55 protein-coding genes and 3 pseudogenes (1 of these 58 only partly in view) are annotated in these 55,803 nt (G+C 60.9%); 25 read left to right on the plus strand and 33 right to left on the minus strand.

Features of this window, described 5'->3' with window-relative positions; genetic code table 11:
- A pseudogene (locus AC4PS6_RS09690) lies at positions 1-529 on the minus strand (AlgP family protein); the annotation flags it as partial.
- Positions 530-721: 192 nt separating this feature from the next.
- Between AC4PS6_RS09690 and AC4PS6_RS09695 the strand changes: the two are divergent.
- Positions 722-1,399: an FKBP-type peptidyl-prolyl cis-trans isomerase gene (locus tag AC4PS6_RS09695; RefSeq protein WP_014720441.1), complete on the plus strand. Its 678-nt coding sequence runs from the start codon at positions 722-724 to the stop codon at positions 1,397-1,399.
- A 54-nt stretch (positions 1,400-1,453) separates the two neighbouring features.
- Here the strand turns inward: AC4PS6_RS09695 and AC4PS6_RS09700 are convergent, their stop codons facing one another.
- The 7 genes from AC4PS6_RS09700 to AC4PS6_RS09730 form a co-directional block, all read right to left on the minus strand.
- Positions 1,454-1,912, minus strand: a complete 459-nt coding sequence (locus AC4PS6_RS09700) for an Rsd/AlgQ family anti-sigma factor (RefSeq protein ID WP_014720442.1) — start codon at positions 1,910-1,912, stop codon at positions 1,454-1,456.
- 209 nt (positions 1,913-2,121) lie between these two features.
- Entirely contained in the window at positions 2,122-2,643 is a 522-nt protein-coding gene (locus AC4PS6_RS09705) for a disulfide bond formation protein B (protein ID WP_014720443.1), read from the minus strand.
- Positions 2,644-2,879: 236 nt separating this feature from the next.
- Positions 2,880-4,121: a heme biosynthesis protein HemY gene (locus AC4PS6_RS09710; protein WP_032901898.1), complete on the minus strand. Its 1,242-nt coding sequence runs from the start codon at positions 4,119-4,121 to the stop codon at positions 2,880-2,882.
- 5 nt (positions 4,122-4,126) lie between these two features.
- A complete protein-coding gene (locus tag AC4PS6_RS09715) occupies positions 4,127-5,242 on the minus strand; it encodes a uroporphyrinogen-III C-methyltransferase (protein WP_014720445.1) in 1,116 nt (371 codons plus the stop codon).
- Positions 5,243-5,260: 18 nt separating this feature from the next.
- On the minus strand, positions 5,261-6,019 hold the full coding sequence (locus tag AC4PS6_RS09720; RefSeq protein WP_014720446.1) for a uroporphyrinogen-III synthase: 759 nt from the start codon (positions 6,017-6,019) through the stop codon (positions 5,261-5,263).
- Positions 6,016-6,957 (minus strand): hydroxymethylbilane synthase, encoded by a 942-nt coding sequence (gene hemC / locus AC4PS6_RS09725; RefSeq protein WP_019819816.1) that lies wholly within the window; start codon positions 6,955-6,957, stop codon positions 6,016-6,018. Before hemC ends, AC4PS6_RS09720 begins: the two co-directional genes overlap by 4 nt.
- Positions 6,958-7,095: 138 nt before the next feature.
- Positions 7,096-7,842: a LytR/AlgR family response regulator transcription factor gene (locus AC4PS6_RS09730; RefSeq protein ID WP_003195394.1), complete on the minus strand. Its 747-nt coding sequence runs from the start codon at positions 7,840-7,842 to the stop codon at positions 7,096-7,098.
- 501 nt (positions 7,843-8,343) lie between these two features.
- Here AC4PS6_RS09730 and argH point away from each other — a divergent pair.
- Positions 8,344-9,738 carry an argininosuccinate lyase gene (gene argH, locus AC4PS6_RS09735; RefSeq protein WP_032901897.1) on the plus strand — a complete coding sequence of 465 codons (1,395 nt, stop codon included), beginning with the start codon at positions 8,344-8,346 and terminating at the stop codon, positions 9,736-9,738.
- A 96-nt stretch (positions 9,739-9,834) separates the two neighbouring features.
- Here the strand turns inward: argH and AC4PS6_RS09740 are convergent, their stop codons facing one another.
- Entirely contained in the window at positions 9,835-10,494 is a 660-nt protein-coding gene (locus AC4PS6_RS09740) for a glutathione S-transferase family protein (protein WP_275968153.1), read from the minus strand.
- A gap of 125 nt (positions 10,495-10,619) precedes the next feature.
- Between AC4PS6_RS09740 and AC4PS6_RS09745 the strand changes: the two genes are divergently transcribed.
- From AC4PS6_RS09745 to AC4PS6_RS09755, 3 genes are all read left to right on the plus strand, one after another.
- Complete coding sequence (locus AC4PS6_RS09745; RefSeq protein WP_014720450.1) at positions 10,620-10,904, plus strand: hypothetical protein; 285 nt, start codon at positions 10,620-10,622, stop codon at positions 10,902-10,904.
- 95 nt (positions 10,905-10,999) lie between these two features.
- Positions 11,000-11,254, plus strand: coding sequence for a TIGR02647 family protein (locus AC4PS6_RS09750; RefSeq protein ID WP_014720451.1), 255 nt, complete (start codon positions 11,000-11,002; stop codon positions 11,252-11,254).
- Positions 11,255-11,421: 167 nt separating this feature from the next.
- Entirely contained in the window at positions 11,422-14,262 is a 2,841-nt protein-coding gene (locus tag AC4PS6_RS09755; protein WP_289329164.1) for a class I adenylate cyclase, read from the plus strand.
- On the opposite strand, the gene rnk is transcribed toward AC4PS6_RS09755, so the two are convergent.
- The 3 genes from rnk to cyaY all read right to left on the minus strand — a co-directional run bounded on the left by rnk (position 14,259) and on the right by cyaY (position 15,357).
- The gene (rnk, locus tag AC4PS6_RS09760; protein ID WP_014720453.1) at positions 14,259-14,672 is read right to left on the minus strand and encodes a nucleoside diphosphate kinase regulator; all 414 of its coding nucleotides are present in this window, start codon (positions 14,670-14,672) and stop codon (positions 14,259-14,261) included. The two genes, AC4PS6_RS09755 and rnk, sit on opposite strands and share 4 nt — an antisense overlap.
- A 131-nt stretch (positions 14,673-14,803) precedes the next feature.
- A complete protein-coding gene (locus tag AC4PS6_RS09765) occupies positions 14,804-15,022 on the minus strand; it encodes a DUF1289 domain-containing protein (protein ID WP_198832934.1) in 219 nt (72 codons plus the stop codon).
- A gap of 2 nt (positions 15,023-15,024) precedes the next feature.
- Positions 15,025-15,357, minus strand: coding sequence for an iron donor protein CyaY (gene cyaY, locus AC4PS6_RS09770; protein ID WP_014720455.1), 333 nt, complete (start codon positions 15,355-15,357; stop codon positions 15,025-15,027).
- A 238-nt stretch (positions 15,358-15,595) separates the two neighbouring features.
- Here cyaY and lptM point away from each other — a divergent pair, with 238 nt between their 5' ends.
- The 6 genes from lptM to AC4PS6_RS09800 are packed head-to-tail and all read left to right on the plus strand — an operon-like array spanning position 15,596 to position 20,183.
- The gene (gene lptM / locus AC4PS6_RS09775) at positions 15,596-15,763 is read left to right on the plus strand and encodes an LPS translocon maturation chaperone LptM (RefSeq protein WP_003195417.1); all 168 of its coding nucleotides are present in this window, start codon (positions 15,596-15,598) and stop codon (positions 15,761-15,763) included.
- Between the two features lie 14 nt (positions 15,764-15,777).
- Positions 15,778-17,025 (plus strand): diaminopimelate decarboxylase, encoded by a 1,248-nt coding sequence (gene lysA / locus AC4PS6_RS09780; protein ID WP_003195418.1) that lies wholly within the window; start codon positions 15,778-15,780, stop codon positions 17,023-17,025.
- A 3-nt stretch (positions 17,026-17,028) separates the two neighbouring features.
- A complete protein-coding gene (dapF, locus tag AC4PS6_RS09785; RefSeq protein WP_014720457.1) occupies positions 17,029-17,859 on the plus strand; it encodes a diaminopimelate epimerase in 831 nt (276 codons plus the stop codon).
- Between the two features lie 13 nt (positions 17,860-17,872).
- On the plus strand, positions 17,873-18,589 hold the full coding sequence (locus AC4PS6_RS09790) for a DUF484 family protein (protein ID WP_014720458.1): 717 nt from the start codon (positions 17,873-17,875) through the stop codon (positions 18,587-18,589).
- 2 nt (positions 18,590-18,591) lie between these two features.
- Positions 18,592-19,491 carry a tyrosine recombinase XerC gene (gene xerC, locus AC4PS6_RS09795; RefSeq protein ID WP_014720459.1) on the plus strand — a complete coding sequence of 300 codons (900 nt, stop codon included), beginning with the start codon at positions 18,592-18,594 and terminating at the stop codon, positions 19,489-19,491.
- Positions 19,488-20,183 (plus strand): HAD family hydrolase, encoded by a 696-nt coding sequence (locus tag AC4PS6_RS09800; protein WP_014720460.1) that lies wholly within the window; start codon positions 19,488-19,490, stop codon positions 20,181-20,183. The genes xerC and AC4PS6_RS09800 overlap by 4 nt, the downstream gene beginning before the upstream one ends.
- Before the next feature lie 127 nt (positions 20,184-20,310).
- On the opposite strand, the gene sutA is transcribed toward AC4PS6_RS09800, so the two are convergent.
- The 4 genes from sutA to glnK form a co-directional block, all read right to left on the minus strand.
- Positions 20,311-20,643 (minus strand): dormancy-specific transcriptional regulator SutA, encoded by a 333-nt coding sequence (gene sutA / locus AC4PS6_RS09805; protein ID WP_014720461.1) that lies wholly within the window; start codon positions 20,641-20,643, stop codon positions 20,311-20,313.
- Between the two features lie 102 nt (positions 20,644-20,745).
- Positions 20,746-21,171, minus strand: coding sequence for a secondary thiamine-phosphate synthase enzyme YjbQ (locus AC4PS6_RS09810; protein WP_492180779.1), 426 nt, complete (start codon positions 21,169-21,171; stop codon positions 20,746-20,748).
- A gap of 209 nt (positions 21,172-21,380) precedes the next feature.
- Entirely contained in the window at positions 21,381-22,718 is a 1,338-nt protein-coding gene (locus tag AC4PS6_RS09815) for an ammonium transporter (RefSeq protein ID WP_020302863.1), read from the minus strand.
- 34 nt (positions 22,719-22,752) lie between these two features.
- Positions 22,753-23,091, minus strand: a complete 339-nt coding sequence (glnK, locus tag AC4PS6_RS09820) for a P-II family nitrogen regulator (RefSeq protein ID WP_002555808.1) — start codon at positions 23,089-23,091, stop codon at positions 22,753-22,755.
- A gap of 423 nt (positions 23,092-23,514) precedes the next feature.
- Between glnK and AC4PS6_RS09825 the strand changes: the two genes are divergently transcribed.
- Positions 23,515-23,778, plus strand: a complete 264-nt coding sequence (locus tag AC4PS6_RS09825) for an accessory factor UbiK family protein (protein WP_003195432.1) — start codon at positions 23,515-23,517, stop codon at positions 23,776-23,778.
- 155 nt (positions 23,779-23,933) lie between these two features.
- Positions 23,934-25,430 (plus strand): YifB family Mg chelatase-like AAA ATPase, encoded by a 1,497-nt coding sequence (locus tag AC4PS6_RS09830; RefSeq protein WP_019819814.1) that lies wholly within the window; start codon positions 23,934-23,936, stop codon positions 25,428-25,430.
- A 27-nt stretch (positions 25,431-25,457) separates the two neighbouring features.
- Here the strand turns inward: AC4PS6_RS09830 and AC4PS6_RS09835 are convergent, their stop codons facing one another.
- The 3 genes and pseudogenes from AC4PS6_RS09835 to AC4PS6_RS09845 all read right to left on the minus strand — a co-directional run bounded on the left by AC4PS6_RS09835 (position 25,458) and on the right by AC4PS6_RS09845 (position 28,531).
- Complete coding sequence (locus AC4PS6_RS09835) at positions 25,458-26,318, minus strand: methyl-accepting chemotaxis protein (protein WP_425608145.1); 861 nt, start codon at positions 26,316-26,318, stop codon at positions 25,458-25,460.
- 42 nt (positions 26,319-26,360) lie between these two features.
- Positions 26,361-27,434, minus strand: a pseudogene (locus tag AC4PS6_RS09840) (Cache 3/Cache 2 fusion domain-containing protein); the annotation flags it as partial.
- A gap of 176 nt (positions 27,435-27,610) precedes the next feature.
- Positions 27,611-28,531 carry a LysR substrate-binding domain-containing protein gene (locus tag AC4PS6_RS09845; RefSeq protein WP_014720465.1) on the minus strand — a complete coding sequence of 307 codons (921 nt, stop codon included), beginning with the start codon at positions 28,529-28,531 and terminating at the stop codon, positions 27,611-27,613.
- A 152-nt stretch (positions 28,532-28,683) separates the two neighbouring features.
- On the opposite strand from AC4PS6_RS09845, the gene AC4PS6_RS09850 reads away from it, so the two are divergent.
- A complete protein-coding gene (locus tag AC4PS6_RS09850; protein ID WP_019819813.1) occupies positions 28,684-30,087 on the plus strand; it encodes a NorM family multidrug efflux MATE transporter in 1,404 nt (467 codons plus the stop codon).
- Between the two features lie 64 nt (positions 30,088-30,151).
- On the opposite strand, the gene AC4PS6_RS09855 is transcribed toward AC4PS6_RS09850, so the two are convergent.
- On the minus strand, positions 30,152-31,816 hold the full coding sequence (locus tag AC4PS6_RS09855) for a putative bifunctional diguanylate cyclase/phosphodiesterase (RefSeq protein ID WP_014720467.1): 1,665 nt from the start codon (positions 31,814-31,816) through the stop codon (positions 30,152-30,154).
- Between the two features lie 266 nt (positions 31,817-32,082).
- Between AC4PS6_RS09855 and rep the strand changes: the two genes are divergently transcribed.
- Positions 32,083-34,092, plus strand: a complete 2,010-nt coding sequence (gene rep, locus AC4PS6_RS09860; protein ID WP_336827093.1) for a DNA helicase Rep — start codon at positions 32,083-32,085, stop codon at positions 34,090-34,092.
- A gap of 58 nt (positions 34,093-34,150) precedes the next feature.
- Positions 34,151-34,723, plus strand: coding sequence for a xanthine phosphoribosyltransferase (locus AC4PS6_RS09865; RefSeq protein WP_003195447.1), 573 nt, complete (start codon positions 34,151-34,153; stop codon positions 34,721-34,723).
- A gap of 54 nt (positions 34,724-34,777) precedes the next feature.
- Here the strand turns inward: AC4PS6_RS09865 and AC4PS6_RS09870 are convergent, their stop codons facing one another.
- The 6 genes from AC4PS6_RS09870 to dadA form a co-directional block, all read right to left on the minus strand.
- Complete coding sequence (locus AC4PS6_RS09870; protein ID WP_336827094.1) at positions 34,778-36,700, minus strand: acetyl-CoA hydrolase/transferase C-terminal domain-containing protein; 1,923 nt, start codon at positions 36,698-36,700, stop codon at positions 34,778-34,780.
- Between the two features lie 138 nt (positions 36,701-36,838).
- Positions 36,839-37,249, minus strand: a complete 411-nt coding sequence (locus tag AC4PS6_RS09875; RefSeq protein WP_019819811.1) for a c-type cytochrome — start codon at positions 37,247-37,249, stop codon at positions 36,839-36,841.
- A gap of 182 nt (positions 37,250-37,431) precedes the next feature.
- Complete coding sequence (locus AC4PS6_RS09880) at positions 37,432-37,980, minus strand: cupin domain-containing protein (RefSeq protein WP_014720470.1); 549 nt, start codon at positions 37,978-37,980, stop codon at positions 37,432-37,434.
- Positions 37,981-38,096: 116 nt separating this feature from the next.
- Complete coding sequence (gene alr / locus AC4PS6_RS09885) at positions 38,097-39,170, minus strand: alanine racemase (RefSeq protein ID WP_034129082.1); 1,074 nt, start codon at positions 39,168-39,170, stop codon at positions 38,097-38,099.
- 79 nt (positions 39,171-39,249) lie between these two features.
- Positions 39,250-39,603: a RidA family protein gene (locus AC4PS6_RS09890; RefSeq protein ID WP_014720472.1), complete on the minus strand. Its 354-nt coding sequence runs from the start codon at positions 39,601-39,603 to the stop codon at positions 39,250-39,252.
- The gene (dadA, locus tag AC4PS6_RS09895) at positions 39,575-40,876 is read right to left on the minus strand and encodes a D-amino acid dehydrogenase (RefSeq protein ID WP_014720473.1); all 1,302 of its coding nucleotides are present in this window, start codon (positions 40,874-40,876) and stop codon (positions 39,575-39,577) included. The genes AC4PS6_RS09890 and dadA overlap by 29 nt, the downstream gene beginning before the upstream one ends.
- 156 nt (positions 40,877-41,032) lie before the next feature.
- On the opposite strand from dadA, the gene AC4PS6_RS09900 reads away from it, so the two are divergent.
- On the plus strand, positions 41,033-41,521 hold the full coding sequence (locus AC4PS6_RS09900) for an Lrp/AsnC ligand binding domain-containing protein (RefSeq protein ID WP_003176896.1): 489 nt from the start codon (positions 41,033-41,035) through the stop codon (positions 41,519-41,521).
- Positions 41,522-41,592: 71 nt separating this feature from the next.
- Here AC4PS6_RS09900 and AC4PS6_RS09905 read toward each other — a convergent pair whose 3' ends face one another.
- Positions 41,593-41,946 carry a YkgJ family cysteine cluster protein gene (locus AC4PS6_RS09905; protein ID WP_003195461.1) on the minus strand — a complete coding sequence of 118 codons (354 nt, stop codon included), beginning with the start codon at positions 41,944-41,946 and terminating at the stop codon, positions 41,593-41,595.
- A gap of 115 nt (positions 41,947-42,061) precedes the next feature.
- On the opposite strand from AC4PS6_RS09905, the gene AC4PS6_RS09910 reads away from it, so the two are divergent.
- On the plus strand, positions 42,062-43,354 hold the full coding sequence (locus AC4PS6_RS09910) for an FAD-dependent oxidoreductase (RefSeq protein ID WP_198832930.1): 1,293 nt from the start codon (positions 42,062-42,064) through the stop codon (positions 43,352-43,354).
- Here AC4PS6_RS09910 and AC4PS6_RS09915 read toward each other — a convergent pair whose 3' ends face one another.
- A complete protein-coding gene (locus tag AC4PS6_RS09915) occupies positions 43,355-43,579 on the minus strand; it encodes a DUF1127 domain-containing protein (protein ID WP_014720475.1) in 225 nt (74 codons plus the stop codon). It abuts the gene before it with no gap.
- Between the two features lie 166 nt (positions 43,580-43,745).
- Here AC4PS6_RS09915 and AC4PS6_RS09920 point away from each other — a divergent pair, with 166 nt between their 5' ends.
- Together AC4PS6_RS09920 and AC4PS6_RS09925 are read left to right on the plus strand one after the other, a co-directional pair.
- Complete coding sequence (locus tag AC4PS6_RS09920) at positions 43,746-45,170, plus strand: aminotransferase-like domain-containing protein (protein ID WP_003195467.1); 1,425 nt, start codon at positions 43,746-43,748, stop codon at positions 45,168-45,170.
- A 61-nt stretch (positions 45,171-45,231) separates the two neighbouring features.
- Entirely contained in the window at positions 45,232-46,800 is a 1,569-nt protein-coding gene (locus AC4PS6_RS09925) for a phospholipase D family protein (protein ID WP_032901893.1), read from the plus strand.
- A 125-nt stretch (positions 46,801-46,925) separates the two neighbouring features.
- Here AC4PS6_RS09925 and AC4PS6_RS09930 read toward each other — a convergent pair whose 3' ends face one another.
- Together AC4PS6_RS09930 and AC4PS6_RS09935 are read right to left on the minus strand one after the other, a co-directional pair.
- Positions 46,926-48,068, minus strand: a complete 1,143-nt coding sequence (locus tag AC4PS6_RS09930) for an MFS transporter (protein WP_014720477.1) — start codon at positions 48,066-48,068, stop codon at positions 46,926-46,928.
- 177 nt (positions 48,069-48,245) lie between these two features.
- Positions 48,246-49,739, minus strand: a complete 1,494-nt coding sequence (locus AC4PS6_RS09935) for an aldehyde dehydrogenase (RefSeq protein WP_003195472.1) — start codon at positions 49,737-49,739, stop codon at positions 48,246-48,248.
- Between the two features lie 230 nt (positions 49,740-49,969).
- On the opposite strand from AC4PS6_RS09935, the gene AC4PS6_RS09940 reads away from it, so the two are divergent.
- On the plus strand, positions 49,970-50,332 hold the full coding sequence (locus AC4PS6_RS09940) for a cupin domain-containing protein (RefSeq protein WP_014720478.1): 363 nt from the start codon (positions 49,970-49,972) through the stop codon (positions 50,330-50,332).
- Positions 50,333-50,481: 149 nt separating this feature from the next.
- On the opposite strand, the gene rpmG is transcribed toward AC4PS6_RS09940, so the two are convergent.
- Positions 50,482-50,637 (minus strand): 50S ribosomal protein L33, encoded by a 156-nt coding sequence (gene rpmG / locus AC4PS6_RS09945; protein ID WP_003176906.1) that lies wholly within the window; start codon positions 50,635-50,637, stop codon positions 50,482-50,484.
- 11 nt (positions 50,638-50,648) lie between these two features.
- Positions 50,649-50,882 (minus strand): 50S ribosomal protein L28, encoded by a 234-nt coding sequence (rpmB, locus tag AC4PS6_RS09950; protein WP_003176907.1) that lies wholly within the window; start codon positions 50,880-50,882, stop codon positions 50,649-50,651.
- Between the two features lie 457 nt (positions 50,883-51,339).
- Here rpmB and AC4PS6_RS09955 point away from each other — a divergent pair, with 457 nt between their 5' ends.
- Positions 51,340-52,932, plus strand: a complete 1,593-nt coding sequence (locus AC4PS6_RS09955; RefSeq protein WP_336827095.1) for an ABC transporter substrate-binding protein — start codon at positions 51,340-51,342, stop codon at positions 52,930-52,932.
- Between the two features lie 54 nt (positions 52,933-52,986).
- On the opposite strand, the gene radC is transcribed toward AC4PS6_RS09955, so the two are convergent.
- Positions 52,987-53,661 (minus strand): RadC family protein, encoded by a 675-nt coding sequence (gene radC, locus AC4PS6_RS09960; RefSeq protein WP_014720480.1) that lies wholly within the window; start codon positions 53,659-53,661, stop codon positions 52,987-52,989.
- 142 nt (positions 53,662-53,803) lie between these two features.
- Here radC and coaBC point away from each other — a divergent pair, with 142 nt between their 5' ends.
- The 3 genes and pseudogenes from coaBC to AC4PS6_RS09975 all read left to right on the plus strand — a co-directional run.
- Complete coding sequence (gene coaBC, locus AC4PS6_RS09965; RefSeq protein ID WP_492180780.1) at positions 53,804-55,012, plus strand: bifunctional phosphopantothenoylcysteine decarboxylase/phosphopantothenate--cysteine ligase CoaBC; 1,209 nt, start codon at positions 53,804-53,806, stop codon at positions 55,010-55,012.
- A 5-nt stretch (positions 55,013-55,017) separates the two neighbouring features.
- The gene (gene dut / locus AC4PS6_RS09970; protein WP_014720481.1) at positions 55,018-55,473 is read left to right on the plus strand and encodes a dUTP diphosphatase; all 456 of its coding nucleotides are present in this window, start codon (positions 55,018-55,020) and stop codon (positions 55,471-55,473) included.
- A gap of 254 nt (positions 55,474-55,727) precedes the next feature.
- Positions 55,728-55,803, plus strand: a pseudogene (locus AC4PS6_RS09975) (phosphomannomutase/phosphoglucomutase) (its annotated part continues 1,331 nt past the right edge of the window); the annotation flags it as partial.

The raw sequence follows: 55,803 nt of genomic DNA on the forward strand, positions 1-55,803 counted from the left end.
GTTTGGCGACAGCAGTTTTAGCAGCTGGCTTCGCGACTGGTTTGGCAGCAGCGGTTTTAGCGGCTGGCTTGGCAGCTGGTTTGGCAGCAGCAGTTTTAGCAGTTGGCTTGGCGGCTACTTTTGCAGGCGTACGAGCACCCAGTGCTTTAGCTACGGCTTCCTTCACACGGCCAACACCTTGGGCCAGTTTCAGGCTTTCTTGAGCGTCTTTTTTGAGTTGGGAAATGTAGCTGCGGGTTTCGGCTTGGCGATCCTTGAGAGCATCCAGCAGCTCTTCAAGTTCTTTGACCGCGCCTTTGGCTTTGGCTTGTGCCTTGGACTTGCCGGCAGTGGCGGCGTCTTGCAGTTTGGTGCGGGATTTGTGCAGCTTTTCTTGCGCTTTACCGCGTTGCTTTTCCAGTTTGGCGAGCAGCTTTTCTGCATCAGCCAAGGCTTGGGAGCACGCGCTTTCCAGATGTTCGAGCAGGCTGCCCGAAAGTTGTTGGAGCAAGTGCAACGGGGTATTTACAGGCTTCTGTTTGGCCGACATGGTTTACCTCCTGGCTGACGTGGGTGCGGCTCATACTAGCCCTCTGCTCTTACCGCCGCTAGGGCATGTTGACAGTATCCTTTGCGTTGCGTTGCAGCGTGCGAAAATTCTTATCGATATAACGGAAAACCGCGCCACTTTTTACGCACTCGCACTGGCATAATCCGTCGCACTTTCGCCGGGAGAATGCCCATGTCGCGTTACCTTTTTCTAGTGTTCGGCTTGGCGATCTGCGTGGCCGATGCAAGCGAGCAACCCTCGTCAAACACCACCGCCGCAACCCCGCACGATCTTGCCTATAGCCTGGGCGCAAGCCTTGGCGAACGGTTGCGCCAGGAAGTCCCCGACCTGCAGATACAGGCCCTGCTCGACGGACTCAAGCAAGCCTACCAAGGCAAGCCACTGGCGCTGGATAACGCGCGCATCGAACAGATCCTCGCGCAGCACGAAACGCAGAACGCCGCCGACGCCCAACGACCTCAAAGCGAAAAAGCACTCGCTGCCGAGCAGCAATTTCTCTCAAGGGAAAAAGCCGCAGCCGGCGTTCGTCAGTTGGCCGATGGGATCCTGCTCACCGAGCTGACACCCGGCACTGGCAACAAGCCGTTGGCCAGCGATGAAGTGCAGGTTAAATACGTGGGCCGACTGCCTGATGGAACTGTCTTCGACAAAAGTACGCAACCGCAATGGTTTCGCCTCAACAGCGTGATCAGCGGTTGGAGCAGTGCATTACAACAGATGCCGGTGGGTGCGAAATGGCGTCTGGTGATTCCTTCAGCCCAGGCCTATGGCGCAGACGGCGCAGGTGAGTTGATCCCCCCCTATACGCCGCTGGTGTTCGAGATCGAACTAATCGGCACTCGCCACTGACCCATAAAAAAACGGTGCGACATGCGCACCGTTTTTCTTACCTCGCCACCAGCTTCAAGCCTGGGTGGCGGGTTCTTCCTTATGAGCGTTGTGCAGCACTTCGATCAAGCAATCTTCCAGCTCGAAACGCTCATGCAACAGCGCCCCCAACTCTTTGAATTTTTCCGCGACACATTTCCCGGCATCACACAGGTCGGTGAACGCCAGCAGCTTTTCAGTGATCACATCGATGCGCGGATAAAGCGTCTCAGCCAACTCCAGGCCACGCTGATCATCGAAGGCTTCGGCCTCCTTGGTCAGTTGCTCGTAGACGCCGAAATGGCCGGCAGACACGTAGTCCACCAACACCTCACAGAACTCCTGCAACGGCTTGCGATTCTCGCCCAACGCTTCGGGCTTGGCGCCGAGAGCATCAAAGGCCCGAACCAGTTCGTGACGTGCCTTCAACCAGCTGTCGATCAGCTTGTGCACCCCACCCCAGCGTTCCTGAGCATTCTGACAACTTTCCAACATGATGATCTCTCTTCCCTATTGGGGCGCCGCAGCTCTGTACCTGCGCAACACTTCAAGGATGAAGCAGCAGACGGACAAGGCCGCGTCTGACAAGCGGTTTGGATAACGCGTGCGGGCCAGATTATGCCCGCATGACTATGGCTTCAAGGTACGCAGGAGAGAATGTTCATACAAGTGTTTAATCCGCTCCTACAATCTGAGTCTCGTTTTCAAGGTGTTGCGAGGCGCAAATGCCTGCCGAACAACAGCCGTGACACCTGCATGAACCCCAGGATCAGCATCGCCACAAAAAACAGCAGGCTCCACTCAGGCAGGCTCAAGTCAAACAGCGTCCAGTTGATTTCAACGCAATCGACCGTGCCATTGAACACCGAGCGCATTGCCTGCCAGACAGACAGGTTTTCAAGCATGTCCTGCAGGCTGGGCCAGCAATCCCCCACCTGGCTTGCCGGCCTGTTCTGCAACAGGACTTGCCGGCCTGCGGTGATGGCGCCCAGCAACGCACAGCCCATGCTCGCCAACCCATAAAGACAAAGGCCGGAACGCCCAGGTTTGTGAAGCGCGGCAATCAGGTTGATCAAGGCAAAAGAGGCGAGGAACAGGCGTTGTACCTGGCATAGAAAACAAGGTCGTAGCAGCGCACCGTATTGAAGGTAGTAAGACGCGCCCAACGTCAGCGCACCCGCCATGAACGCCAGGAAAAACAAAGAGCGTAAAGGGGCCAGAGACATTGTTTATCCGCACTGCAAGAGATAGGTCGCTACGGTAGAGGAAAGGCCCGACCCCTTTCAATACGCCCTAGAGCGGACTTTTCCTCGAAAACATAAGGACATCCCGCCACGGGCCCGAGGAAAATCAGCCAAGACAAGTAGGAATTAGTAACAAAGCCAGTTAAGCCGAGGGGTTGCAGGGTTTGAAGGGTTGGGTGTCAGATCGGTCCTAGCCAACCCATCCACCCTTTCCTACTTCAAACTCGCGCAGGCACTGGCAGCGGCGAGGACAGCAGACGATTGTCGAGCAACCCCAAGCCCTCCTGAAACAGCTGGTTGCTGCGCTCGGTATCGCCCAATTGGGCCAGCAGGCGAGCCAATTCGGCGCAGGCTTCGGGATTGCGCTGTACTTGCAGGCTGCTTTCCAGATAATCCCGCGCCTTGCCCCACAGACTGTTTTGCAGGCACAGACGACCCAGCGTCAGCAGCAGGCTGGCATCGCCTGGATGGTCCTTGAGCCAGCCTTCGGCAAACTTCAGTTGCCGCGCAGGATCACTGCCGCGCAGCAGGCCATACAACCGGATCAGGTGACTGTCATAACCGCGTTTAAGGGCGCCACGCAGCACTTCTTCGGCCTTGGCATCTGCGCCCAATCGACGCAGTTGGTCGGCATACGCCAATACCAGTTGTGGCTGTTGGCGCTGGGCTGCGGTCAGTTGCTCCCATGCGCGCTCCAGAGACTGCAATCCTGCTTCGCCTTGCTCTTCACGCTGGGCCGCCAGGCTCAGATTCTCGCCCCAGGCGCGACGCTCCAGCTCGGCCAGCTCATTGGCGGGCAAGACTTTGTCCTTGCGCAGCTCAGGCAGCAGGCGAATCACAGACGACCAATCGCCGCGCTGCTGATGCAGACGTTGCAACTGTCGCAGTACTTGCGCGTTATGCGGATGACGCTCATGCATCGCCTGAAGAGTGACCAGTGCGCCTTCCGTATCGCCACGGTCCATCTGCAACTGCGCATGGCTCAGTGCAATGGCCAGTTCGGCCTGGGGCTGGCGTTCCAACGCACGCTCCAGCAAGCCGTCGGATTCCTCATAACGGCCCTGTTCATTGGCCGCACGGGCGGCACCGATGTAATACAGCAGGGGTTGGCGCTCTGCTTCGGCGGCGCGGTGCAGGTGGCGTTCGGCGCTGGCCCAGCGGCCCTCGGCGAGGTCCATCTGGCCTTGCTCGATAGCGATCTGCACACGACGGCTGCGGTTGCGTCGTGACCAGGGGTTGACCACGCCACCGGATGTGCTGACCAGGCTCCATAACACGCGGATCAGGTAAATCGCCAGGCCAATGGCGAACACCGCCACCAATGTCGCCCACAGGCTTGATTCGTAATGCAGCAGGTGAGGATAAGTAATCAACACGTAGCCGGTGTGTTTCGAAATGCCCACACCCAGGGCCAGCGCGAGCGCAATCGCGAGCACCAGGATCACATAGAAACGCTTCATCAGCTCTACTCCTGGGTCGCCGGTTTGCCAGCCGAAGCCTTGGCTTCGTCGGCAGACTGATGACGGCGTTCAAGGTACGCCTGCACAGCAGCCAGGCTCGCAGCCAGGTCAGGCGTGACCACCGACACCGCCTTGGGCTCAAGCTCGGCAATACGCGCCAGCATCGCCTTGCTCTGCGGGTTGTCCTGGTTGAAGTTGTCCTGCAATACGCTGCGCGCTTCTCCCAACGAGCGGCTGTACACCGCCGCCTCGCCGTTAAGCGCAGCCCATTGGGCTTGCTCCAGCGCCAGGCTCAAGGCCAGCCGCACTTGGTTCAGGCCTTGGCCTGCCAACAAGGGACGGATGTTGTCATCCGGGTTGAAGTCGATGCGGAAATAACGGGAGATCTGCTCCCACCACTGGCTCAACTGGTTCTGCGTATCGCTGGTGGGACGCCCCTGGGAAGCAGGCTCCGTGAGCTGATACTCCGGGGCAATCGCCGCCAGTTGCACCACCTGGTCACGCAAGGCAGCCAATTGCAGGTACAGGCCGGTACGGTCCGGTTGCTCGGTGCTGCGCAGCGCGGCCAGGCTCTTGGCCAATTGCTCCCGTGCAGCGAAAGCCCCTGGGTCGCTTTGCTCGCGAAGAATTTCGTCGGCCCCCTGCACCAGCGACTGGGCGCTGTTGATGTCTTGCAAGGCGGACAAACGCAAGCTGGCCAGACGGATCAGATGCTCGGCCTCGGCCAGGCGCCAGTCCTTACGGCTGGCACCCAACACGGTTTCCAGACGCTGGTTGAGACGCTGCTGATCACCCTGCAACTGAGTGACCAGGCGGCGACGCTCTTCCAGCTCATCCGCACCCGGCAACTGCGCCAGGCGGGCGGCCAGCTGTTGCTGGCCTTGCTTGAGGCTCTGGGACTGGTCATCCAGGGTCTGCACCTGGCCCAGTTGGTGCTGGCTGCTGGCTTGCAGGGCACGGACCTGCCAGATCCCCCAGCCGCCGGCGGCGACGCCCGCAGCGCCCAACAGCAAGGCGACGACTGCCAGGCCATTGCCACGGCGTGGCGCGCTGACCGGTGTCTCGACCGGCGCATCAAGCGCGGGCTGAGCTTCATCTTTAGGCAAGGCTGTTTCGCTCACGTATCCGTCCTTTGCGTATCAGAGAGTGGGAACGGGATAGCTCCCTAACGCCACTAACAAAGCCGCGGCACTCGCGCCGCGACAATCCACAACTTTTTCTGCACCCGCGGCCCGCGCCATTTCATATACACGCGGGCTGGGCACGAACAACGGCAGCTGTGCCACCTCTGGCCAATCGGGGCCGGCTAACGCGTGCAGGTGTAAAAAACCCTGCCCACTGCTGACCACCAGGCCGTTCAAGCGTTCCAACTGGATGCGTTGCATCAACGCGCCCTTCTCATACACCGGAAGAAAACGCCGATACAATTCCAGGTAATCGACACTAGCACCTTGCTCGCGTAAACGCTCTGCCAGCAACTCACGCCCGCCCTCGCCGCGCAGGATCAACACCCGGGCACCCGGCGCTGCAATAGCCTCGCGCAAGGCGGGCAGTTCAAGCAAGGCCTCGCTGTCATCGCCCGTGGCGGGAAAGTGAACGTTGAGGCCATGATCGGCCAATATCTGGGCCGTGGCCGCGCCGACACTGAACCAGGGCATTGGCGGCACACTGCCCCCCAACCGCAGCAACGCCAGGCGCGCAGCCGGCTTGCTCACCACGATGACGGCGCGATAGCGCGGCAGCGCGCCGAACACCGCGTGTTGCTCTGCGGTCACCGGCAAGGCTTCAGTCTCCAGCAAAGGCAGGCAGTTGCTGTGAATACCGCTCTGGGCTAATAACGCCGCCAGGGCCGTCGACTCCTCGGCAGGCCGCGTCAGCAGCACTCGCCAGTCGGTCACTGCGGGCCGGCCTCGCCATAGACTTTTTGCAAAATGGTACCCGCGCCTTTTTCCAGCAACGCTTCGGCGACCTGAATCCCCAAGGCCGTGGCATCACGTTGCGGCCCACGTACCTCGGCGGTCAGCAGGTTACCGCCGTCCGGATCACCAACCAGGCCACGCAGCCACAGGTTCTCACCCTCGAGTACGGCATAGCAGGCGATGGGCACCTGGCAGCCACCGTTGAGGTGTTTGTTCAAGGCACGCTCGGCGGTGACGCGCACTTCGGTGTCTGCGTGATCGAGAGGTTTTAGCAGCGCATGAATTTCGCTGTCGGCGGTGCGGCATTCGATTCCGACTGCGCCCTGCCCGCCAGCGGGCAGGCTGTCTTCGACGCTGATGGCCGAGGTGATGCGGTCTTCAAAGCCCAGGCGGATCAAGCCGGCAGCGGCGAGGATGATCGCGTCGTATTCGCCGGCGTCGAGCTTGGCCAGGCGCGTGTTGACGTTGCCACGCAAAAAGCGGATCTGCAGGTCGGGACGCCGCGTCAGCAACTGGGCCTGGCGACGCAGGCTGGAGGTGCCAACGATACTGCCCAGCGGCAATTCGTCCAGGGACGCGAAGGTGTTGGAAACGAAGGCGTCGCGCGGGTCTTCGCGCTCGCAGATACAAAAAAGGCCCAGGCCTTCAGGGAAGTCCATGGGCACGTCTTTCATCGAATGCACGGCGATGTCGGCTTCGTTGTCCAGCAGCGCAGTTTCCAACTCCTTGACGAACAGGCCCTTGCCGCCGATTTTCGACAATGGCGAGTCCAGCAGCTTGTCGCCGCGACTGACCATGGGCACCAGGGAGACCTTGAGGCCGGGATGGGCCTGTTCAAGGCGTGCTTTGACGTATTCGGCCTGCCACAAGGCCAAGGCGCTTTTACGGGTGGCGATGCGGATTTCGCGAGAGGACATGGATCAATCCGTACTGAATAGATACGGCGGATAATAACAGCTCAGGCAAATACGCTTTGATTTGAATCAGCAAGTGCGGGGCCTCCCTGGCCACGTCGCACCGGGATAAGGAATGCAGACCGCGCCGCAACCCTTGGGCTAAAGCTGCTGCATCATCTTGCGCACGCCAGCGACATGGCGTCGGCTGACGATCAACGCATCGCCATTGAGCCCCTTCAGGAATAGCTGAAAGTGCCCCAGGGGCGTGCGCTGCAGGCGCTCGATGCGTTCACGGGCGACCAGCGCGTTGCGATGAATGCGCACGAAACGCTCGCCAAACTCGTCTTCAAGCGCCTTGAGCGGTTCATCAAGCAACACTTCACCGGTCTCGTGGCGCAAGGTCACGTATTTGTGATCGGCAATAAAGTAAACCACCTGGCCGAGTGGGATCAGCTCGATGCCCTTGCGGGTACGTGCGCTGATATGGCTGCGTGGCCCGTTACCACTTTGCGCAGCCGGTTGCGTCAAGGCAGCCAGTTGGGCGCGGCTGGGACGCTCGGCTTTTTTCAAGGCTTTGAGCAAGGCTTCGGCAGTGGCCGGCTTGACGAGAAAACTGACACCGCTGTCTTCCAGCGCTTGTGCAGAAAACTCATCCTGCGCCGCACACAACACCACGGCGGGCGGCGATTCGCGTTCGCTCAAGCGGGCGGCGACCTGCAGGCCATCAAAGCCCGGCATGCGGATATCGAGCAGCACTACATCCGGCTTGTGGCTGTCGATCAGCGTCAACGCCTCTTCGCCGCTGGTGGCGCTCGGTTCAAGGACTGTATAACCCTCGAGTTCACTGACCAGACGGCTCAGTCGCTCGCGGGCTTGGGGTTCGTCATCAACGATCAGGACATTCATATTGCGCTGGATTCCTGCGTGAGTCTCGCACAAGGATAGCGTAGACAGGTGCGGTGACTGACGTCACAGCGATCCACGCTAAGACTAGCGCGAGCGGCAAAAAGTGCCCTGAGAATGGCACCCAAATTTACCCGGACCTGTTCAATAGCGCCCAAGACCCGCTGCCTTCGGGCATCGTCGTAGGGTTCACTGATAAACAATCCGAATACCCCCCTGTTTAATGGATAGTCTGGTTATGACCGCATCACCCGACTTTGGTGCATTCACACACTATCAGTCCAACTGTAGACGCTCACTGAGGCGACATTGCTCAATCGTCAAATATCGTTTCAATAAGTACCTGCCCCCAGTCTCGTCCCGGATGCGGTCGGCGGCAAGGCACTTAGCCATCTCTTACACAAATAAAATTGCCGATCACCCGCAGCACCGCCTCCACGGGCAACCCTGTTATGATCGCCGGCACACCTTCATGCCTCTTTTAAGCAGATCACGAGCGAATCCATGAGCACCGACAAGACCAACCAGTCCTGGGGCGGCCGCTTCAGTGAACCCGTCGACGCCTTCGTCGCGCGCTTCACCGCCTCCGTCACCTTCGATCAACGCCTGTACCGCCACGACATCATGGGCTCCATCGCCCACGCCACGATGCTGGCCAAGGTCGGCGTGCTGACCGACGCCGAGCGTGACAGCATCATCGACGGCCTGACCACCATCCGCGGTGAGATCGAGGCAGGGACGTTCGACTGGCGCGTCGACCTGGAAGACGTGCACATGAACATCGAGGCACGCCTGACCGATCGCATCGGCGTGACCGGCAAAAAATTGCACACCGGTCGCAGCCGTAACGATCAGGTCGCCACCGATATCCGCCTGTGGCTGCGCGATGAGATCGACCTGATCCTGGGCGAAATCACCCGCCTGCAAAAAGGTTTGCTGGAGCAGGCCGAGCGTGAATCGGACACCATCATGCCCGGCTTCACTCACCTGCAGACCGCACAGCCTGTGACCTTCGGCCACCACCTGCTGGCCTGGTTCGAAATGCTCAGCCGCGACTACGAGCGCCTGGTCGATTGCCGCAAGCGTGCCAACCGCATGCCGCTGGGCAGCGCTGCACTGGCCGGCACCACTTACCCGATTGACCGTGAGTACACCGCACAGTTGCTGGGCTTTGACGCCGTGGGCGGCAACTCCCTGGACGGCGTGTCGGACCGGGACTTCGCCATCGAATTCTGCGCCGCCGCCAGCATCGCGATGATGCATCTGTCGCGCTTCTCCGAAGAGCTGGTGCTATGGACCAGCGCGCAATTCCAGTTCATAGACCTGCCGGACCGCTTCTGCACCGGCAGCTCGATCATGCCGCAAAAGAAAAACCCCGACGTGCCAGAGTTGGTGCGTGGCAAGAGCGGCCGTGTATTTGGTGCACTGATGGGCCTGCTGACCCTGATGAAAGGCCAACCATTGGCCTACAACAAGGACAACCAGGAAGACAAGGAACCGCTCTTCGACGCCGCCGACACCCTGCGCGACTCGTTGCGTGCCTTTGCCGACATGATTCCGGCGATCAAGCCCAAGCATACGATCATGCGTGAAGCGGCCCTGCGCGGGTTCTCTACCGCGACCGACCTGGCGGACTACCTGGTGCGCCGGGGCCTGCCGTTCCGTGACTGCCACGAAATTGTCGGCCACGCCGTGAAGTACGGTGTGGACACCGGCAAGGACTTGGCGGAAATGAGCCTGGAAGAACTGCGCCAGTTCAGCGACCAGATCGAGCAGGATGTGTTTGCCGTGCTGACCCTGGAAGGCTCGGTGAATGCCCGTAATCATGTGGGCGGCACTGCGCCGGCACAGGTCAAGGCGGCGGTCGCGCGCGGCCAGCAATTGCTCGCCAGCCGCTAAAATTGTGGGAGGGGGCTTGCTCCCGAAGACGGTGTATCAGACAAGAAAATCTTAGCTGACCCACCGCCTTCGGGAGCAAGCCCCCTCCCACATTGGTTATTTCTTGGCCGCAATCATCGCCATGAATGCCGGCATCGCCGCCTGCCTGTCCGCCTCTATCTTCTGCGCATTGGGCATCCCATTCAGGCGCGCCAACAAGGCTTTCGCCTTCGGCAACGGCTCCAGCAGGTCCAGCCCAAACAGCTTCTCGCCCACACCGCAGGCCAGGTTCAGGCTGTACATGAAATACAGGTCCGCAAGGGTGAAGCTCTCACCTGCCACATAAGGCGCAAACTGACCGTGCCGACCTAACGTACCCATCCCAAGCAACAGCTCGGCCCTGGACTTCTCCTTGATCGCCTCCGGCACCGCCATGCCGAAAAAAGCCTCGGCGAAACACGCCCGCGCAGGCAGTTCGATGTACAGCTCGATCTCACGGCACAGCGCCAGCACCTGAGCCCGCGCAAACGGGTCGGCGGGCAACAGCGCCGGACCTTCCTGGGTCTGTTCGAGGTATTCGAGAATGACGCTGGTTTCGTTGATGAACCCCTGCTTCACACCCAGCACCGGCACTTTGCCGCGGGGGCTTACCGCCAAGGCTTCGGGAGTTTGCCCAGCATAAAAAGGCACCTCTTCGAAGGGCAGTCCTTTCTCCAATAGCGCCAGCTTGACCATGTTGTAGTAGTTGCTGACCGAAAATCCGTAAAGCTTGAGCATCGCAAAGCCTCCAGGCCGGGTGTGGGGTTGGCTGCAAGAGTTATAGATCCTCGAGGGCACCCTGACCAGCAGCATCACCCACCTGAATGGGGGTAGACTGACGCCCTTTCCTTGAGGAGCCTGCCATGAGCGAGCCGACCGATATCGACAACGACGAAGAAGAATTCACCGAGACCACGCTGATCGAAGCCATCGAGAACCAGATCGAGAGCGATAACCCGCCAGCGGCCAAGGCTACGTTCAACAAACTGACCCTGGTGGGTTACGAGCGCGAAGATATCCTGAATCTGATGGCTCACGTGCTGGCGTTCGAGATCGACGCCATGCTCGAAGATGACCGCGCCTTCAATACCGAGTGGTATGAAACGGCACTGCGGGCACTGCCCGAGCTGCCGCCGGAAAAGGAATAACCCCGGCACGCAGCAACACGCTGGACAGTTCGGCAAAGTGCGTTCACCTTATGGCCTGCTAGCCTCTAATAAATTTTAGAAAGTCTGGAGTCCTTATGTCGTATACCCCTGAGTTGGTTGCCGAACTGGAAATCCTTGTACTCTTCCCCTTGGACAGCACCAAGGAAGGCTTGAAAGTCCATCAGACTGCCGCCCCTACTGCCATCGCCGCTGCCAAGCGCCTCCATGCCAAAGGGCTGATTGACCAACCGGACGGGGGCTACCTGACGAGCCTTGGCCGGGACGCTGCCGAGCAAGCCCAAACCCTGCTGACCATCCTGACCACTGCCAACACCAAAGAAGCCGCCTGATACTTGATACCGCCCATGGAGTCCGCCGCCTGCGGATTCCGCGGGTGTTGCTGCGCGGCATACGAAATTCTGACGCCAAAAAGCCACTTCCCTCTAAAACTCCTACGCTACTGTCTGTAAACTCCTGCATGGCCGCCCGCGTCGGGCTGCGAGCCACCGAGTTCGACATGACCCGCACCCATGAAATCCGCCCCGATCTGGACGAAGGCATCGACCGTAAGGTGCTGACCCAACTGCGCGCGCGTTTCATGACCCTCAATCAAGGCCGCATGGCCCGGGCCGTCGAGGGGCTGACGCCACGCCAGCAAAGCGTGCTGGCTTTGTTGCCGCTGTTTTTCCACGTCAATCATCCGCTGTTGCCGGGCTATGTCTCCAGTAACACACCGGCTGGCCTGTCGAATTTCGAACCGGACGCCCAGGCCTTGGCCGATGCCCAACGCCTGACCCGCTCGTTCTCCTATAAACCGCGCCATGGCAACCCGCCTACGCCGATCCACGGTTTGTTCCTGATGGGCAGCCTTGGCACGCTGGCGCAGGCCGATCAAAGCGATATGGACGTGTGGGTATGCCACGCTCCCGACCTGAGCGAGACCGAGCTGGCCGAGCTGCGCAAAAAGTGCCAACTGCTGGAAACCTGGGCCTTGAGCATGGGCGCCGAGGCGCATTTCTTCCTGATCGAGCCGACGCGCTTTGTGTTGGGTGATCGCGATACGCCACTGAGTTCCGACGACTGCGGCACCACCCAGCACTACCTGCTGCTGGATGAGTTCTATCGCACCGCGATCTGGCTGGCCGGGCGCACCCCCATCTGGTGGCTGGTACCGGTCTACGAAGAAAACCGCTACGCCGAATTTACTCACGCCCTGGTGTCCAAGCGCTTTATCCGCGCCGATGAAACCCTCGACCTCGGCCATCTGGCTCATATTCCTCCGGGGGAGTTTATTGGCGCCGGGCTGTGGCAACTGTTCAAGGGCATCGAGTCGCCCTATAAATCGGTGCTCAAGCTGCTGCTGACCGAGGTCTACGCCAGCGAACACCCGAAGGTGCAATGCCTGAGCCTGCGCTTCAAACAGGCGGTGTTCAGCCATCAGGTAGACCTGGATGAGCTGGACCCGTACATCATGGTCTACCGCCGTATCGAGGAATACCTCAAGGCCCGCAACGAGCTGGAGCGCCTGGAACTGGTGCGCCGCAGCCTGTACCTGAAGGTCAACCGCAAGCTCAGCGCCGGCCAGCGCACTGCCGGTTGGCAACGGCAGCTGCTGGAACGCCTGGCGCATGAGTGGGGCTGGGACACGCGCCAACTGGCCCTGCTGGACAGCCGCAGCCAATGGAAAGTGCGCCAGGTCGCCTCCGAGCGCCGTGCTCTGGTCAATGAGTTGAACTACAGCTACCGCTTCCTCACCCAGTTCACCCGCAGCGAACACACCGCCAGCGCGGTCAATAAACGCGAACTCAATGTACTGGGCCGCCGCTTGTATGCGGCGTTCGAGCGCAAGGCCGGCAAGGTCGAGTTCATCAACCCCGGCATCGCCCCGGACCTGGCCGAAGACACTTTGACCCTGGTGCAGTCGCCCAACCGCAAGGAGCCGGGCCAGCACCATTGGGGCCTGTATAACGGCAACCTTACCGCTCTGGAGTGGGAACACTTCGCCCCGATCAAACGCAGCCGCGACCTGCTGGAAATGCTCACCTGGTGCCATCGCAACGGCGTGATCGACAGCAGCACCCGCCTGGCGCTGCACCCCGGCACCAGCGACATGACCGAGTTCGAGCTGTTCAACCTATTGGGCAGCCTGCAACAGACCATCGCCCTGCCCCTGTCCAGTGTCGATGAGAGCCGCTTGCTGCGCCCGGCAGTGCCGGAAGAGGTGCTGCTGTTGATCAACGTTGGGGTTGACCCGCTCAAACATCATCGCGACCTGAATATCCTGATGACCACAGAGCGCACCGACTCCCTGAGCTATGCCGGCGTGCGCGACAATCTGGTGCTGACCCTGGACCAGGTCACGCTCAACAGCTGGAACGAAGTGATGGTCAGCCGCTATGACGGCCCCCACGCCCTGCTCGACTGCCTGCGCGACTACCTCAACCAACTGCCCTCGAACCATCTGCCACGCCTGCGAGTGCGTTGTTTTTGCCACAACCGGGCACAGTTCATTGCCCAGCGGGTGGAAGAGGTATTCGACACCGCGCAGCATCTGCTGCTCGGCCAGGGCAATCATCGCTACCTGCTCCAGGTGCAGCAGCATTATCACGTCATGGAACTGGTACCGGGCCAGGCCACCCATGTGTCACTGCCGACCCAGGACGCGCTGATCGCCTACCTCAGCGAGGAGCTGGTCAGCTATAGCCCGTGGCACCTGGACGCCATGGCCTTGGAAGACCACGACCTGGCGCTGCTGCTGCCCATGGGCCAAGCCGAGTGTGTGCAGGTGTTCTACCGCGTCAATGAAGGCTTCGCCGACGTCTACGTGCTCGACGAATTCAACGCGCTCTGGCAACAGCGCTTGCCATTTCATGATGAGCAAAGCCTGTTGGCGCCGTTGCAGCGCTTTTTGCAATCGATCCTGTATCGCCGCGAAGCACTATCGTCCCTGGACACCCAGCAACCCGCGGGCGAGATACAGATCCTGTATTACCAACTGTTGCCATCGGGCAGCGGCCGTGCGCGGGGCGTTGAGCCAAGGCCGGCCCCGCAAGACCCGGCCAACAAGGCGTTTTATGACGTGCAGGCCATTATCGGCAAAGGCACGCCAGGCCACGTAGGGATCACCCTGTACTGCAATCAGCGGGAGTTTTGCGAACTGGAATTTGGCGACCAGCTGTTTACGGTGGTCGCCCGGGAGATCGTCGGGCAACGTCGGGAAACCGAGCGTTACCGCTGCTATATCACTGATCTGGATCTGTCGGGACTGCTCGGTGATGTGCAAAGCCCAAGCAATCTGTACCTGCGCTATAAAGCCGAACTGGAACAGTCACTCAATGCGGCCTTGAATCAGGTTTAGAGCGGGAAGGCGCCGCCATCTTTGGGCTGGCCTTCGACGCTGAGCAATTCCAGCTTCAAGGTCTTGCCGCCTGGCGCCGGCCAGTCGATGTGCTGGCCCACTTGCAGGCCGAGCAATGCGCTGCCCACGGGTGCCATGATCGAAATCTTGCCTTCGTCGGCGTTCGCGTGCTTGGGGTAGACCAGCGTCAGGTGATAGTCCTTGCCGCTGCTTTGCTCACGGCAATGCACGCTGGAGTTCATGGTCACGACACCCGCAGGCACTTCATCGTGACCAACCACGTCTTCGGCGCGGTCGAGTTCGGCTTGCAACGCTCGGGCGCCGGGAAACTCGTCGCCCAAGCGGTCGATCAGTTGCTCCAGACGCTGCACGTCAAGACGGGTAAGAATGATGGACGGTGCGGTGGTCATGATTCAGGCAGACTCCTTTTTTCTGCACAAAAAAGCAAAACCCCGCCAGGAAAAGGCGGGGTTCTCACGGACCTCGATGAATGGAGGTGTATCCGGACACTACCACAGCGACACAAATAAACAAGACGCCGTCAGGCGCTCGCCTTGCGCTGTTCAGCCTCGGCGCAGATCATCCGGCGCCGCGCATCGTCGGCAGAGCGCCATTCCCGGATGTCTTCCACGTGGCGGAAGCAGCCCAGGCAGACTTTCTGCTCGTCCAGGCGACACAAACTGATACAAGGTGACGGCACTGCCGGGCTGACATTGCTGAACAGCGGCTTGGGCGGGCGTACGGTTGCAGGCTCACTCACCATCAGACCTCGTCGAAATCCAGCTCGACGCCGGTGTATTCCTGGACCAGTCGGGTGAGCATCTCACCCAGCAACTCTTCACTCTTGTCGCACTGCCATTTGCCGCTTTCTTCATCGTAGTCGAAGTGAACGCCACCGGAGCGCGCCGCCAGCCACAGCTGACGCAGAGGCTCCTGGCGACTGAAGATCAATTGCGGGCCAGTCTCGAACTTGACGGTCAGCACACCGGCCGAGTTTTCCAGATCCACATCCAGGTCGCTGTCGTCGAAAATATCTTCCAGCTTCTCCTGGGTGGCATCCACCAGGTCGTGAAAACGGGCTTCGGTCAAACTCATTGTGGCAACCTCAAAAGTGTCTGGTTTTGCTCAAGCGCCGCACGATACGGGCGAGCCTCGCCGATTGCAAAGGATACTGATTTCATCACGGATGACGGTACGAAATATCCCCAGGCATCGTAGCCTGCTTCCCTACTGTCTCGGCAAACCCCCGCCGGACGGGTGTTGCGGCGCATAGGCAAGCTGGCGGGTGGTCGGTATACTCGGGCGCAATTAATGCATATTCAAGGATTTCGCCATGAAGCGCCTGATCTCTTCCCTTGCTGCGCTCGTCGCGGTCGCTTGCCTCGTTAGTGCCTGTGGCCAGAAAGGCCCGTTGTACCTGCCGGATGACAGCAAAGATCCAAACGAACAGGCGCAATCGTCGCAAAAGCCGTCAAAAGCCCATAAGCACGACACCTACTAAGTTAAGGGAAACTTATGGACGCTTTTAACTACCGGGACGGCGAGCTGTTCGCGGAAGGCGTGGCCTTGTCCGCGATTGCCCAGCGCTTCGGCACCCCGACCTATGTGTACTCGCGTGCGCATATCGAAGCCCAATACCGCTCGTTCACCGACGCCCTCGACGGCGTGCCGCACCTGGTGTGCTACGCAGTCAAGGCCAACTCCAACCTGGGTGTACTCAATGTCCTGGCGCGTCTTGGCGCTGGTTTTGACATCGTGTCCCGTGGCGAGCTGGAACGCGTACTGGCCGCCGGTGGCCAGGCGGACAAAATCGTCTTCTCCGGCGTCGGCAAGAGCCGCGAAGACATGCGCCGCGCCCTGGAAGTCGGCGTGCATTGCTTCAACGTCGAATCCACCGACGAACTGGAGCGCCTGCAAGTCGTTGCCGCCGAAATGGGCGTTCGCGCGCCGATCTCCCTGCGCGTCAACCCGGATGTCGACGCCGGCACCCACCCGTACATCTCCACCGGTCTCAAAGAGAACAAGTTCGGCATTGCCATCGCCGACGCCGAGGACGTGTACATCCGCGCAGCCCAACTGCCGAACCTGGAAGTGCTGGGCGTCGACTGCCATATCGGCTCGCAACTGACCACCCTGCCACCGTTCCTGGATGCCCTCGACCGCCTGCTGGCCTTGATCGACCGCCTCGGCGAGTGCGGCATCTACCTGCACCACATCGACCTCGGTGGTGGCGTGGGCGTGCGTTATCGCGATGAAGAGCCGCCACTGATTGCCGACTATATCCAGGCCGTGCGCGAACGCATCGAAGGCCGCGACCTGACGCTGATGTTCGAGCCGGGCCGCTACATCGTCGCCAACGCTGGCGTGTTGCTGACCCAGGTCGAGTACCTCAAGCATACCGAACACAAGGATTTCGCCATCGTCGATGCGGCGATGAACGACCTGATCCGCCCGGCGCTGTACCAGGCCTGGATGGATGTCACCGCCGTGACGCCGCGCACAAGCGAAGCCCGCGCCTATGACATCGTCGGGCCCATCTGCGAGACCGGCGACTTCCTCGCCAAGGATCGTGAGTTGGCGCTTGAGGAAGGTGATCTGCTGGCCGTGCATTCGGCCGGTGCCTACGGGTTTGTCATGAGTTCCAACTACAACACCCGCGGGCGTACCGCCGAGGTGCTGGTGGACGGTGATCAAGCATTTGAAGTGCGTCGCCGCGAGACGGTAGCCGAGTTGTATGCTGGCGAAAGCCTGCTGCCGGAGTAAGCCATGCTGCTGCGTTTTACCAAGATGCACGGGCTGGGTAATGATTTCATGGTCCTCGACCTGGTCAGCCAGCACGCGCACATCCTGCCCAAGCACGCCAAACAGTGGGGTGATCGCCACACCGGGATCGGTTTCGACCAGTTGCTGCTGGTCGAGGCGCCGAGCAACCCGGAGGTGGATTTCCGCTACCGGATCTTCAACTCCGACGGTTCCGAAGTGGAACAGTGCGGCAACGGCGCGCGCTGCTTTGCGCGCTTTGTGCTCGACAAGCGTCTGACTGCCAAACGCCAGATTCGCGTCGAAACCAAAGGCGGCGTGATCGAACTGGACATCCGCAACGATGGCCAGATCAGCGTCAACATGGGCGCCCCACGCCTGGTGCCGGCGGATATTCCGTTCCAGGCCAGCGAGCAGGCCACCAGTTATGCACTGGATGTAGACGGCAAGACCGTCGACATCGCCGCCGTGTCCATGGGCAACCCTCATGCAGTGCTGCGGGTCACCGACATCAATAACGCCCCCGTGCACGAACTGGGGCCGAAGATCGAACATCACCCGCGCTTTCCGGCAAGGGCCAATGTGGGCTTCCTGCAGGTGATCGACCGCAACCGTGCGCAATTGCGCGTATGGGAACGCGGCGTCGGCGAAACCCAGGCTTGCGGCACCGGTGCTTGCGCCGCTGCCGTGGCTGCGATCAGCCAGGGGTGGATGGATTCGCCGCTGTTGATCGACCTGCCCGGCGGACGTTTGTCCATCGAATGGGCAGGCCCTGGCCACCCGGTGATGATGACCGGGCCGGCCTCGCGCGTATACGAAGGACAGGTCCGTCTATGAGTGAGCCAAGCTAATGACCGATAAGCCTCAAGTACCCGCACACGCTACCCCGAGTGAAAGCCTGGAGGCCGCTGCTGTCGCGGCGTACCTTGAGGCTAACCCGGACTTCTTCGTCGAGCACGAAGAACTGCTGCCGGCCCTGCGCATCCCTCACCAGCGCGGCGATACCGTATCGCTGGTGGAGCGGCAGATGAAGATCCTGCGCGAGCGTAATATTGAAATGCGCCACCGGCTCTCGCATCTGATGGACGTGGCCCGCGACAACGACCGCTTGTTCGACAAGACCCGCCGCCTGATTCTGACCCTGATGGATGCCACCAGCCTGGAAGAAACGGTGATCGCCGTGGAAGACAGCCTGCGTGAGGATTTCCAGGTGCCCTTCGTCAGCCTGATCCTGTTCAGCGACAACCCGATGCCGGTGGGCCGCTGGGTCACAGGTGGCGAAGCGCAGACGGCCATCGGCGGCCTGCTGTCCGAAGGCAAAACCGTCAGCGGCACCTTGCGCGAGCATGAGCTGGACTTCCTGTTTGGCGCCGAACAGCGCAAGCAGATCGGCTCTACGGCTGTCATCGCCCTCAGCCATCAAGGCTTGCACGGGGTACTGGCCATCGCCAGCCGCGACCCGGCGCACTACAAAAGCTCGGTGGGCACGTTGTTCCTGACCTATATCGCCGAAGTGCTGGGCCGCGTCCTGCCACGCCACACCACCACCCTGCGCGCGGTGCGCTGATCATGGAGCGGCAACTGGACGCTTACTGCGCTCACCTGCGCAATGAGCGCCAGGTGTCGTCCCACACGCTGGAAGCTTATCGGCGGGACTTGAACAAGGTCCTGGCCTATTGCGAAAAGCAGCACGTCAGCAGCTGGAAGGCCCTGGATATCCAGGCCCTGCGCAGCCTGATCGCCCGGTTGCACCAACAGGGCCAATCCTCCCGCAGCCTGTCTCGCCTGCTGTCGGCGGTGCGCGGCCTCTATCACTACCTCAATCGCGAAGGGCTGTGCGACCACGACCCGGCCAATGGCCTGTCACCGCCCAAAGGCGAACGGCGCCTGCCCAAGACCCTGGACACAGACCGCGCCCTGCAATTGCTCGACGGTGCCGTCGAGGATGACTTCCTGGCCCATCGCGACCAGGCAATCCTCGAGCTGTTCTATTCCTCGGGCCTGCGCCTGTCGGAGTTGACGGGCCTGAACCTGGATCAACTGGACCTCGCCGATGGCCTGGTGCAAGTGCTCGGCAAAGGCAGCAAGACGCGCGTACTGCCCGTGGGCAGGAAAGCCCGCGAAGCCTTGCAGCTATGGCTGCCGCTACGCCTTCTGACCAACCCGGCAGACGATGCCGTGTTTGTCAGCCAGCAAGGCCGGCGCCTGGGGCCGCGGGCGATTCAGCTGCGGGTCAAGGCTGCCGGCGAGCGCGAGCTGGGGCAGAATCTGCACCCGCACATGTTGCGTCATTCCTTTGCCAGCCACCTGCTCGAATCCTCCCAGGACCTGCGCGCCGTACAGGAGCTGCTCGGGCACTCGGATATCAAGACCACGCAAATCTACACCCACCTCGACTTCCAGCACCTGGCAACGGTGTACGACAGCGCCCATCCACGGGCCAAACGCATCAAGGGCGGCGACTCATGAGTATCAAGCTGATCACCTTCGACCTGGACGACACCCTCTGGGACAACGTCCCCGTCATCATCAGCGCCGAAGCGTCGATGCGCGAATGGCTGGCGACCCACGCGTCCAAGGTCGGCGACCTGCCCCTTGAGCATTTTGCCAGCCTGCGCCAGCAGGTGCTGCAGCGTCATCCCGAACTCAAACACCGTATCAGCCTGCTGCGCCACCGCGTGTTGATGCATGCGTTCGAGGAGGCCGGTTATCCCCAACCTGAGGCCACAGAGATGGCGGATGTCTGCTTCGAAGCGTTCATCCACGCACGCCACCAACTCACCGTGTTTCCGGAAGCCGAGCCGATGCTCAAGGCGCTGCGCCAGCACTTCCTGCTCGGCGTGATCACCAATGGCAATGCCGATGTGCAGCGTGTGGGCCTGGCGGACTACTTTCACTTTGCCCTGCGCGCTGAAGATATCGGCATCGCCAAGCCGGACGCACGGCTGTTTCATGAAGCACTGCAACGTGGCGGTGTGGACGCCAGCGCGGCAGTGCATGTGGGCGATCATCCTGGGGATGACATCGCCGGCGCGCAGCAGGCGGGACTGCGGGCAGTGTGGTTCAACCCCACGGGCAAGGCCTGGGAGGGTGACAAGCGCCCGGATGCGCAGATTCGCAGCCTGACGGAGTTACCGCCACTGCTGAGTCGCTGGAGCTAACACTGGCCCCAATGTGGGAGCTGGCTTGGCTGCTCCCACAGGGTATTGCAGCAAACCGGTAAATTGCTCCAGGCATGAAAAAGCCCGCAGCGACGGCGGGCTTTTTCTTACAAGCAGGAGGCAGACCTCAGATAGGTCGGCTTCCGTACTTGTTATCCGGCTTCTTCGGTGGATCAGCCACCACGTTGGCCTCGACTTCCTGCACTTTGCCGCCTTTAGCGAGGAATTCTTCCATCGCACGGGCCAGGGCATCGCGCTCTTTGTTCTTGGCTTCAACGCTCGGCAACTCGTCTACCGACACAGCCGCCTTGGCTTTGCCTTTGGCTTTGGGAGCCGCGTCATCGCCAACACTGTCATCGACGTCCTCAGCAACGTCTTCGGCCGCAACTTCAAGACCGTCTTCGGTGTCGTCTTCATCACCTACTTCGAGGTCGTCTTGTTCCAGATCATCGTCGCTCATGTTCTACCTCATGACTTGCGAAAAGCAGATTAGTTATAGCCCAGCTTCACCCTCTGTCGAGGTTGCCGGAAAAAAATCAACATCCACTGAATCACCAGTGGCTTATGCCCCTTCACCGTGCAAGGTGGCGAGGACTTTACGAGCACCGCCATGATCACGGTGCTCGCCCAGATAAACACCTTGCCAGGTCCCTATCGCCAAGCGGCCGGCCTTGACCGGCAAACTCAGCTGGCAGCCCAGCAGACTGGCCTTGAAGTGCGCCGGCAGATCATCCGGACCTTCGTCGTTATGTTCAAACCCTGCGCCACCTTGTGGCACCAGCAGGTTGAAAAAACGCTCGAAGTCACGGCGAACCGCCGGGTCGGCATTCTCGTTGACGGTCAACGAGGCCGAGGTGTGCTGCAGCCACAAATGCAACAGGCCCACACGGCACGCCTTCAATTCAGGCAAGCCGGCAAGCAACTCGTCCGTTACCAAGTGAAAGCCCCGGGGCTTGGCCCGCAGGGTAATCAGGGTCTGTTGCCACATACAGTTCTCCGCCCATCGGCGCGCATTCTAGCGCGCTCTGGGAAAAAACAAAGTGCCGAATACGCCTTCATGCCTGTAAGACATTTGCACCCTTAAAAGTGCTGTGTGGATCCCATCACAAAGTCGATAAAAAACCCATGCGCCTTTAGCCACAGACAAACGCCAGGCAAAAAAATGCCCGGCAAGCCGGGCATGTTTTTTTCGCCTGGTTACAAGTTGTAGCCGCGCTCGTTATGTTGCGCCAGGTCGAGGCCAACCGCCTCTTCTTCCTCGGTGACACGCAGGCCCATGACCATGTCGAGCACCTTGAGGATGACGTAGGTCACGATCGCCGTGTAGATCACGGTGAAGCCCACGCCTTTGCACTGGATCCAGACTTGGGCTGCGATGTCGGTCACGGTGCCGAAGCCGCCCAGCGCCGGGGCAGCGAACACACCGGTAAGGATCGCACCGACGATGCCGCCGATACCGTGCACGCCGAAAGCGTCCAGGGAGTCGTCATAACCCAGCTTGCGCTTGAGGCTGGTAGCACAGAAGAAGCACACCACACCGGCGACCAGGCCAATCACCAGGGCGCCCATCGGGCCCACGGTGCCCGCCGCAGGCGTCACGGCGACGAGGCCGGCGACCACGCCCGAGGCGATACCCAGTGCGCTGGGCTTGCCGTGGGTGATCCACTCGGCAAACATCCAGCCCAGGGCCGCAGCTGCTGTAGCGATTTGAGTTACCAGCATCGCCATGCCCGCGGTGCCGTTGGCCGCCGCGGCGGAACCGGCGTTGAAGCCAAACCAGCCGATCCACAGCATGGCCGCGCCCACCAGGGTATAGCCCAGGTTATGCGGTGCCATCGGGGTGGTCGGGAAGCCTTTGCGCTTGCCGAGCACGATGCACGCCACCAGGCCAGCCACACCCGCGTTGATGTGCACAACGGTGCCGCCAGCGAAGTCCAGCACGCCCCAGTCCCACATCAGGCCGCCGTTGCCGCTCCAGACCATGTGCGCAATCGGCGCGTAGACCAGGGTGAACCAGATAGCCATGAAGATCAGCATTGCGGAGAACTTCATACGCTCAGCGAAAGCACCGACGATCAGCGCCGGGGTAATGATGGCAAAGGTCATCTGGAAGGTGATGAACACGGCTTCCGGAAACAGCGCCGCCGGCCCGGTGATGCTGGCCGGGGTGACACCCGCCAGGAACGCCTTGCCCATGCCGCCGAAGAAGGAATTGAAGTTGACCACGCCTTGTTCCATACCGGTGGTATCGAACGCGATGCTGTAGCCGTAGACGACCCAGAGGATGCTGATCAGGCCAGTGATGGCGAAACACTGCATCATCACCGACAGAATGTTTTTGGAGCGGACCATGCCGCCGTAGAACAGCGCCAGGCCAGGGATGGTCATGAACAGCACCAGCGCGGTGGCGGTAAGCATCCAGGCGGTGTCGCCGGAATTGAGGACTGGAGCAGCCACTTCATCTGCCGCCATGGCCAGGCTTGGCATTACGATGGACAGCAGGGCTCCGAGCCCTGCGAATTTACGCAGAGTCATATTGTTTTCTCCTGGGGCGTTGGGGTTTGGCGGCTTAGATTGCGTCGGTATCGGTTTCGCCGGTACGGATGCGAATAGCCTGTTCCAGATTGACCACGAAGATCTTGCCGTCACCGATCTTGCCGGTGTTGGCCGCCTTGGTTATCGCCTCGATAACCCGGTCAAGATCCTTGTCGTCAATGGCGACATCGATCTTCACCTTCGGCAGGAAATCGACCACGTATTCCGCGCCGCGATACAGCTCGGTATGACCCTTCTGCCGACCGAAGCCCTTGACCTCAGTAACGGTAATGCCCTGCACGCCGATCTCGGACAGTGACTCGCGTACATCGTCCAACTTGAACGGCTTGATGATGGCAGTGACTAGCTTCATGAAAACTCTCTCCCGAATTTGGTGGACTTGCCCCAGGAAAACAAACCCGTCTCAAGTCTAAGCGCAGTGCCTGGCTTTGTAACGCATCGTCGCCTCGGCATTTGCCGTCGCGACGCCAGCGAACCACTGGTGACGAGCCCTGTACCCCGGATCCGTCGGCGCACTGCATTCGTCACAGCGACTGCATCAGTGCATGGGTCATGATCGTCTAAGCAGAAACCTTGCCAGCTCCGTAAAAACCACCGAAATCAATCCTTTACCCGCTTGTGCCCACCTACGGGGCGCCTGCGCGGCCGCAATGCGCATCAAAACAGTGCGAGGCCGCCCGCCCCAATGCGCGAAAACCGTGCGCAAAGGGGCCTGGAAATGACTATAGACGCTGCGTGATACACTGCCGGCCAACTGTTTTCCGGAATATGTCCAATGCTCGCGCCCAAAGACTTCCTAGACGCCCTGAGCGGCCACGCCTCTCGCCTGTTCAGCGGCGACACCCCACTGCCCCGCAATGAAATCGAAAGCCAGTTCAAGGCTTTGCTACAGAGTGGTTTCAGCAAGCTCGACCTGGTCAGCCGAGAAGAGTTTGACAGCCAGATGGTGGTGCTGGCCCGCACACGTGCGCGGCTGGAGAGCCTGGAGGCGAAGGTGGCTGAACTTGAAGCCCGGTTGACGCCACCTTCTGCTGAGTGAACGCAATTGTTGTGGGAGCTGGCTTGCCTGCTCCCACACTTGTTTTGCGTTGCCGCCCGGATACGTTCTGTAAAACCTCCCCCGCCCCGCTCCATCCCACCTCGTCTACCCTTGAAAAAACCGCAGGAAGCGGCCCTCCCATTCAAGGAACGAGCATGTCCCTCGCCATTGTCCACAGCCGCGCACAGGTCGGTGTGGAAGCCCCAGCCGTCACTGTCGAAGTGCATATGGCCAATGGCCTGCCGTCTCTCACCTTGGTGGGTTTGCCCGAAACCGCAGTGAAGGAAAGCAAGGACCGCGTGCGCAGTGCCATCCTCAACTCGGCGCTGCAATATCCGGCCCGGCGCATCACGCTCAACCTCGCGCCCGCCGACCTGCCCAAGGACGGCGGGCGTTTTGATCTGGCGATTGCCCTCGGCATCCTGGCGGCCAGTGTGCAAGTGCCGGCCTTGATGCTCGATGACGTGGAGTGCCTTGGGGAATTGGCGCTGTCCGGCGAGGTGCGCGCGGTGAAGGGGGTATTGCCGGCCGCGCTGGCGGCGCGCAAGGCCGGGCGCACCGTGATAGTGCCGCGCGCCAACGCCGAAGAGGCGTGCCTGGCATCGGGGTTGAAGGTGATTGCGGTGGACCACCTGCTGCAAGTGGTGGCGCACCTGAATGGGCACGTGCCGATTGAGCCCTACAGGTCCGACGGCTTGCTGTACGTGAACAAGCCTTACCCAGACCTGCGTGAAGTGCAGGGCCAACTCGCGGCCAAGCGAGCATTGCTGATCGCGGCGGCGGGCGCGCATAACCTGCTTTTCAGCGGGCCACCGGGCACCGGCAAGACGTTATTGGCCAGCCGGCTACCGGGCTTGCTGCCGCCGTTGAGCGAGCAGGAAGCACTGGAAGTGGCCGCGATCCAATCCGTGGTCAGCCTGGCACCGCTGAGCCATTGGCCAAACCGCCCGTTTCGCCAGCCGCACCACTCGGCATCCGGGCCGGCGCTGGTGGGGGGCGGCTCGAAGCCACAACCGGGGGAAATCACCCTGGCCCATCACGGGGTGTTATTCCTGGATGAGCTGCCAGAGTTCGATCGCAAGGTACTGGAGGTCCTGCGCGAACCATTGGAGTCGGGGCATATCGTGATCTCCCGAGCCCGAGACCGGGTGAGCTTCCCGGCTCGCTTTCAACTGGTCGCGGCGATGAATCCCTGCCCCTGCGGCTACATGGGCGAACCCAGCGGGCGTTGCCGGTGTACGCCGGAGCAGATCCAGCGTTATCGCAACAAGCTATCCGGCCCTTTGCTGGACCGGATTGATTTGCACCTGACCGTCGCGCGGGAGGCCACTGCGCTGAGCCCCACTCAACCGGCGGGCGATACAACGGCCGATGCCTCGGTGCGGGTAGCCGAAGCACGCGAGCGTCAACAGCAACGCCAGGGGTGTGCCAATGCTTTTCTGGACCTGCCGGGGCTGCGCCAGCACTGCAAGCTGCCAAAGGTCGACGAGGGTTGGCTAGAGACCGCCTGCGAGCGACTGACACTGTCACTGCGGGCGGCCCATCGGCTGCTGAAGGTGGCGCGCACCTTGGCGGACCTGGACCAGATGGACGCCATCACCCGTGATCATCTGAAGGAGGCCCTGCAATACCGCCCAGCATCTCTCAGCTGAGCCTCCCACAATTTGTTTGGCGGTGCTTCAGCGAAACCGATCCACCTCATGTCGCAAACCTGCCGCCAAGGTCTCCAGCTCCTTGGCGGTAACCGCCAGGTTGGACACCACTTCACGCTGCTCGCTGTTGGCCAGCGCAATGCTCTGCAGGTTGCTGCTGAGCAAGGTCGCGGTACTGCTCTGTTCCTGGGTGGCGGTGGTGATCGCCGCGAACTGCTGACCGGCCGAGCGGCTTTGCTCGTCGATACGCGCCAGGGCCGAGGCCACGTCGGCGTTGCGCGACAAGCCTTCCTGCATCAGCGCATTGCCGTGTTCCATGGTGCTGATGGCGTTGCCAGTTTCCTGCTGGATGCTCTGGATCATGCCGGAGATTTCATCGGTGGCCTGGCGGGTACGCGAAGCCAAATTGCGCACTTCGTCGGCGACCACGGCAAAACCACGGCCTTGCTCACCGGCGCGGGCGGCTTCGATGGCGGCGTTGAGCGCCAGCAGGTTGGTCTGTTCGGCGATGGCGGTAATCACGCCGACGATCCCGCCGATTTCCTGGGAACGCTGGCCCAGGGTGTTGATCACTGCAGCGGTGCTGTTCAGCGCAGTGGCGATATGTTCCAGGGACGATGACGCTTCTTGCATCGAGGTGCGGCCGATACGAGTTTGCTGGGCATTCTCTTGGGCCAGGCGCTCGGTGTTGCCCATGTTGTCGGCAATGTTCAGCGAGGTGGCACTGAACTCTTCCACCGCGCCGGCCATGCTGGTGATCTCACCGGACTGCTGCTCCATACCTTCATAGGCTCCACCGGACAAGCCCGACAACGCCTGTGCGCGGCTGTTGACCTGTTCGGCCGCGGTACGGATATGCGACACCATGGTCGACAGCGCTTCACCCATCTGGTTGAAACTGCGCGCCAACTGGCCGATTTCGTCATGGCTGGAAACGTTGAGGCGCGCACTCAAATCGCCCGCGCCCAGCGCCTGGGCCTGGCGCACCAGCTCGCTCAATGGCGCCAGCTTGCTGCGCAACAGCCACACCGTGGCGCCCACTGCCAGCAACATCGCCAACACACTGCCGATCACCAGGCGGATGCCGACTTCCCAGGTCACTGCGCGAATCTCAGCCTTGGGCATGCTCGCTACCACCGCCCAAGGGCCGCCTTCGAACGGCACCGATACGCTATAGAAATCTTCGTTCTTGTCGCTCCAGAAACGGCCTGCGCCCGGCTTTTTCGCCAGGTCGAGCATCACGGCAATCGCCTGATCCGGCGCTTGCACGCCAGCCGGCGGCACCAGCCAGTGCTTTTGCTCATCGAGCAGCGCGAGGGAGCCGGTCTGGCCAATGCGGAAGCGCTTGAGGTTTTCAAACTGGGCGTTCTGAGCATCGGTGTAATCGAAACCGATGAACAGCACGGCGATGACCTGGCCACTGCTGTCACGCACGGGGCTGTATTGGGTCATGTAGGAGCGGTCGAACAACACGGCACGGCCGATGTAGGTCTGGCCGCCCACAACGCGCTGGTAGGCCGCGCCCTGACGGTCGAGCACGGTGCCAATGGCGCGATTGCCATCCTGCTTGGTCAGGGAGGTGCTGACGCGGATAAAGTCGTCGCCGCTGCGCACGAATACCGTGGCCACGCCGCCGGACATCTGCTTGAACTCATCCACCTCTTCGAAGTTGTTATTCAATACCTCGTTGCCCAGGTAGAGGCTTGGCGTCTGCACGCCGGCCACGGCCACGGGCTGGTCCGCACGTACACTCAAGCCGGCACCGAAGCGCTTTTCAAACAGCCCGCTCAAACGCTGGGTGCTTTCGCGCAAGGTGCTGTGGAAGGTGTTGAGTTGGTCGGCGAGCAGACGCGCCTCGCTGGCCAGGTGTTCCTCGCGGGTGGCGAGGTTGGCGGAGTCGAGGGTACGCAAGGCAAAGACCGTACTGCCGCTGATGACGACAGCGAGAATCACGGCGAGTGCAAGGCCTAACTGGGAGGCAATCCGGGCGCGAGGTTGAGACATGACAGCTCCTGGCCGAGGCCAGGATCATCCTGATCTCATAGCGCTGCTCGGCAAATTATCTAGTGGGAAACGTTGATGCACGATGGTTCCAACCTCCTTCTTCGGCGGCATTTGGCAATACTTGAGCGAATCACAGGGGTATCCCGCAAACGATTGCACACCCGGTCCGGCCCTACTCAATCGAGGCGTTCAACCTGGGGCAATTCCATCGCCTTGACTTCGCCCTGAAGAAATTCCGCCAGCCGTCGCAAACGCTCCCCGCCCGGGCGAGTTTTCGGCCACACCAGGTAGTAGCTTTCCCCACTGGCGACCGCCGTGGGCCACGGCAGGCTCAAGCGTCCCTGCGCCACGTCTTCGGCCACCATCAGCAAGTCACCCATGGAGACGCCATAGCCACGGGCGGCAGCGATCATGCCCAGCTCGAGCGTGTCGAACACCTGCCCACCCTTGAGTGAAACGTGAGATGACAACCCCATGCGCTGCAGCCAGTAACGCCAGTCGCGGCGGTCCGGGGTCGGGTGCAGCAGTTCGGCGGTTGCCAGCCGCGTCACGTCCCAGGGACCGTCGTCCAACAGATTCGGCGCTCCCACCGGGATCAGCATTTCCGCAAACAGATAACTGGCCTCCCAGTCCGCCGGAAAGTGCCCGTTGCTGAGCAACACTGCACAGTCGAACGGCTCTTGGTTAAAGTCCACTTCATCGATGCTCATCCACGCACTGGTGAGCTGTACCTCATTGCCTGGCTGCAATGCGCGGAAGCGACTCAACCGCGCCAGCAGCCAGCGCATGGTCAAGGTGGACGGCGCCTTCATACGCAGGATGTCATCTTCGGCATTCAAGGTATGGCAAGCACGCTCCAGGGCAGCGAAGCCTTCCCGTACGCCAGGCAGCAACAACCGCGCCGCTTCCGTGAGCTGCAATGTGCGACCGCTGCGCTGGAACAATCGGCAGGCGAAATAATCTTCGAGCGTACGGATATGCCGGCTGATCGCACTTTGGGTAATCGACAACTCCTCAGCCGCGCGGGTAAAGGAGTGGTGCCGGGAGGCGGCTTCAAATGCCCGCAAGGCATAAAGAGGAGGAAGACGACGGGACATTCTGAAAGCTCCGACTGCGCAATCTGGAAACCCTACCAGAATCGCTCAAGCATGAGTTTTAATCATGCCAACGATCGCTTTTATCCTTTTGTGCAATGCGCTGAATGCGCCGAGAATCAACCCTTCCCCACCTTCCTGACTATTCGAGTGTGATGATCATGCAACATCCGGCACGTACCGAACTCTGGGCCATTCTGCGGCTGTCGGGGCCGTTGATTGCCTCACAGTTGGCGCACATGCTGATGGTGCTGACCGACACCCTGATGATGGCGCGCCTGAGCCCCGAGGCCTTGGCAGGCGGCGGCCTGGGCGCGGCGAGCTATTCGTTCGTGGCGATCTTCTGCATCGGCGTGATCGCAGCCGTGGGCACCCTGGTCGCCATTCGCCATGGCGCGGGCGATATCGACGGCGCCACCCGCCTGACCCAGGCCGGGCTGTGGCTGGCGTGGTTGATGGCGCTGGCGGCGGCGTTGCTGTTATGGAACTTGAAGCCGGTACTGCTGATGTTTGGCCAGACCGAAACCAACGTGCAAGCAGCCGGGCAATTTCTGACGATCCTGCCCTTTGCCCTGCCCGGCTACCTGAGCTTCATGGCTCTGCGCGGCTTTACCAGCGCCATCGGCAAGGCCACTCCGGTGATGGTGATCAGCCTGTGCGGCACCGTGGTCAACTACCTGCTCAACCATGCCTTGATCGAAGGCATGTTCGGCCTGCCGAAACTGGGCCTGATGGGCATCGGCCTGGTGACTGCCATCGTCGCCAACGGCATGGCGCTGGCATTGATGTGGTACATCCGCAGCAACCGGGCCTACGCCGCTTACCCGCTGGGCACCGGCCTGCTGCGCCTGAATACCCATTACCTGCGCGAGCTGTGGCGCCTGGGCCTGCCGATTGGCGGCACCTATGCGGTAGAGGTCGGGTTGTTTGCCTTTGCGGCGTTGTGCATGGGCACCATGGGCAGCACGCAGTTGGCGGCGCACCAGATCGCCCTGCAGATTGTCTCGGTGGCCTTCATGGTGCCGGCGGGGATGTCCTACGCGGTGACCATGCGCATCGGCCAGCATTACGGCGCCGGGCAGTTGCTGATGGCACGCCTGGCCGGGCGAGTCGGCATAGGATTCGGGGCCATGGTGATGTTGGGATTCGCAGCAGTGCTGTGGCTGTTTTCCGACCCACTGATCGGGCTGTTCCTCGACCATGACGACCCGGCGTTCCATGACGTCATCGTCCTGGCGGTGAGCCTGCTGGCCGTCGCCGCCTGGTTCGAATTATTCGACGGTGTGCAGACCATCGCCATGGGTTGTATCCGGGGTTTGAAGGACGCCAAGACCACCTTCCTGGTGGGGCTGGGTTGTTATTGGCTGATTGGCGCACCGTCGGCCTGGTTGATGGCGTTCACCCTGGGCTGGGGGCCCACCGGCGTCTGGTGGGGCCTGGCACTGGGCCTGGCGTGTGCGGCGGTGAGCCTGACCTGGGCGTTTGAGGCGAAGATGAAGCGGATGATTCGGCAGGAGCCAGATGCTCCTGTTGGTTTCCAAGCGGCACTGCCTGACTAGCGAGTGCACGCGGTCCATGTGGGAGCTGGCTTGCCTGCTCCCACATTTGAACCACTTTGAAGGCTTAGCCCAACAGCGCCTGCTGGCTTTGACCAAACAGCAGATATTCCACCAGCTCCGGCAACGGCAACGGCTTGCTGATCAGGTAACCCTGGACCTGATCGCACCCAAACAAGCGCAAAAGTTCAAGTTGCTCAGGGGTTTCCACGCCTTCGGCGACCACTTCCAGGTTGAGGTTGTGGGCCAGGTTGATCATGGCGTGCACCAGCTTGCGGTTTTCTTCGCGCTCTTCCATGCCGCCGACAAAGCTCTTGTCGATCTTCAACAAGGCAATCGGCAGGCTGTTGAGGTGCACAAACGACGAAAAACCGGTGCCGAAGTCATCCAGGGAAAACCGCACACCCAGCCGGCCAAGGGCGTCCATGGTCTGCTTGACCAGGTCGCTGCGGCGCATCACGGCGGTTTCGGTCAATTCGAACTCCAGCCATTGCGCTTCCACCCCGCGCTCGGCAATCAGGCGGCTGAGGGTAGACAGCAACTGACTGTCCTGGAACTGGCGAAACGACAGGTTGACCGCCATGTGCAGCGGCGGCAGGCCGCGTTCACGCAGGTCTTGCATGTCGCGCAGGGCTCGGGAGATGACCCAGTAGCCCAATGGCACGATCAAGCCACTCTGTTCGGCCAGCGGCACGAACTCGCTGGGCGGCAACAAGCCGCGCTCGCCGTGACGCCAGCGCACCAGGGCTTCGAGGCCAACGATATGACCGTCGTCCAGGTCCAGGCGCGGCTGGTAATGCAGCTCCAACTCATCGCGACGCAAAGCCCGGCGCAGTTCACTTTCCAGGTCGGCCAGGCTGCGGGCGTTGCGGTTGATGCGCTCATTGAAGATATGGAAGGTGCAGCCCTGGGTACTTTTGGCCTGCTGCATGGCGATATGGGCGTGCCACATCAACGGGTCGGCGCCAGCGCGGGCTCGAGCATGGGCCATACCCAGGCTGCAACCGATCAACAGGCTTTCACCATCCACCCAGTAGGGCTCGGCCATCACTTCGGTGATGCGCTCAGCCATCCACTCGGCGCGCTGAGGTGCCCGGCGGGTATCGATCAACAAGGCAAACTCATCGCTGCCCAGGCGCGCCAGTTGGTCCCCGGCTTCGAGCTGGCTCTTGAGCCGCGACACCACTTGCAGGATCAACCGGTCGCCCGCCTGATGGCCGAGGGCATCGTTGGCATGACGAAAATTGTCTAGGTCCAGATGACCGAGGGCCAGGCCACGGCCGTCATTGTCGGCCAAGCGTGCAGCGAGCAAGGTCTGGAAGCCCTGACGGTTGGCAATACCGGTGAGCGGGTCCTGCTCGGCCAGGCGCTGCAAGGTATTCTCCAGCACGCCGCGCTCGCGCACATGGCGCAGGCAGCGGCGCAATGTGTCGGCGTCCAATGCATCCAACACCAACCAATCGCTGACACCCAGCGGCGACACCAGTGGCTCCTGCTCCAGCAGCAATACACACGGCAGGCTGCACCGGCCAGGGCCTGGCTGCAGGCTGGGCGTGGTCAATAACACAGCACCCTGGTCGTCATCGAACAGGCGGCTTACCGAGTCCCAGTTGGGCGCACTGATCAGCACAGCCCCTTCGCCCATCGGCGCCAGGCACTCGCGCAACAACGCTGCCCACTCAGGCTCATCGGCCAGCAGCAGCAAACGCAAGGGTTCGACAGGCGTAGACACGCTAACTCCCTAGACTCTGCAAAATTTCATTAGCGGTGCCATTATGACGTGCGGCCTGACAATGACAAAGGATGACAAATGATAGGTGTTATCAAATACGCAGACTGTAAATAATCGTCTCGGATATTCCTCCACATCCTGCGGCAAAGTAGCAAAACCGGCAAATTTAGATCGAGTGGTACGTCACACCGTCGTTCTATGGCAGCAGAATCTTTCCAGCCTGTTAAAATGCCCGCCCTTTTGAACAACGACCCCTAAAATTCCGTATGTCCCGACTCAATCCCCGGCAGCAAGAAGCCGTGAACTACGTCGGCGGCCCTCTATTGGTGCTCGCCGGTGCAGGCTCCGGCAAGACCAGCGTGATCACGCGCAAGATCGCGCACTTGATCCAGAACTGCGGCATCCGCGCCCAGTACATCGTCGCCATGACCTTCACCAACAAGGCGGCACGGGAAATGAAAGAGCGGGTCGGCACCCTGCTCAAAGGCGGCGAAGGCCGCGGCCTCACCGTGTGCACCTTCCACAACCTGGGCCTGAACATCATCCGCAAGGAGCATGTGCGACTGGGCTACAAGCCCGGCTTCTCGATCTTCGACGAGACCGACGTCAAGGCCCTGATGACCGACATCATGCAGAAGGAATACGCGGGCGACGACGGCGTAGACGAAATCAAGAACATGATCGGCTCGTGGAAAAACGACCTGATCCTGCCCGCCGAAGCCCTGGAGGCCGCACGCAACCCCAAGGAGCAGACCGCCGCCATCGTCTACACCCACTATCAGCGTACGCTCAAGGCGTTCAACGCGGTGGACTTCGACGACCTGATCCTGCTGCCGGTCAAGCTGTTCCAAGAGCACAAGGACATCCTGGAGAAGTGGCAAAACAAGGTGCGCTACCTGCTGGTGGACGAATATCAGGACACCAACGCCAGCCAATACCTGCTGGTGAAGTTGCTGATCGGTACGCGCAACCAGTTCACCGTAGTGGGCGACGACGACCAGTCGATCTACGCTTGGCGCGGCGCCCGCCCGGAAAACCTGATGCTGCTCAAGGAAGACTACCCCTCCTTGAAAGTGGTGATGCTGGAGCAGAACTACCGCTCCACCAGCCGCATCCTGCGCTGCGCCAACGTGCTGATCTCCAACAACCCCCACGAGTTTGAAAAACAACTGTGGAGCGAGATGGGCCATGGCGACGAGATCCGTGTGATCCGCTGCCGCAACGAAGACGCCGAAGCCGAGCGCGTGGCCGTGGAAATCCTCAGCCTGCACTTGCGCACCGACCGGCCCTACAGCGACTTTGCGATCCTGTATCGCGGCAACTACCAGGCCAAGCTGATCGAGCTGAAATTGCAGCATCACCAGGTGCCGTATCGCCTGTCGGGCGGCAACAGCTTTTTCGGACGCCAGGAAGTCAAAGACCTGATGGCCTACTTCCGGCTGATCGTGAACCCGGACGACGACAACGCCTTCCTGCGCGTGATCAACGTGCCACGCCGGGAAATCGGCTCCACCACCCTGGAAAAGCTCGGTAACTACGCCACCGAACGCAAGATTTCCATGTATGCCGCCACCGACGAAATAGGCCTGGGCGAACACCTGGATACGCGCTTCACCGATCGCCTGTCGCGCTTCAAGCGTTTCATGGACAAGGTGCGCGAGCAGTGCGCCGGCGAAGACCCGATCAGCGCCTTGCGCAGCATGGTCATGGACATCGACTATGAAAACTGGCTGCGCACCAACAGTTCCAGCGACAAGGCCGCGGATTACCGCATGGGCAACGTCTGGTTCCTGATTGAAGCGCTGAAGAACACCCTGGAAAAAGACGAAGACGGCGAGATGACCGTCGAGGACGCCATCGGCAAGCTGGTGTTGCGCGACATGCTCGAGCGCCAGCAAGAAGAGGAAGACGGCGCCGAAGGCGTGCAGATGATGACCTTGCATGCCTCCAAGGGCCTGGAATTTCCCTACGTGTTCATCATGGGCATGGAAGAGGAAATCCTCCCGCACCGCTCCAGCATCGAAGCCGACACCATCGAGGAAGAACGCCGCCTGGCCTACGTGGGCATTACCCGCGCACGCCAGACCCTGGCCTTCACCTTTGCCGCCAAGCGCAAGCAATACGGTGAAATCATCGATTGTGCCCCCAGCCGGTTCCTGGATGAACTGCCGTCGGACGACCTAGCCTGGGAAGGCAATGACGACACGCCCACCGAGGTGAAGGCCGTTCGCGGCAACACCGCCTTGGCGGACATACGCGCGATGTTAAAGCGCTAGAATCGACTACTTTTTAATCTACTTTCGGCGCACAACGCGCCATTAGAGGAAGCTTTCCGTGGAAGCACTGCACAAGAAAATTCGCGAAGAAGGCATCGTGCTTTCCGATCAGGTCCTCAAGGTTGACGCCTTTCTGAACCACCAGATCGACCCGGCACTGATGAAACTGATCGGCGACGAGTTCGCCGCACTGTTCAAGGATTCGGGCATCACCAAGATCGTCACCATCGAAGCGTCGGGCATTGCCCCGGCGATCATGACCGGGCTGAACCTGGGTGTGCCGGTGATCTTCGCCCGCAAGCAGCAGTCGTTGACCCTCACGGAAAACCTGCTGTCGGCCACGGTGTATTCCTTCACCAAGAAAACCGAAAGCACCGTGGCGATCTCCCCGCGCCACCTGACCAGCAGCGACCGCGTGCTGGTGATCGATGACTTTTTGGCCAACGGCAAGGCGTCCCAGGCGCTGATCTCGATCATCAAGCAGGCCGGCGCGACCGTCGCCGGTTTGGGCATCGTGATCGAGAAGTCGTTCCAGGGTGGGCGTGCAGAACTGGATGCACAGGGTTATCGGGTTGAGTCGCTGGCGCGGGTGAAGTCGCTGGCCGGTGGTGTCGTGACCTTTATCGAGTAATCACTGTGTGGGAGCTGGCTTGCCTGCTCCCACATTAGCTTTTGCGTTGCGCTGTCAGTGGGCGGTGGCCTGCAGTCCGGCCAGCAGCAAGCGTTGATACAGGTCTTCCTTGATGCCCTCCGGCTTATCCAAGCGCATCCGCTGCAAATGCTCGGGAAACGCCTCCGGCTCCGGCGCGTCGAGTGCCGCCTTGCCCAACTCCAGAATTTCCGTGAGCTTGAATTTGCTCTTGAGCCAGTTCAGCGCTCGTAACAAATCCCGCTCTTCATTCGTGAAGTCGCTGCCCAGGGGGTATTCCGGGAACAGGCGACGATGCCTGGCCTGAATCGCCTGAAGCCGCTCTGGCGTGTTGTCGGCAAAACGCGGATCCAACTGGAAATCCTTGGGCAGTTTGCCGGCCTTTTGCGCCTGCTCAATCAAGTCGTGCTGGAACCTTGAGTCAGTGATGTTCAGCAACGCTTCGATCACCTTGGCATCCGTCTGACCGCGCAAGTCGGCAATACCGTATTCGGTAATGACGATATCCCGCAGGTGCCGGGGAATGGTGCAGTGGCCGTACTCCCAGACAATATTGGAACTGACCTCACCCGCCGACTCACGCCAGCTGCGCAAAATCAGGATTGAGCGTGCACCTTCCAGCGCATGCCCCTGGGCCACGAAATTGTATTGCCCGCCCACACCACTGAGCACGCGACCGTCTTCCAACTGATCAGCCACGCCAGCACCGAGCAAGGTGACCATGATGGCGCTGTTGATAAACCGAGCATCCAGGCGCTGCAGGCGCTTGAGTTCTTCCTGCCCGTACAGCTCGTTGATGTAGCTGATGCGGGTCATGTTGAATGCCTGGCGCTTGGCATGGGTCATTTCCTGCAGGCGCTGGTAAAAACTGCGCGGTCCCAGGAAGAAACCGCCATGAATCGACACGCCATCAGGTTGCGCCGCGTTGTCCAGGGTGCCCGCGTTGGCCTGCATCTGGGTCGCCACATCCGGGTAGACCTTGCGCCGCACGATCCCGGCATCGGCCAATACCAGCAGGCCGTTGACGAACATCTCGCTGCAACCGTAAAGGCCACGGGCAAACGGCTCAACGCCGCCTTCGCGGCTGATCAACGGTGCCCACTGGTACACATCCAAGTCGGTGAGCAACAGGCGATAGGCTTCGTTGTCGGCCTGGCGCGCCAGCAGGGCAGCCGTCAGGGCATCGCCCATGGAGCCGATGCCAATCTGCAACGTACCGCCATCACGCACCAGGGTGCTGGCATGCAGGCCGATAAAATGATCCTGAAAGCCCACCGGCATATTCGGGGTGGAGAACAACGTGGTGCTGTCTTTTTCATCCAGCAGGTAGTCGAACTCATCCATGCCCAACTCGGCATCGCCAGGCATGTAGGGCAAATCGCTATGGACCTGGCCGACGACCAGGATGGTCTCCCCGGCCGCGCGGCGCTTGGCGATCATGGGCAGCAGGTCGAGAGTGATATCCGGGTTGCAGCTCAGGCTCAGGCGGTCGGGATGCTCGCTGCTACTGGCAACCAATTGCGCCACCAGGTTCAGGCCGGCGGCATTGATGTCGCGGGCCGCATGGCTGTAGTTGCTGCTGACGTAATCCTGCTGCGCCGCGGCGCTGTGGAGCAGGCTACCGGGCTGCATGAAGAATTGCTGCACACGGATATTCTTCGGCAGGCTGCCCCTGTGCAGGTCCGCGAGGAAATCCAGTTCGGGGTAGTCGCCAAACACCCGTTCGATGAAGGGTTCGAGAAAGCGCTTTTGAAGACCATCACCCTGCGTAGGCCGACCCAGGCTCAGCGCGGTATAAAGCGTCAGCGCCCGTTCGGGCAACTTTGCGATACGCCGGTACAGGGCGTTGACGAACAGGTTGGGCTTGCCCAGCCCCAGCGGCATGCCCATGTGGATATGCGCCGGCAGGCGCTCCAGTACGTCGTCAACTGCTTGCTCGATTGAACACAACTGCACCATCCGACTGCTCCCGAACATTCCATGAATTAGGGGTTGGACCGAGCTTGCCGGGTCTTTGCTGCAATGAACAGCCTGAATACCAAATCGCGGGCACAAAAAAGCCGCTCGTAAGCGGCATTTTTGACGAAGATCGACCGATTACAGCCCGGACATCTTCTTGATCGCACCCTTGAGGTCGTCGTCCGAGCAATCAGCGCAGGTGCCTTTGGGCGGCATGGCGTTGATACCGGTGATGGCCTTTGCCAGGATGCCATCGAGGCCACCTTGATGGTCGGCGCGCTCTTTCCATGCGGCGGTGTCGCCAATTTTTGGCGCACCCAAAAGGCCGCTGCCGTGGCACGCGTTACAGTGCTTGGCGATGATATCATCGGGGGTTTTCGCGCCGCCGCCGCCGGCTGCCACGGCAACTTCCATGCCCTTGCATTCCTGGCCCTGGACGCAAACCTGGCCCACAGGCTCCAGGCGCTTGGCAATGTCATCATTGGTCGCAGCTTGAGCGCTGACAGCCCATAGGGCCAGTACGGTTGCTGGTGCAGCCAGCATTTTCATAATTAGGTTCACGCGTTCACCCTCAATGGTGGCTATTCACGCCTGCGGCCACGGTTTCGCAGGCGGCGAAAGTATAACGGTTAGCCCGCCTGGCCGAAACAACCCTATTAAATAAAGGGAGATTCGGCCTCACGGTGTACAGCTGCGGGAACCTCTGCAACGCTGGCAGGGCGCCTCTATTCTTAAAAGTTCGCGGGTGTGGCTGCGCTGATTAGTCGCGCCGGCACGTCGAACGGATTGCGAAAACGATGAGGCCTGGTGCTTTCAAAGTAGTAGCTATCGCCCGCTTCGAGCACAAAAGTTTCAAGGCCGACCACCAATTCCAGGCGCCCTTCCACCAGAATTCCGGTTTCTTCGCCTTCATGAGTGAGCATTTCTTCGCCCGTGTCGGCACCCGGAGGGTAGATTTCATTGAGAAATGCGATGGCCCGGCTTGGGCGCGCCCGGCCCACCAGTTTCATGGTGACGGCACCGTCAGAGATGTCGATCAGCTCATTGGCTTTATAGACGATCTGCGTCGGTATTTCCTGGAGGACTTCTTCGGAAAAGAACTCGACCATGGACATGGGGATACCGCCCAGCACCTTGCGCAGGGAGCTGATCGAGGGGCTGACGCTGTTTTTCTCGATCATCGAAATGGTGCTGTTGGTGACGCCCGCACGCTTGGCGAGCTCACGCTGGGAAAGACCTTTGAGTTTACGGATGGATTGCAGTCGTTCGCCGACGTCCAATGCAGGAGCCTCCTAGGATTCAGGCTTTGTTGTAATTGAGCGTTATCATGGCGACAGCGTTCAGTATTTACAACACTTGGGCCTAAATCCCGGCGTGCTCGGTTCATTGCCGGCGGCTAAGCGCCGCTATAGAGCCTTGGCACTCGGCGCAGATTGCAGAAAATCTGATAAGGGATGGTCTCGGCGGCCACGGCCACATCGCTGGCGAGGATGTGCTTGCCCCACAGCTCTACGGTGGAACCAAGGCCCGCCTGGGGCAAGTCGGTGAGGTCGACACACAGCATGTCCATGGACACGCGCCCCAGCAGCCGGCTGCGCTGGCCAGCGACCAGCACCGGTGTGCCGGTAGGCGCATGGCGCGGGTAACCGTCGGCATAGCCCATGGCAACCACGCCGATGCGCATCGGCTTGGGCGTGACGAACCTGGCGCCATAGCCCACCGGCTCACCGGCTGGCAACTCGCGCACGCAGATGACTTTGGATTCCAGGGTCATCACCGGCTGCAAGCGCGCGGCGAGGGCCTGGTCTTCGCCAAAGGGCGTTGCGCCGTAAAGCATGATACCGGGGCGCACCCAGTCGCTGGACACGCTCGGCCAGCCCAATACAGACGGTGAGTTGCGCAGGCTGACCTCAGCCGCCAGCCCCTGGCGCGCCGCCTCAAACACCGTTACTTGTTCGTTGCTGCTGACGCAATCGAGCTCATCGGCGCGGGCAAAATGGCTCATCAGCACGATTTTCGCCACTTTGCCACTCGCCAGCAGGCGCTGATACGCCTCCTGGTAATCCTTGGGGTGCAGGCCCACACGGTGCATGCCCGAGTCCAGCTTCAGCCACACTGTCAGCGGCTTGCTCAAACGAGCTTGCTCGATGGCGTCCAACTGCCACAGCGAATGCACCACGCACCACAAATCCTGCTCGATGATCAGCGGCAACTCGTCGGCTTCGAAAAAACCTTCCAGCAGCAACACCGGCGCACGAATGCCGGCGGCGCGCAGTTCCAGCGCTTCCTCGATGCACGCCACCGCGAACCCGTCGGCTTGCGCCTCCAGTGCCTGGGCCACGGGCACCGCGCCATGGCCGTAGGCATCGGCCTTGATCACGGCGAGGGCCTTGGCCCCGGTGACTTCTCGGGCCAATTGGTAGTTATGGCGCAGGGCTTGGAGATCGATCAGGGCACGGGCTGGACGCATGGCGGCAGGCTTCTAGGCAGCAAAGTCAATAAAAAACCGGTGCCGACCAACAACGCCGGCACCGGGAGAGGGATCATTGTTAAGGCAGCGCAGCCACGACTGACAGCTCTACCAGAATCTCGGGTTCGCACAGCTTGGCTTGCACAGTGGCGCGGGCCGGGGCGACGCCTTTGGGCAGCCACTTGTCCCACACCGCGTTCATGCCGGCGAAGTCGGCGTCGATGTCTTTCAGGTAGATCGTCACCGACAGCAACCTGGACTTGTCGGTACCGGCCAAGTCCAGCAAGCGCTCGATATTGACCAGGGTTTCACGGGTTTGCTGTTCAATCCCGGCGCTCATGTCGTCGCCTACCTGCCCTGCCAGGTACACGGTACCGCTGTGGACAACGATCTGGCTCATGCGCTCATTGGTGAGCTGGCGCTGGATTGACATGTTGTGCGGACTCCTGGTGGTTGCCATAACGGGAAATATCGAGGCCTGCGGCGCTGATCTGCGGCGTTTTCTTCGCCATCAGGTCGGCCAGCAAGCGACCCGAACCACAGGCCATGGTCCAACCGAGGGTACCGTGGCCTGTATTCAGGAACAGGTTCTTGAACGGCGTGGCACCCACAATCGGCGTGCCGTCTGGGGTGGTCGGGCGCAGGCCGGTCCAGAAACTGGCTTGGGCCAGATCGCCGCCCTGAGGATAAAGGTCGTTGACGATCATCTCCAGGGTTTCACGTCGCCGCGGGTTCAGCGACAGGTCAAAACCGGCTATTTCAGCCATGCCACCGACGCGAATACGGTTGTCGAAACGGGTAATCGCGACTTTGTAGGTTTCATCGAGAATGGTCGAGGTCGGCGCCATTGCCGGGTTAGTGATCGGCACGGTCAGCGAGTAGCCCTTGAGCGGGTACACCGGCGCCTTGATGCCCAATGGCTTGAGTAACTTGGGCGAGTAACTGCCGAGGGCCAGTACATAGCGGTCGGCGGTTTCCAGCTTGCCGTCGATCAGCACACCATTGATGCGGTCGCCTGCGTAGTCCAGGCGCTGGATGTCTTGTTCGAAGCGGAATTCCACGCCCAATTGTTTGCACATGTCGACCAGGCGCGTGGTGAATATCTGGCAATCGCCCGTCTGGTCGTTGGGCAGGCGCAAGGCACCCGCGAGGATATCGGTGACGCTGCCCAGAGCCGGTTCAACCCGGGCAATGCCGGCGCGGTCGAGCAATTCGAATGGCACGCCGGACTCTTTCAGCACGGCGATGTCCTTGGCGGCACCATCGAGTTGGGCCTGGGTGCGGAACAGTTGGGTAGTCCCGAGGCTGCGCCCTTCGTAGGCAATGCCGGTCTCGGCGCGCAATTCGTCGAGGCAGTCGCGGCTGTACTCGGACAGGCGCACCATGCGTTCCTTGTTCACCGCGTAGCGGCTGGCCGTGCAGTTGCGCAGCATCTGCGCCATCCACAGGTATTGGTCGATATCAGCAGTGGCCTTGATTGCCAACGGCGCGTGGCGTTGCAACAGCCACTTGATCGCCTTGAGTGGCACACCCGGCGCGGCCCAGGGCGAAGCATACCCAGGGGAGACCTGGCCGGCGTTGGCGAAACTGGTTTCCATGGCAGCGGCAGGCTGACGATCAACCACCACGACATCAAAGCCGGCCCGCGCCAAATAATAGGCACTGGTCACCCCAATGACGCCGCTACCCAAGACCAGAACGCGCATTTTTATATCCTCATCGCGGGCTTGGCCGCTGACGTGTGTTATTCGAGCAATGATGAGCGCAGTGTAAAAAACAATCGACAGTGCATTTCACTATATAAATGCCTATATTTGGCGACAATTCTTGGCAAAAACCCTTTTGACAGAGGCGTATCCCCTATGCGTACCAACACCCAGACCAAACGGGAGCTGGACAAGATCGACCGCAATATCCTGCGCATCCTGCAAACCGACGGGCGCATCTCGTTCACGGAGCTGGGGGAAAAGGTCGGGCTGTCCACCACGCCCTGCACCGAGCGCGTGCGGCGCCTGGAGCGCGAAGGGATCATCATGGGCTACAACGCACGGCTCAATCCCCAGCATTTGAAGGGAAGTTTGCTGGTATTTGTCGAGATCAGCCTGGATTACAAGTCGGGTGACACCTTTGAAGAATTTCGCCGAGCCGTGCTGAAACTGCCTCACGTGCTGGAGTGCCATCTAGTGTCGGGTGATTTCGACTACCTGGTGAAAGCGCGAATCTCGGAGATGGCTTCGTACCGCAAATTGCTGGGCGATATCCTGCTCAAACTCCCCCATGTGCGCGAATCCAAGAGCTATATCGTGATGGAAGAGGTGAAAGAAAGCCTGAACCTGCCGATCCCTGACTGACCCACTGACACAACACGGTCAAATGTGGGAGCTGGCGTGCCTGCTCCCTTGGTTTTAACCGAATACATCCGCTAGACCAACACCTGCCGGGTACTCGCCATGTACTCATGAATCTGCTTCTCCACCCGCGGATGAATCAGCTCCACTGGCCGGCGGCCATTAGGGCACGGCAAGGTCTTGGTGGTGCCGAACAGGCGACAGATCAGCGGCCGCTCGTCATACACCGTGCAACCCTTGGGCCCCAGATGCACGCAGTTCAGCTCGTCCATCGCCGCCTCTTGCTCGGCAGCGGTCTTGCGCGGCAGGCGCGACATTTCCTCGGGCGAGGTGGTCACCGGCCCACAGCAGTCGTGGCAACCGGGGACGCACTCGAACGAAGGAATCTGGCGACGCAGCGCGCTGATTTTCTGACTGTTGCAACTCATCGAAACCCATACCGAACGGCGAATAGACGTGGATTCTGACGCAAAACGCCCCGCGCAGACAGCGTCGTGCGACCACTGTATCCTGCGTCAAATTTTCCAGACAGGGAGGTTCCCCATGACCGCCAGCGCCCGGCACACCGCTTCCTACTACGCCGCCAGCAGCGTGCCGCAACCGGATTACCCGACGCTGACCGGTGAGGTAAACGCCGATGTCTGTGTGATCGGCGGGGGGTTCTCCGGGCTCAACACCGCCTTGGAATTGGCCGAGCGCGGCTTTCGCGTGGTGTTGCTGGAGGCGCGCAAAATCGGTTGGGGCGCCAGCGGGCGCAATGGCGGCCAGTTGATTCGCGGTGTCGGCCACGGGCTGGATCAGTTCACCCAGGTGATCGGCAGCGACGGCGTGCGCCAGATGAAGCTGATGGGCCTGGAAGCCGTGGAGATCGTGCGCGAGCGTGTGGAGCGCTTCCAGATCCCCTGTGACCTGACCTGGGGCTACTGCGACCTGGCCAACAAACCCCGCGACCTGCAGGGCCTGGCCGAGGATGCCGAAGAGCTGCGCAGCCTGGGTTACCGCCACGAAGTGCGCCTGTTGCAAGCCAGCGAGATGGGCACCGTAATCGGCTCTGATCGCTATGTAGGCGGCATGATCGATATGGGTTCCGGCCATCTGCACCCGCTGAACCTGGCACTGGGTGAGGCTGCCGTTGCCCAGCACTTGGGCGTGGCGCTGTACGAGCAATCCCAAGTGACCCGTATCGACTATGGTCCTGAGGTCAAGGTGCACACCGCCCAAGGCACTGTGCGCGCCAAGACCCTGGTACTGGCCTGCAACGCCTACCTGAACGGGCTCAACCCGCAACTGAGCGGCAAGGTGTTGCCCGCCGGCAGCTACATCATTGCCACCGAGCCCTTGAGCGAGGCGCAAGCCACCAGCCTGTTACCGCAGAACATGGCCGTGTGTGACCAGCGCGTGACGGTGGATTACTTCCGCCTGTCCGCCGACCGTCGCCTGTTGTTCGGCGGCGCCTGCCACTACTCCGGTCGAGACCCCAAGGACATCGGCGCCTACATGCGGCCGAAGATGCTGCAGGTATTCCCCCAATTGGCAGACGTGAAAATCGACTACCAATGGGGCGGCATGATCGGCATCGGCGCCAACCGCCTGCCGCAGATTGGCCGCCTGGCCGATCAACCCAACGTGTATTACGCCCAGGCCTATGCCGGCCATGGCCTCAACGCCACGCACCTGGCGGGCAAGCTGCTGGCCGAGGCCATCAGCGGCCAGCAACAGGGGCGCTTCGATCTGTTCGCTCAGGTGCCACACATCACCTTCCCCGGCGGCAAACACCTGCGTTCGCCGTTGCTGGCACTGGGGATGCTCTGGCACCGCCTCAAAGAACTGCTCTGATCAATCGCGCCAGAAGGGTTTCAAACCCTCACGGCGCGCCTGCTCGGCGGTCAGCCCGATGTCGCGTAACTGCTCGCGGCTCAGGTCCAGCAGGGCCTTGCGCGTATGGCGACGGCGCCAGAACAGATGCCAGCGGCCAGGCGCCGCGGCAGTGAGCGCCTGCTCCTGCCCCGCTTCCAGTTCCTGACTGCGTAACGCCAGCCGTACATCGCTCATGCCGCTCATTTGACTGCCCCTCATTGGCCTGTTGCCTTGAGTGACCAGCATGCGCGGGCGGCCAGAACCATTACAGATTCAGCCAACTTTTATTAGATCCATACAGATGCTCCCTATGCGTGGCTGAATCCTGTATTTTCCCTTTATCTGTACTGGTCCCTCGGGAGCGACCACCATGACTCTTTACGTCAACCTCGCCGAATTGCTCGGCACCCGCATTGAACAGGGCTTCTATCGTCCGGGCGATCGACTGCCCTCGGTGCGGGCCTTGAGTGTGGAACATGGGGTGAGCCTGAGCACCGTGCAGCAGGCGTATCGGTTGCTCGAAGACAACGGCCTGGCGATGCCCAAGCCCAAGTCGGGCTATTTTGTTCCGGTGGGCCGTGAACTGCCGGCACTGCCCGAGATTGGCCGCCCGGCCCAACGGCCAGTGGAAATCTCCCAGTGGGACCTGGTGCTGGAACTGATTCGTGCGGTGCCGCGCAAAGACGTCATACAGATGGGTCGGGGCATGCCGGATGTATTGTCGCCCACCTTGAAGCCGCTGCTGCGTAGCCTCGCCCGTGTCAGCCGGCGCCAAGACCTGCCGGGGCTGTATTACGACAATATCCTCGGCTGTATGGAACTGCGTGAGCAAATCGCCCGGCTGTCATTGGACTCCGGTTGCCAACTGAGCGCCGAAGACATCGTGATCACCACCGGCTGCCACGAAGCCCTCTCCGCCAGCATTCACGCCATTTGTGAGCCTGGCGATATCGTCGCGGTGGATTCGCCCAGCTTCCACGGTGCCATGCAGACCCTCAAGGGCCTGGGCATGAAAGCCCTGGAAATCCCCACCGACCCGCTCACCGGCATCAGCCTGGAGGCCCTGGAACTGGCGCTGGAACAGTGGCCGATCAAAGTCATCCAGCTCACCCCAAACTGCAACAACCCCTTGGGCTACATCATGCCGGAAGCGCGCAAACGCGCCTTGCTGACCCTGGCCCAGCGCTTTGACGTGGCGATTATCGAAGACGATGTGTATGGCGAGCTGGCCTACAGCTACCCACGCCCGCGCACCATCAAATCCTTCGATGAAGACGGGCGTGTGCTGCTGTGCAGCTCGTTCTCCAAAACCCTGGCGCCCGGTCTGCGCATTGGCTGGGTCGCACCGGGACGCTATCTGGAACGGGTGCTGCACATGAAATACATCAGCACCGGTTCTACGGCTACACAGCCGCAGATTGCCATTGCAGAATTCCTCAAAGGCGGTCATTTCGAGCCGCATTTACGCAGGATGCGCACCCAATACCAACGTAATCGCGACTTGATGCTGGATTGGGTCAGCCGTTATTTTCCCGCTGGTACGCGTGCCAGCCGGCCCCAGGGCAGCTTTATGTTATGGATCGAGCTGCCGGAGGGCTTCGACACCTTGAAGCTCAACCGCGTGCTGGTGGAACAAGGCGTACAGGTGGCGGTAGGCAGTATCTTCTCCGCTTCCGGCAAGTACCGTAACTGCTTGCGCATGAACTACGCTGCCAAGCCAACAGCGCAGATTGAAGAGGCCGTGCGCAAGGTAGGTGCTGCCGCTGGCAAGATGCTGGAAGAGACGGCGGACTGACCTTTCCCGAGCAATTGCCGTCATATGCCACAACCGCCCTGACCTGGAAGCAGTTTCCTTGATGATTCGACGGCTTTTACCGTTTTGCCTGCTGGCCGCCCTGGCCCTGGGCGGCTGCGCCACGGTCGACACCCCGCGCATCCCCAGCGATGCCCTGCCGGCGAAGGACTCCTCGTTCGGTCGCTCGATCCAGGCCCAGGCCGCCCCCTACCAAGGGCGCTCGGGCTTTCGTTTGCTGCCCAACAGCAGTGAAGCCTTCATGGCCCGCGCCGAGTTGATCCGCAACGCCCAGACCAGCCTCGACTTGCAGTACTACATCGTGCACGACGGCATCAGCACACGCATGCTTGTGGACGAACTGCTCAAGGCCGCCGACCGCGGGGTGCGCGTACGCATTCTACTGGACGACACCACCAGCGATGGCCTCGACCAGATCATCGCCACCCTCGCCGCCCATCCCAAGGTGCAGATACGCCTGTTCAACCCGCTGCACCTGGGGCGCAGCACCGGCGTTACACGCGCCATGGGCCGTGTATTCAACCTGTCGCTGCAACACCGGCGCATGCATAACAAGCTGTGGCTGGCCGATAACAGCGTGGCCATCGTTGGCGGGCGCAACCTGGGCGACGAGTATTTCGACGCCGAACCCAACCTGAATTTCACCGACATCGACATGCTCAGCGTCGGGCCGGTAGCCGAGCAATTGGGTCACAGCTTCGACCAGTACTGGAACAGCGCCCTGAGCAAGCCTATCGATGACTTCGTCTCGAACAAACCCTCCAAGGTCGACCTCGCCGTCGCCCGCGGGCGCCTTGAAGCCTCCCTGGCTCAGTCCCGTCAGCAGAACCACGCGCTGTATAACCGCCTGCGCACTTACCAGACCCAGCCCCGCATGGACATCTGGCGCCGCGAGTTGATCTGGGCCTGGAACCAGGCGCTGTGGGACGCACCGAGCAAGGTACTGGCCAAGGCCGACCCCGACCCGCGACTGTTGCTGACCACCCAGCTGGCGCCAGAGCTGGCGGGGGTCAGCCATGAGCTGATCATGATTTCGGCTTACTTCGTACCGGGCCAACCTGGGCTGGTCTACCTCACAGGGCGTGCCGATGCGGGTGTTTCGGTGCGCCTGCTGACCAACGCCCTCGAAGCCACCGACGTACCGGCCGTGCACGGCGGTTATGCGCCGTATCGCAAGGCACTGCTGGAGCACGGGGTGAAGCTCTATGAGCTGCGCCGGCAGCCGGGCGATCCCAGCGCAAGCAGCGGCCCGCACCTGTTTCGGCATGGCAGCTGGCGCGGCTCGGACTCCAGCCTGCACAGCAAGGCGATGATTTTCGATCGAGAAAAGTCGTTTATCGGCTCATTCAATTTCGACCCGCGCTCAGTGCTGTGGAACACCGAAGTCGGCGTACTGGTGGACAGCCCCGAACTGGCCGAACACGTGCGCAACCTGGCGCTGGAAGGTATGGCGCCAGCGTTGAGCTATGAGGCCAAACTGCAGGACGGCCAAGTGGTGTGGGTGACAGAAGACAACGGCCAGATGCACACTCTGACTTGCGAACCGGGCAGTTGGTGGCGGCGGTTCAACGCCTGGTTCGCCACCAGTGTTGGCCTGGAACGCATGCTCTAAAACCCCTGCGGATCACCTGTGGGAGCCGGGCTTGCCCGCGATAGCGGTGTGCCAGACAACAAATCAGCTGGCTGACAAACCGTCATCGCAGGCAAGCCAGCTCCCACATTGGCCGCGTTTAAAGGTCAGGCCGGCTGCGTAGCGCCGAAAGCCCCCTGGCGCAGCAACAGCACCACCAACCCCAGCGCCCCGGCAGCCATCAACAGCGGCAGCGCATGCCCGCTGATCCACTGGCTGCCCGCTCCTGCCACCAGCGGCCCGATCAGGCAGCCAATGCCCCACAGCTGCGCCACGTGAGCGTTGGCACGCACCAACGCATCGTCGCGGTAGCGCTCGCCAATCAAAATCAGCGACAAGGTAAACAAACCGCCGGCACTGGCGCCGAACAGCACCCACACCGGCCAGATCAGCAAGGTGTGCATCAATAACGGCACCGCCAGGCTCGACGCCAGCAACAGCAGTGCACAGGCCAGAAACAGAGTGCGTCGCGGCAGGTAGTCGGCCAGCGCGCCAATGGGCAATTGCAGCAACGCATCGCCCACCACCACCGTGCTGACCATCGCCAAGGCGATCTCAGCGGTAAAACCCTGTTGCAGGCAGTACACCGGCAACAACGTCAGAATCATCGCTTCGAAGGCAGCGAACAACGCCACAGCCCAGGCAATCGCCGGCAGGCCAAGGCAAAAGCGCCACAGGTCGCCAAACGTCATGCTGAACGAATCCGCTGTCGGCGCCCCGGTACGTCCTAGCAACAGTAACGGCGCCACCACTAAAAGGCCTGCGCCGACCCAGAAGCCATAGTCATGATCGGTGCCTATCAGGCCCAGCAGCAACGGCCCCGACAGCTGGCTCAAGGCATAGCTGCAGCCGTAGAGCGCCACCAGCCGGCCACGCCACTGCTCGACCACCAGTTGGTTGATCCAGCTTTCGCCAAGGATGAATACGATGGTCAGGATCACCCCGATCATCAGCCTGAGCACCAGCCACACCGGGTAGCTGGGCAGGATCGCCAGCAAGCCGATGGACACCGCACCGGCCCACAGGCACAGGCGCATCAGGTTGGCAGTGCCGAGCCAGGACGCCATGCGGCTGGAGACCTTGGCGCCCAGCAGGACGCCGAATGCCGGCATCGCCGCCATCACGCCAATGGCGAAACTGCCATAACCCCAACCTTCAAGACGCAGGGATACCAACGGCATGCTGACACCCAGGGCCAGGCCAACGCTGAGTACCGAGGCCAGCACGGCGAAATATGTCGCCCAACGCATTGCCACGCTCCTGTGGATAATTCTGCTTCGCAAAACGAACTGTAGGAGCGAGCTTATGTGGGAGCTGGCTTGCCTGCGATACAGACGCCTCGGTGTGTCAGCCACACCTCAGTGATGCTATCGCAGGCAAGCCAGTTCCCACACAGGCTCGCTCCTACAGGGGATCAGCAGTGTTGCTTAGAGCTTGATCCAGGTCGCCTTCAGCTCGGTGTACTTGTCGAATGCATGCAGCGACTTGTCGCGGCCATTACCCGACTGCTTGAAACCACCGAACGGTGCGGTCATGTCGCCGCCGTCGTACTGGTTAACCCACACGCTGCCGGCGCGCAGAGCCTTGGCCGTCAGGTGTGCCTTGGAGATATCCGCCGTCCACACCGCCGCAGCCAGGCCGTATTGGGTGTCGTTGGCGATGGCGATGGCTTCTTCGGCGCTGTCGAAAGTGATCACCGACAGGACCGGGCCAAAGATCTCTTCCTGGGCGATCTTCATGGCATTGGTCACGCCGTCGAAAATCGTCGGCTCGACGTAGGTGCCGCCGGACTCTTCCAGGGTGCGCTTGCCACCCGCGACCAGCTTGGCGCCGTCGGCGTGGCCGGCTTCAATGTACGAAAGCACGGTGTTCATCTGCTGCGTATCCACCAACGCACCCACAGTGGTGGCTGGGTCCAGTGGATTGCCGGGTTTCCAGCCCTTGAGGGCCTCGATCACCAGCGGCAGGAAGGTGTCTTTGATCGAACGCTCGACCAGCAGGCGCGAGCCGGCAGTGCAGACTTCGCCCTGGTTGAAGGCAATGGCGCTGGCGGCGGATTCGGCCGCCGCTTGCAGGTTCGGCGCGTCGGCAAACACGATGTTCGGGCTCTTGCCACCGGCTTCCAGCCATACACGCTTCATGTTCGACTCGCCGGAGCGGATCAACAGTTGCTTGGCGATCTTGGTGGAGCCCGTGAACACCAGGGTATCGACGTCCATGTGCACCGCCAGGGCGTTACCCACGGTGTGGCCATAGCCAGGCAGCACGTTGAACACGCCTTTTGGAATACCAGCCTCAACGGCCAACGCGGCGATGCGGATGGCGGTGAGCGGGGACTTTTCGGACGGCTTCAGGATGACAGAGTTGCCGGTGGACAGCGCCGGGCCGAGTTTCCAGCACGCCATCATCAACGGGAAGTTCCACGGCACGATGGCGCCAACAACACCGACGGGCTCGCGGGTCACCAGGCCCAGTTGATCGTGGGGCGTGGCGGCGACTTCGTCGTAGATCTTGTCGATCGCCTCGCCGCTCCAGCTCAGGGCTTGCGCCGCGCCGGGGACGTCGATGTTCAGGGAATCGCTGATGGGCTTGCCCATATCCAGGGTTTCAAGCAGCGCCAGTTCTTCGGCGTTAGCCTTGAGCAGCGCGGCGAAACGGATCATGACGGACTTGCGCTTGGCCGGTGCCAGGCGCGACCACACGCCGGAATTGAAAGTGGCACGCGCATTTTCCACGGCGCGCTGGGCATCGCTGGCATCACAGCTGGCGACAGTGGCCAGCAAGCGCCCATCCACCGGGCTGATGCATTCGAAGGTGTCACCGGAAACGGCGGCGGTGTATTCGCCATTGATATAGGCGCGGCCTTCGATCTTCAGAGCCTTGGCGCGTTGTTCCCAGTCGGCACGGGTCAGGGTGGTCATGCGAGTGTCCTCCTCTTATTGAATACAAGGGCCTGGGAGGTTTATCCCGGAGCCATCACGAATGCTTGCCCGACCAGCCTGCTGTTCGGCTCAAGGCAGCTGCCACCCTAAACCAGCGGCTGGGGATGTTTCAATATATTTGACAGAACGGCGGCAAACGCCCTTGCGATGTTCATTTTAATAAACATAGACTTTGGGCTCTCCAACCGCAGGCCAGACGGGAAATGCACATGAGCATCCAGGACATCGTCGATTTCAGCCAAGCCAACACCGCCCCCGAACGCTACCGCCCTGCCGCCGAGAAAATCCTCAAGGGCGATCCCGAGCAGACACTCTACAACCACTACAACAGCCCATGCGGCCAGATGAACGCCGGCGTCTGGGAAGGTGAAGTGGGCCAGTGGAAGGTCAACTACACCGAGCATGAGTACTGCGAGATCGTGCAAGGCGTGTCGGTGTTGCGTGATGCCGAGGGGAATGCCAAGACCCTGCGGGCAGGCGATCGCTTTGTGATCCCTGCCGGTTTCAGCGGTACCTGGGAAGTGCTGGAAGCGTGCCGCAAGATCTACGTGGTGTTTGAAGAGAAAGCCTGATCATTGATTGATCGACAACGGGACGCTAAGCGTCCGAGACGGCATTCCCACGCAGAGCGTGGGAACGATCAGCAGAGCGTGGGAACGATCAGGCAAAAAAAAGCCCGCATCGTGAGATACGGGCTTTTTTTCACAAGGAGGAAAATCAATTACTTGATTTTGCCTTCTTTGTAGATCACGTGCTTGCGAACGCGCGGGTCGAACATTTTCTTTTCGAGCTTGTCCGGGGTAGTACGCTTGTTCTTGTCGGTAGTGTAGAAGTGACCAGTACCGGCGCTAGAGATCATTCGAATCAATTCACGCATGATAGAGCTCCTTAGATCTTGCCAGCGGCGCGGATTTCGGCCAGCACGACAGTGATGCCACGCTTGTCGATAATACGCATGCCTTTAGCAGATACGCGCAGACGCACGAAACGTTTCTCTTCTTCAACCCAGAAGCGGTGATGCTGCAGGTTCGGCAGGAAACGACGACGGGTTTTGTTATTTGCGTGGGAAATGTTATTCCCAGTCACCGGACCCTTACCGGTAACTTGACAGACTCTCGACATGCCTCAGCCCTCTAAAACCACATGCCCAACCCGGCATGGGTTGGCCGCTTAATCTCTCAGTCATTTGGCGCCAGGCGCCGCGTTTCTTTAGGGTCTTACCGGCTACACCTACAGTGAAGGAACCGGGCCCCTAGAAAAGAGCGCTGCTTTATACCAGAAAGACCCCAGTGCAACAACAACCTGTGTACTTTTAGCAGCGTAAATCTTGGCCACAAGTGCCTGAACCGCTGCCAGGAGGGGCCGCTGTAACAGCCGACCGCTCGTCGCACAGAATGATTTACAACGCCTGCGGTCACAGGGAAGTGCACGGCGAAACACGCTGAGGCGCCATCAAAACAGCATTTTGGCCAAAAGCACAGGCAAAAATGGGCTAGTCATTTATCAATCAGACCTCTACGGTAGGCTTTTTCCAGACTGCACTCGCAGATGGGCCTTCGATCTGCACAGGAAACCGAATATGCGCCTCGCTGCCCTACCGCTATTGCTTGCCCCTCTCTTTATTGCGCCGATGGCCGTTGCGGCCACCAACTTGAGCGTATGCACCGAGGCCAGCCCCGAAGGCTTCGATGTGGTGCAGTACAACTCACTGACCACCACCAACGCCTCGGCCGACGTGCTGATGAACCGTTTAGTGGAATTCGACGCGGCCAGTGGCAAGTTGGTACCGAGCCTTGCAGACAGCTGGGAAGTGTCGCCCGATGGGCTGACGTACACCTTCAAACTGCACCCCGATGTGAAATTCCATCGCACCAGTTATTTCAGCCCAAGCCGCACCTTGACCGCCGAAGACGTGCGCTTCAGCTTCGAGCGCATGCTCGACCCGGCCAACCCGTGGCACAAGATCGCCCAGAGCGGCTTTCCTCACGCCCAATCCCTGCAATTGCCCACACTGGTCAAGAAAATCGACGCCCTTGACCCACTGACCGTGCGCTTCACCCTCGACCATGCCGATTCCACCTTCTTACCAGCACTGAGCATGGGCTTTGCCTCGATCTATCCGGCTGAATATGCCGATAAATTGCTCAAGGCCGGCACACCCGAGAAGCTCAACAGCCAGCCAATCGGCACCGGCCCGTTTGTGTTCGTGCGTTTCCAGAAAGATGCCGTGGTGCGTTACAAGGCCAACCCGGACTACTTCGCCGGCAAACCGGCGGTGGATAACCTGATTTTCGCCATCACCCCGGACGCCAACGTACGCCTGCAGAAGCTGCACCGCGATGAATGCCAGATCGCCCTGTCACCCAAGCCCCTGGATGTGGGCGAGGCCGAAAAAGACTCGGCGCTGAAGGTGGAAAAAACCGCCGCCTTCATGACCGCGTTCGTCGCCATCAACAGCCAGCACCCACCGCTGGACAAGCCCGAAGTGCGCCAGGCGATCAACCTGGCCTTTGATAAGGGCAGCTACCTCAAGGCCGTGTTCGAAGGCACCGCCGAAGCAGCCAACGGTGTCTACCCGCCGAACACCTGGAGCTATGCCAAGGAGTTGCCAGGCTACCCGCAGGACCTCGCCAAAGCCAAGGCGCTGCTGGGCCGCGCCGGGCTCAAGGACGGCTTCAAGACCACAATATGGACCCGCCCTACGGGCAGCCTGCTGAACCCCAACCCGAACCTCGGCGCCCAACTGTTGCAGGCCGACCTGGCCAAGGTTGGCATCAAGGCCGAGATTCGCGTGATCGAATGGGGCGAGTTGATCCGCCGCGCCAAGGCCGGCGAGCACGACTTGCTGTTCATGGGCTGGGCCGGCGACAACGGCGACCCGGATAACTTCCTGACGCCGCAGTTCTCATGCGCAGCGGTGAAGTCCGGCACCAACTTTGCCCGCTATTGCGACCCTACCCTGGATAAGTTGATCAGTGCGGGCAAAACCACCAGCGAGCAAGGTGTGCGCAGCAAGCTGTATCAGCAGGCCCAGGCGCAGATCCAGCAACAGGCGCTGTGGCTGCCACTGGCGCATCCGACGGCGTTTGCCTTGACCCGCAAGAACATCCAGGGGTACCAGGTAAGCCCGTTCGGGCGCCAGGACTATTCGAAAGTCAGCCTCAAGCCCTAAGGCACACTCCCACCTGTAGGAGCGAACTTGCTCGCTCCTACAGAGGCAGGGCCGTTACAGCCAACCGTATTCAGCCATCGACAGCGGGTCGCCATCGCCCACGATGATATGGTCCAGCACCCGCACATCCACCACGTCCAGCGCCTTTTGCAGCAGCTTGGTCAATTTTCGATCAGCCGCGCTGGGCTCCGCGCTCCCCGACGGGTGGTTGTGGCACAGGATCAACGCCGCCGCGTTGTACGCCAAGGCGCGCTTGACCACTTGTCGCGGATAGACAATCGCAGCGTCGATGGTGCCCTGGGAAATGACCTCGAACCCCAGCACCCGATGCTTGGAGTCCAGAAACAGGCAGCCGAATATCTCATGGGGCTCATGGCGCAGCAGCGCCTTGAGGTACTCGCGCACGGCCAACGGGCTCTCCAGCACCGAGTCAGCCCGCAAGCGCTCAGCCAAGTGGCGCCGGGACATTTCCAGCACCGCCTGCAGTTGGGCAAACTTCGCCGGCCCCAGCCCCAGATGCTGGCTGAACAACGTCTGGCTGGCCTCCAGTAACGGGCGCAGGCCACCGAATTGCGCCAACAGATGGCGCGCCAGATCCACCGCACTTCGGCCGGCAACCCCCGTACGCAGGAAAATCGCCAACAGCTCGGCATCGGACAGGCTCGCTGCGCCGCCTTCCAATAATTTCTCCCGCGGACGCTCCGCCACGGGCCAATCACGAATACTCATCCCACCTCCCTGTATCTGCTCCGCTGTTGCCCGGCGGGCGCTGTGTTATCGTAGGGCCCTCTTTTTTGCCGGCGATTTCACCTGGGGAGGGGTCATCGCAGGCGTCACTGAACTGGCATCACTGAACTGGAAAGGCAAACCAATGCAGCGTCTGTATCGGAAACGCATCGTTCTCGGCGTCGGCGGCGGCATTGCCGCCTACAAGAGCGCAGAGTTGGTTCGCAGGCTCCTGGACCAGGGCGCCGAAGTGCGCGTGGTCATGACCCGTGGAGGCAGTGAGTTCATCACCCCGCTGACCATGCAAGCCCTGTCCGGCCACCCGGTTCACCTCGACCTGCTGGACCCGGCCGCAGAAGCCGCCATGGGCCATATCGAACTGGCCAAATGGGCCGACCTGGTGCTGATAGCCCCGGCCACTGCCGACCTGATCGCCCGCCTGGCCCAGGGCATTGCCGATGACCTGCTCACCACCCTGGTATTGGCCACCGACGCCACCGTCGCTATCGCTCCGGCCATGAACCAGGCCATGTGGCGCGACCCGGCCACCCAGGCCAATACCCAACTCCTGCAAACCCGCGGCCTCAAGGTGTTCGGCCCGGCGTCCGGCAGCCAGGCCTGCGGCGACGTCGGCCTGGGCCGCATGCTCGAAGTCACGGACCTCGCACAATGCGCCGCCGAGTGCTTCCAGCACCTGGCCCTGACCGGCAAGCACGTGCTGATCACCGCTGGCCCAACCCAGGAAAACATCGACCCGGTCCGCTACATCACCAACCATAGCTCAGGAAAAATGGGCTTCGCGTTGGCAGAAGCCGCGGTCGAGGCAGGCGCACGGGTCACACTGATCACAGGTCCCGTGCATCTGCCGACCCCTGATCGCGTCACGCGGATCGACGTAGTCAGCGCCCGGGACATGTTGGCGGCCTGCGAAGCCGCCATTCCCTGCGACCTGTTTATCGCCTCGGCAGCGGTTGCGGATTACCGCCCGGAGGTCGTGGCCCCGCAGAAGCTCAAGAAAGACCCTACGAGCGGCGACGGCCTGCTCCTGCAAATGGTGCGTAACCCGGACATCCTGGCCACCATCGCAACCCGTCCAGACCGTCCGTTCAGCGTCGGCTTCGCTGCCGAGACCGAGCACCTGCTGGACTACGCCGCACGCAAACTGAAAGACAAAAACCTCGACCTGATCGTTGCCAATGATGTCGCCAACCCGAGCATCGGCTTCAACAGCGAGGAAAATGCGTGCAGCGTGATCGACCGCGAACTGCACGCCACCCTTTTCGCCCAGACCAGCAAGGGCAAGATTGCCCGCCAACTGATCTCTTTTATCGCCCAACGGCTGAACCAGGTTTAATGTCCATGCACGCTTTGCAAGCCAAGATTCTCGACCCACGCCTCGGCAACGAATTCCCTCTGCCGGCCTACGCCACGCCGGGTTCCGCCGGCCTGGACCTGCGCGCCATGCTCAAGGAGGACACCGTCCTTGAGCCGGGCCAAACCATCCTGATTCCCACTGGCCTGTCGATCTATGTCGGCGATCCTGGCTTGGCGGCGCTGATCCTGCCGCGCTCCGGCCTGGGTCACAAACATGGCATCGTGCTCGGCAACTTGGTCGGCCTGATCGACTCCGACTACCAGGGCGAGTTGATGGTGTCGTGCTGGAACCGTGGCCAGACTGCTTTCAACATCGCCGTCGGCGAGCGCATCGCCCAACTGGTATTGGTGCCGGTGGTGCAGGCGCATTTTGAATTGGTGCAGGAATTCGATGAAACCCAACGCGGCGCAGGCGGTTTTGGGCATTCCGGCAGTCACTGACTAAGCTGAACGTGGCCGGATGCAATCGTCCGGCCACGCGCCACCGCCCGGCTTTTCAGGATGAAGAATGCGCGGAAATAATCATCGAGATTTCTCTAATGAAATCAAATGACTACGTAAAAATAATGCTAGCGCCGAAGCGCCGATGGCATTTTTACACCACGAACTCTCTGCCGAAAACGCCGTCATACCCTTCAGTTTGAGCCTGCCGGCCAGCCACATCAGGCCCGCCTTGCCCCCTTTCAGATGGAGTTTCCCCCGCGATGAGTACCGCAGCCCGCGTAGCCCCGACCTTTCCCGACAGCATTTTTCGCGCCTATGACATCCGTG

This window comes from Pseudomonas sp. DW-iso17 (assembly GCF_058725345.1).

Bases quoted from the DNA above. Each gene is read 5' to 3' on its own strand.
- AC4PS6_RS09695 (WP_014720441.1), top strand. From the start codon at position 722: ATGTCGCGTTACCTTTTTCTAGTGTTCGGCTTGGCGATCTGCGTGGCC.
- AC4PS6_RS09700 (WP_014720442.1), bottom strand. From the start codon at position 1,912: ATGTTGGAAAGTTGTCAGAATGCTCAGGAACGCTGGGGTGGGGTGCAC.
- AC4PS6_RS09705 (WP_014720443.1), bottom strand. From the start codon at position 2,643: ATGTCTCTGGCCCCTTTACGCTCTTTGTTTTTCCTGGCGTTCATGGCG.
- AC4PS6_RS09710 (WP_032901898.1), bottom strand. From the start codon at position 4,121: ATGAAGCGTTTCTATGTGATCCTGGTGCTCGCGATTGCGCTCGCGCTG.
- hemC (WP_019819816.1), bottom strand. From the start codon at position 6,957: ATGTCCTCTCGCGAAATCCGCATCGCCACCCGTAAAAGCGCCTTGGCC.
- AC4PS6_RS09730 (WP_003195394.1), bottom strand. From the start codon at position 7,842: ATGAATGTCCTGATCGTTGATGACGAACCCCAAGCCCGCGAGCGACTG.
- argH (WP_032901897.1), top strand. From the start codon at position 8,344: ATGAGCACCGACAAGACCAACCAGTCCTGGGGCGGCCGCTTCAGTGAA.
- AC4PS6_RS09740 (WP_275968153.1), bottom strand. From the start codon at position 10,494: ATGCTCAAGCTTTACGGATTTTCGGTCAGCAACTACTACAACATGGTC.
- AC4PS6_RS09745 (WP_014720450.1), top strand. From the start codon at position 10,620: ATGAGCGAGCCGACCGATATCGACAACGACGAAGAAGAATTCACCGAG.
- AC4PS6_RS09750 (WP_014720451.1), top strand. From the start codon at position 11,000: ATGTCGTATACCCCTGAGTTGGTTGCCGAACTGGAAATCCTTGTACTC.
- AC4PS6_RS09755 (WP_289329164.1), top strand. From the start codon at position 11,422: ATGACCCGCACCCATGAAATCCGCCCCGATCTGGACGAAGGCATCGAC.
- rnk (WP_014720453.1), bottom strand. From the start codon at position 14,672: ATGACCACCGCACCGTCCATCATTCTTACCCGTCTTGACGTGCAGCGT.
- cyaY (WP_014720455.1), bottom strand. From the start codon at position 15,357: ATGAGTTTGACCGAAGCCCGTTTTCACGACCTGGTGGATGCCACCCAG.
- lptM (WP_003195417.1), top strand. From the start codon at position 15,596: ATGAAGCGCCTGATCTCTTCCCTTGCTGCGCTCGTCGCGGTCGCTTGC.
- lysA (WP_003195418.1), top strand. From the start codon at position 15,778: ATGGACGCTTTTAACTACCGGGACGGCGAGCTGTTCGCGGAAGGCGTG.
- dapF (WP_014720457.1), top strand. From the start codon at position 17,029: ATGCTGCTGCGTTTTACCAAGATGCACGGGCTGGGTAATGATTTCATG.
- AC4PS6_RS09790 (WP_014720458.1), top strand. From the start codon at position 17,873: ATGACCGATAAGCCTCAAGTACCCGCACACGCTACCCCGAGTGAAAGC.
- xerC (WP_014720459.1), top strand. From the start codon at position 18,592: ATGGAGCGGCAACTGGACGCTTACTGCGCTCACCTGCGCAATGAGCGC.
- AC4PS6_RS09800 (WP_014720460.1), top strand. From the start codon at position 19,488: ATGAGTATCAAGCTGATCACCTTCGACCTGGACGACACCCTCTGGGAC.
- sutA (WP_014720461.1), bottom strand. From the start codon at position 20,643: ATGAGCGACGATGATCTGGAACAAGACGACCTCGAAGTAGGTGATGAA.
- AC4PS6_RS09810 (WP_492180779.1), bottom strand. From the start codon at position 21,171: ATGTGGCAACAGACCCTGATTACCCTGCGGGCCAAGCCCCGGGGCTTT.
- AC4PS6_RS09815 (WP_020302863.1), bottom strand. From the start codon at position 22,718: ATGACTCTGCGTAAATTCGCAGGGCTCGGAGCCCTGCTGTCCATCGTA.
- glnK (WP_002555808.1), bottom strand. From the start codon at position 23,091: ATGAAGCTAGTCACTGCCATCATCAAGCCGTTCAAGTTGGACGATGTA.
- AC4PS6_RS09825 (WP_003195432.1), top strand. From the start codon at position 23,515: ATGCTCGCGCCCAAAGACTTCCTAGACGCCCTGAGCGGCCACGCCTCT.
- AC4PS6_RS09830 (WP_019819814.1), top strand. From the start codon at position 23,934: ATGTCCCTCGCCATTGTCCACAGCCGCGCACAGGTCGGTGTGGAAGCC.
- AC4PS6_RS09835 (WP_425608145.1), bottom strand. From the start codon at position 26,318: ATGGGTGAAGCGCTGTCGACCATGGTGTCGCATATCCGTACCGCGGCC.
- AC4PS6_RS09845 (WP_014720465.1), bottom strand. From the start codon at position 28,531: ATGTCCCGTCGTCTTCCTCCTCTTTATGCCTTGCGGGCATTTGAAGCC.
- AC4PS6_RS09850 (WP_019819813.1), top strand. From the start codon at position 28,684: ATGATCATGCAACATCCGGCACGTACCGAACTCTGGGCCATTCTGCGG.
- rep (WP_336827093.1), top strand. From the start codon at position 32,083: ATGTCCCGACTCAATCCCCGGCAGCAAGAAGCCGTGAACTACGTCGGC.
- AC4PS6_RS09870 (WP_336827094.1), bottom strand. From the start codon at position 36,700: ATGGTGCAGTTGTGTTCAATCGAGCAAGCAGTTGACGACGTACTGGAG.
- AC4PS6_RS09875 (WP_019819811.1), bottom strand. From the start codon at position 37,249: ATGAAAATGCTGGCTGCACCAGCAACCGTACTGGCCCTATGGGCTGTC.
- alr (WP_034129082.1), bottom strand. From the start codon at position 39,170: ATGCGTCCAGCCCGTGCCCTGATCGATCTCCAAGCCCTGCGCCATAAC.
- AC4PS6_RS09890 (WP_014720472.1), bottom strand. From the start codon at position 39,603: ATGTCAATCCAGCGCCAGCTCACCAATGAGCGCATGAGCCAGATCGTT.
- dadA (WP_014720473.1), bottom strand. From the start codon at position 40,876: ATGCGCGTTCTGGTCTTGGGTAGCGGCGTCATTGGGGTGACCAGTGCC.
- AC4PS6_RS09900 (WP_003176896.1), top strand. From the start codon at position 41,033: ATGCGTACCAACACCCAGACCAAACGGGAGCTGGACAAGATCGACCGC.
- AC4PS6_RS09905 (WP_003195461.1), bottom strand. From the start codon at position 41,946: ATGAGTTGCAACAGTCAGAAAATCAGCGCGCTGCGTCGCCAGATTCCT.
- AC4PS6_RS09910 (WP_198832930.1), top strand. From the start codon at position 42,062: ATGACCGCCAGCGCCCGGCACACCGCTTCCTACTACGCCGCCAGCAGC.
- AC4PS6_RS09915 (WP_014720475.1), bottom strand. From the start codon at position 43,579: ATGAGCGGCATGAGCGATGTACGGCTGGCGTTACGCAGTCAGGAACTG.
- AC4PS6_RS09920 (WP_003195467.1), top strand. From the start codon at position 43,746: ATGACTCTTTACGTCAACCTCGCCGAATTGCTCGGCACCCGCATTGAA.
- AC4PS6_RS09925 (WP_032901893.1), top strand. From the start codon at position 45,232: ATGATTCGACGGCTTTTACCGTTTTGCCTGCTGGCCGCCCTGGCCCTG.
- AC4PS6_RS09930 (WP_014720477.1), bottom strand. From the start codon at position 48,068: ATGCGTTGGGCGACATATTTCGCCGTGCTGGCCTCGGTACTCAGCGTT.
- AC4PS6_RS09935 (WP_003195472.1), bottom strand. From the start codon at position 49,739: ATGACCACCCTGACCCGTGCCGACTGGGAACAACGCGCCAAGGCTCTG.
- AC4PS6_RS09940 (WP_014720478.1), top strand. From the start codon at position 49,970: ATGAGCATCCAGGACATCGTCGATTTCAGCCAAGCCAACACCGCCCCC.
- rpmG (WP_003176906.1), bottom strand. From the start codon at position 50,637: ATGCGTGAATTGATTCGAATGATCTCTAGCGCCGGTACTGGTCACTTC.
- rpmB (WP_003176907.1), bottom strand. From the start codon at position 50,882: ATGTCGAGAGTCTGTCAAGTTACCGGTAAGGGTCCGGTGACTGGGAAT.
- AC4PS6_RS09955 (WP_336827095.1), top strand. From the start codon at position 51,340: ATGCGCCTCGCTGCCCTACCGCTATTGCTTGCCCCTCTCTTTATTGCG.
- radC (WP_014720480.1), bottom strand. From the start codon at position 53,661: ATGAGTATTCGTGATTGGCCCGTGGCGGAGCGTCCGCGGGAGAAATTA.
- coaBC (WP_492180780.1), top strand. From the start codon at position 53,804: ATGCAGCGTCTGTATCGGAAACGCATCGTTCTCGGCGTCGGCGGCGGC.
- dut (WP_014720481.1), top strand. From the start codon at position 55,018: ATGCACGCTTTGCAAGCCAAGATTCTCGACCCACGCCTCGGCAACGAA.